The organism is Aeromonas crassostreae, assembly GCF_054052445.1.
On record NZ_JBSTYM010000014.1, the window covers coordinates 54945 to 111617 of the forward strand.

50 protein-coding genes (2 of these 50 running past the window's edge) are annotated in these 56673 nt (G+C 63.8%); 21 read left to right on the forward strand and 29 right to left on the reverse strand.

What is annotated here, in order from left to right:
- From ACW5W4_RS12410 to ACW5W4_RS12430, 5 genes are all read right to left on the reverse strand, one after another.
- On the reverse strand, positions 1-593 hold the 5' portion of the coding sequence (locus tag ACW5W4_RS12410; protein WP_408794524.1) for an inactive transglutaminase family protein. It extends 946 nt beyond the left edge of the window; the window shows 593 of its 1539 coding nt (coding positions 1-593); its start codon is at positions 591-593; its stop codon lies beyond the left edge, outside the window.
- A 3-nt stretch (positions 594-596) separates the two neighbouring features.
- Positions 597-1385 carry an ATP-dependent zinc protease family protein gene (locus tag ACW5W4_RS12415; RefSeq protein ID WP_456689577.1) on the reverse strand — a complete coding sequence of 263 codons (789 nt, stop codon included), beginning with the start codon at positions 1383-1385 and terminating at the stop codon, positions 597-599.
- 52 nt (positions 1386-1437) lie between these two features.
- The gene (gene cmoB, locus ACW5W4_RS12420; protein ID WP_456689578.1) at positions 1438-2415 is read right to left on the reverse strand and encodes a tRNA 5-methoxyuridine(34)/uridine 5-oxyacetic acid(34) synthase CmoB; all 978 of its coding nucleotides are present in this window, start codon (positions 2413-2415) and stop codon (positions 1438-1440) included.
- The gene (gene cmoA, locus ACW5W4_RS12425; RefSeq protein ID WP_456689579.1) at positions 2412-3155 is read right to left on the reverse strand and encodes a carboxy-S-adenosyl-L-methionine synthase CmoA; all 744 of its coding nucleotides are present in this window, start codon (positions 3153-3155) and stop codon (positions 2412-2414) included. The genes cmoB and cmoA overlap by 4 nt, the downstream gene beginning before the upstream one ends.
- A gap of 253 nt (positions 3156-3408) precedes the next feature.
- The gene (locus tag ACW5W4_RS12430; RefSeq protein WP_456689580.1) at positions 3409-4269 is read right to left on the reverse strand and encodes a DUF72 domain-containing protein; all 861 of its coding nucleotides are present in this window, start codon (positions 4267-4269) and stop codon (positions 3409-3411) included.
- Between the two features lie 418 nt (positions 4270-4687).
- On the opposite strand from ACW5W4_RS12430, the gene aspS reads away from it, so the two are divergent.
- The 3 genes from aspS (at position 4688) to ACW5W4_RS12445 (ending at position 9216) form a co-directional block, all read left to right on the forward strand.
- Positions 4688-6466 (forward strand): aspartate--tRNA ligase, encoded by a 1779-nt coding sequence (aspS, locus tag ACW5W4_RS12435; RefSeq protein WP_456689581.1) that lies wholly within the window; start codon positions 4688-4690, stop codon positions 6464-6466.
- Positions 6467-6545: 79 nt separating this feature from the next.
- A complete protein-coding gene (locus ACW5W4_RS12440) occupies positions 6546-7286 on the forward strand; it encodes a YebC/PmpR family DNA-binding transcriptional regulator (protein ID WP_427261579.1) in 741 nt (246 codons plus the stop codon).
- A 304-nt stretch (positions 7287-7590) separates the two neighbouring features.
- Positions 7591-9216 (forward strand): phosphoethanolamine transferase, encoded by a 1626-nt coding sequence (locus tag ACW5W4_RS12445; protein ID WP_456689582.1) that lies wholly within the window; start codon positions 7591-7593, stop codon positions 9214-9216.
- 360 nt (positions 9217-9576) lie between these two features.
- Here ACW5W4_RS12445 and nagC read toward each other — a convergent pair whose 3' ends face one another.
- Genes nagC through nagB form a run of 3 tightly spaced genes read right to left on the reverse strand, consistent with a single transcriptional unit; the run spans position 9577 to position 12751 of the window.
- On the reverse strand, positions 9577-10791 hold the full coding sequence (gene nagC / locus ACW5W4_RS12450) for a DNA-binding transcriptional regulator NagC (RefSeq protein WP_456689583.1): 1215 nt from the start codon (positions 10789-10791) through the stop codon (positions 9577-9579).
- Between the two features lie 4 nt (positions 10792-10795).
- Positions 10796-11941, reverse strand: coding sequence for an N-acetylglucosamine-6-phosphate deacetylase (gene nagA / locus ACW5W4_RS12455; protein WP_456689584.1), 1146 nt, complete (start codon positions 11939-11941; stop codon positions 10796-10798).
- 9 nt (positions 11942-11950) lie between these two features.
- The gene (gene nagB / locus ACW5W4_RS12460) at positions 11951-12751 is read right to left on the reverse strand and encodes a glucosamine-6-phosphate deaminase (protein WP_427261575.1); all 801 of its coding nucleotides are present in this window, start codon (positions 12749-12751) and stop codon (positions 11951-11953) included.
- Positions 12752-13013: 262 nt separating this feature from the next.
- On the opposite strand from nagB, the gene nagE reads away from it, so the two are divergent.
- From nagE to glnS, 3 genes are all read left to right on the forward strand, one after another.
- A complete protein-coding gene (gene nagE / locus ACW5W4_RS12465) occupies positions 13014-14468 on the forward strand; it encodes an N-acetylglucosamine-specific PTS transporter subunit IIBC (RefSeq protein ID WP_427261574.1) in 1455 nt (484 codons plus the stop codon).
- A gap of 141 nt (positions 14469-14609) precedes the next feature.
- Positions 14610-17273 carry a beta-N-acetylhexosaminidase gene (locus ACW5W4_RS12470; protein ID WP_456689585.1) on the forward strand — a complete coding sequence of 888 codons (2664 nt, stop codon included), beginning with the start codon at positions 14610-14612 and terminating at the stop codon, positions 17271-17273.
- Between the two features lie 411 nt (positions 17274-17684).
- Complete coding sequence (gene glnS, locus ACW5W4_RS12475) at positions 17685-19346, forward strand: glutamine--tRNA ligase (RefSeq protein ID WP_456689586.1); 1662 nt, start codon at positions 17685-17687, stop codon at positions 19344-19346.
- A gap of 109 nt (positions 19347-19455) precedes the next feature.
- Here glnS and fur read toward each other — a convergent pair whose 3' ends face one another.
- Positions 19456-19884, reverse strand: a complete 429-nt coding sequence (fur, locus tag ACW5W4_RS12480) for a ferric iron uptake transcriptional regulator (protein ID WP_408794554.1) — start codon at positions 19882-19884, stop codon at positions 19456-19458.
- Between the two features lie 242 nt (positions 19885-20126).
- Between fur and ACW5W4_RS12485 the strand changes: the two genes are divergently transcribed.
- A complete protein-coding gene (locus ACW5W4_RS12485) occupies positions 20127-20645 on the forward strand; it encodes a DUF4442 domain-containing protein (RefSeq protein WP_408794556.1) in 519 nt (172 codons plus the stop codon).
- Between the two features lie 40 nt (positions 20646-20685).
- On the opposite strand, the gene fldA is transcribed toward ACW5W4_RS12485, so the two are convergent.
- From fldA to ACW5W4_RS12505, 4 genes are read right to left on the reverse strand one after another with little or no spacing between them, the layout of a single operon-like run.
- Positions 20686-21210 (reverse strand): flavodoxin FldA, encoded by a 525-nt coding sequence (gene fldA, locus ACW5W4_RS12490; RefSeq protein WP_041997751.1) that lies wholly within the window; start codon positions 21208-21210, stop codon positions 20686-20688.
- A gap of 39 nt (positions 21211-21249) precedes the next feature.
- The gene (ybfE, locus tag ACW5W4_RS12495; protein WP_041997752.1) at positions 21250-21546 is read right to left on the reverse strand and encodes a LexA regulated protein; all 297 of its coding nucleotides are present in this window, start codon (positions 21544-21546) and stop codon (positions 21250-21252) included.
- Positions 21547-21563: 17 nt separating this feature from the next.
- Entirely contained in the window at positions 21564-21785 is a 222-nt protein-coding gene (locus tag ACW5W4_RS12500; protein ID WP_408794559.1) for a DUF2788 domain-containing protein, read from the reverse strand.
- 56 nt (positions 21786-21841) lie between these two features.
- Positions 21842-22606, reverse strand: a complete 765-nt coding sequence (locus tag ACW5W4_RS12505) for an alpha/beta fold hydrolase (protein ID WP_456689613.1) — start codon at positions 22604-22606, stop codon at positions 21842-21844.
- A 287-nt stretch (positions 22607-22893) separates the two neighbouring features.
- Here ACW5W4_RS12505 and seqA point away from each other — a divergent pair, with 287 nt between their 5' ends.
- A complete protein-coding gene (seqA, locus tag ACW5W4_RS12510; protein ID WP_456689587.1) occupies positions 22894-23415 on the forward strand; it encodes a replication initiation negative regulator SeqA in 522 nt (173 codons plus the stop codon).
- A gap of 96 nt (positions 23416-23511) precedes the next feature.
- The gene (pgm, locus tag ACW5W4_RS12515; protein ID WP_456689588.1) at positions 23512-25161 is read left to right on the forward strand and encodes a phosphoglucomutase (alpha-D-glucose-1,6-bisphosphate-dependent); all 1650 of its coding nucleotides are present in this window, start codon (positions 23512-23514) and stop codon (positions 25159-25161) included.
- A gap of 84 nt (positions 25162-25245) precedes the next feature.
- Here pgm and ACW5W4_RS12520 read toward each other — a convergent pair whose 3' ends face one another.
- The gene (locus tag ACW5W4_RS12520; protein WP_456689589.1) at positions 25246-26127 is read right to left on the reverse strand and encodes a DMT family transporter; all 882 of its coding nucleotides are present in this window, start codon (positions 26125-26127) and stop codon (positions 25246-25248) included.
- Between the two features lie 94 nt (positions 26128-26221).
- On the opposite strand from ACW5W4_RS12520, the gene ACW5W4_RS12525 reads away from it, so the two are divergent.
- Positions 26222-26704, forward strand: coding sequence for a MarR family winged helix-turn-helix transcriptional regulator (locus ACW5W4_RS12525; protein WP_456689590.1), 483 nt, complete (start codon positions 26222-26224; stop codon positions 26702-26704).
- A gap of 45 nt (positions 26705-26749) precedes the next feature.
- Here ACW5W4_RS12525 and mltB read toward each other — a convergent pair whose 3' ends face one another.
- From mltB to ACW5W4_RS12575, 10 genes are all read right to left on the reverse strand, one after another.
- Positions 26750-27832 (reverse strand): lytic murein transglycosylase B, encoded by a 1083-nt coding sequence (gene mltB, locus ACW5W4_RS12530; protein WP_456689591.1) that lies wholly within the window; start codon positions 27830-27832, stop codon positions 26750-26752.
- Between the two features lie 80 nt (positions 27833-27912).
- Positions 27913-28521 carry a CDP-alcohol phosphatidyltransferase family protein gene (locus tag ACW5W4_RS12535; protein ID WP_456689592.1) on the reverse strand — a complete coding sequence of 203 codons (609 nt, stop codon included), beginning with the start codon at positions 28519-28521 and terminating at the stop codon, positions 27913-27915.
- A gap of 18 nt (positions 28522-28539) precedes the next feature.
- Positions 28540-29238 (reverse strand): ATP-binding cassette domain-containing protein, encoded by a 699-nt coding sequence (locus ACW5W4_RS12540; protein ID WP_456689593.1) that lies wholly within the window; start codon positions 29236-29238, stop codon positions 28540-28542.
- Positions 29235-30872 (reverse strand): ABC transporter permease, encoded by a 1638-nt coding sequence (locus ACW5W4_RS12545; protein WP_427261564.1) that lies wholly within the window; start codon positions 30870-30872, stop codon positions 29235-29237. The genes ACW5W4_RS12540 and ACW5W4_RS12545 overlap by 4 nt, the downstream gene beginning before the upstream one ends.
- Positions 30873-32033 carry an ABC transporter substrate-binding protein gene (locus tag ACW5W4_RS12550; protein WP_456689594.1) on the reverse strand — a complete coding sequence of 387 codons (1161 nt, stop codon included), beginning with the start codon at positions 32031-32033 and terminating at the stop codon, positions 30873-30875.
- A complete protein-coding gene (locus ACW5W4_RS12555) occupies positions 32033-34237 on the reverse strand; it encodes an FAD-dependent oxidoreductase (protein WP_456689595.1) in 2205 nt (734 codons plus the stop codon). Before ACW5W4_RS12555 ends, ACW5W4_RS12550 begins: the two co-directional genes overlap by 1 nt.
- The gene (locus ACW5W4_RS12560) at positions 34234-34821 is read right to left on the reverse strand and encodes a carboxymuconolactone decarboxylase family protein (protein ID WP_408794586.1); all 588 of its coding nucleotides are present in this window, start codon (positions 34819-34821) and stop codon (positions 34234-34236) included. Before ACW5W4_RS12560 ends, ACW5W4_RS12555 begins: the two co-directional genes overlap by 4 nt.
- A 55-nt stretch (positions 34822-34876) precedes the next feature.
- Positions 34877-35530, reverse strand: a complete 654-nt coding sequence (locus ACW5W4_RS12565; protein ID WP_456689596.1) for a DUF1499 domain-containing protein — start codon at positions 35528-35530, stop codon at positions 34877-34879.
- 122 nt (positions 35531-35652) lie between these two features.
- Positions 35653-35931 (reverse strand): peptidylprolyl isomerase, encoded by a 279-nt coding sequence (locus ACW5W4_RS12570; protein WP_456689597.1) that lies wholly within the window; start codon positions 35929-35931, stop codon positions 35653-35655.
- A gap of 87 nt (positions 35932-36018) precedes the next feature.
- Complete coding sequence (locus ACW5W4_RS12575; RefSeq protein ID WP_456689598.1) at positions 36019-36405, reverse strand: hypothetical protein; 387 nt, start codon at positions 36403-36405, stop codon at positions 36019-36021.
- 510 nt (positions 36406-36915) lie between these two features.
- Here ACW5W4_RS12575 and tamA point away from each other — a divergent pair.
- From tamA to ACW5W4_RS12590, 3 genes are all read left to right on the forward strand, one after another.
- Entirely contained in the window at positions 36916-38688 is a 1773-nt protein-coding gene (gene tamA, locus ACW5W4_RS12580; RefSeq protein WP_456689599.1) for an autotransporter assembly complex protein TamA, read from the forward strand.
- Positions 38685-42443, forward strand: coding sequence for an autotransporter assembly complex protein TamB (gene tamB, locus ACW5W4_RS12585; protein WP_456689600.1), 3759 nt, complete (start codon positions 38685-38687; stop codon positions 42441-42443). Before tamA ends, tamB begins: the two co-directional genes overlap by 4 nt.
- 175 nt (positions 42444-42618) lie before the next feature.
- Positions 42619-43131 carry a VC2046/SO_2500 family protein gene (locus ACW5W4_RS12590; protein WP_456689601.1) on the forward strand — a complete coding sequence of 171 codons (513 nt, stop codon included), beginning with the start codon at positions 42619-42621 and terminating at the stop codon, positions 43129-43131.
- Between the two features lie 99 nt (positions 43132-43230).
- Here ACW5W4_RS12590 and hpf read toward each other — a convergent pair whose 3' ends face one another.
- Positions 43231-43581 carry a ribosome hibernation-promoting factor, HPF/YfiA family gene (gene hpf, locus ACW5W4_RS12595; protein WP_456689602.1) on the reverse strand — a complete coding sequence of 117 codons (351 nt, stop codon included), beginning with the start codon at positions 43579-43581 and terminating at the stop codon, positions 43231-43233.
- Between the two features lie 349 nt (positions 43582-43930).
- Here hpf and ACW5W4_RS12600 point away from each other — a divergent pair, with 349 nt between their 5' ends.
- From ACW5W4_RS12600 to yciA, 5 genes are all read left to right on the forward strand, one after another.
- On the forward strand, positions 43931-46441 hold the full coding sequence (locus ACW5W4_RS12600; RefSeq protein WP_456689603.1) for a putative bifunctional diguanylate cyclase/phosphodiesterase: 2511 nt from the start codon (positions 43931-43933) through the stop codon (positions 46439-46441).
- Between the two features lie 72 nt (positions 46442-46513).
- Positions 46514-48409: a transglycosylase SLT domain-containing protein gene (locus ACW5W4_RS12605; protein ID WP_456689604.1), complete on the forward strand. Its 1896-nt coding sequence runs from the start codon at positions 46514-46516 to the stop codon at positions 48407-48409.
- A 166-nt stretch (positions 48410-48575) separates the two neighbouring features.
- Positions 48576-49574 carry a LacI family DNA-binding transcriptional regulator gene (locus tag ACW5W4_RS12610; RefSeq protein WP_456689605.1) on the forward strand — a complete coding sequence of 333 codons (999 nt, stop codon included), beginning with the start codon at positions 48576-48578 and terminating at the stop codon, positions 49572-49574.
- A 294-nt stretch (positions 49575-49868) separates the two neighbouring features.
- A complete protein-coding gene (locus ACW5W4_RS12615) occupies positions 49869-50702 on the forward strand; it encodes an NAD-dependent epimerase/dehydratase family protein (RefSeq protein WP_456689606.1) in 834 nt (277 codons plus the stop codon).
- Positions 50703-50796: 94 nt separating this feature from the next.
- Positions 50797-51231, forward strand: coding sequence for an acyl-CoA thioester hydrolase YciA (gene yciA / locus ACW5W4_RS12620; RefSeq protein WP_456689607.1), 435 nt, complete (start codon positions 50797-50799; stop codon positions 51229-51231).
- Between the two features lie 7 nt (positions 51232-51238).
- Here the strand turns inward: yciA and ACW5W4_RS12625 are convergent, their stop codons facing one another.
- Positions 51239-51463, reverse strand: a complete 225-nt coding sequence (locus tag ACW5W4_RS12625; RefSeq protein WP_041998303.1) for a hypothetical protein — start codon at positions 51461-51463, stop codon at positions 51239-51241.
- Positions 51464-51571: 108 nt separating this feature from the next.
- On the opposite strand from ACW5W4_RS12625, the gene ACW5W4_RS12630 reads away from it, so the two are divergent.
- Positions 51572-52417, forward strand: coding sequence for an endonuclease/exonuclease/phosphatase family protein (locus ACW5W4_RS12630; RefSeq protein WP_408794607.1), 846 nt, complete (start codon positions 51572-51574; stop codon positions 52415-52417).
- 109 nt (positions 52418-52526) lie between these two features.
- On the opposite strand, the gene ACW5W4_RS12635 is transcribed toward ACW5W4_RS12630, so the two are convergent.
- Positions 52527-54083 (reverse strand): LysM peptidoglycan-binding domain-containing protein, encoded by a 1557-nt coding sequence (locus ACW5W4_RS12635; RefSeq protein ID WP_456689608.1) that lies wholly within the window; start codon positions 54081-54083, stop codon positions 52527-52529.
- A gap of 71 nt (positions 54084-54154) precedes the next feature.
- The gene (gene gloB / locus ACW5W4_RS12640) at positions 54155-54919 is read right to left on the reverse strand and encodes a hydroxyacylglutathione hydrolase (RefSeq protein WP_408794612.1); all 765 of its coding nucleotides are present in this window, start codon (positions 54917-54919) and stop codon (positions 54155-54157) included.
- Positions 54920-55007: 88 nt separating this feature from the next.
- On the opposite strand from gloB, the gene ACW5W4_RS12645 reads away from it, so the two are divergent.
- Positions 55008-55730, forward strand: a complete 723-nt coding sequence (locus ACW5W4_RS12645) for a class I SAM-dependent methyltransferase (protein WP_456689609.1) — start codon at positions 55008-55010, stop codon at positions 55728-55730.
- Here the strand turns inward: ACW5W4_RS12645 and rnhA are convergent.
- A complete protein-coding gene (gene rnhA, locus ACW5W4_RS12650) occupies positions 55718-56182 on the reverse strand; it encodes a ribonuclease HI (RefSeq protein WP_041998295.1) in 465 nt (154 codons plus the stop codon). The genes ACW5W4_RS12645 and rnhA overlap by 13 nt on opposite strands.
- 75 nt (positions 56183-56257) lie before the next feature.
- On the opposite strand from rnhA, the gene dnaQ reads away from it, so the two are divergent.
- Positions 56258-56673, forward strand: the 5' portion of a protein-coding gene (gene dnaQ / locus ACW5W4_RS12655; RefSeq protein WP_408794620.1) for a DNA polymerase III subunit epsilon. 316 nt of this gene lie beyond the right edge of the window; 416 of the gene's 732 nt are visible here — the first part of the coding sequence; the start codon lies at positions 56258-56260; its stop codon lies beyond the right edge, outside the window.

A 56673-nucleotide genomic window follows, 5' to 3' on the forward strand; every position in this document is an offset into this window, starting at 1 on the left:
ACGTCGGCATTGTTGAGCAGCTCGGCAATCAGATTCGCGCGGCTCTTGTGGGATTTCAGCAGCTCGGCGTTCTGCTCCTGCTTCTCGATCTCCTTGATGATCTCGCGGGTCAGGGTGTAGCCGTCGGCGGAACGCTCCTGGGCGCGCTCCAGGATCTGCTTCATGGCGGTGGCATAGGGCTCGCTCTCGATCTGTTTCTCGATGGCGGGCGGCTGGGCCAGGGCGGCCGGCTTGGCATGGGCATCGGCCATCATGTCGACCCGGTAGTAGAGCTCCTGGCGGCCGGTGGCGGTGCGGATGGACCACTCGGCGCGGGCATCCCCGTTCTTCTCCACGAACGACAGGCCGTAGCCCGGGCTCGCCGCATTCTCGTTCATCAGGGTATAACCCGGCTGGGTACCCGGGATGGCCAGGGAGGCGATGACGGGTTCCCCGCTCGCATCGAACTCCAGCTTGGCCTCGATGGACCAGATCTGGCGCTTCTCGCCCGGGGTGAAGGGCACGTCCAGGGCGATATGGTGATAGATGGTCATCCCCATGCCGACGATGAACAGCAGGGCAACGAGCAAATAGAACGGCTTACGGGAAACCATGGATTATTTCACATCCTTGAGCTTGGGTTTGGGTTGGATATATTCGCGGGCCACGTCGACCACGGCGATATCTTTCAAGAATTCGCGACCCAGCAGCACGGGGAAGGTCATGTCGCTGCGATCTTTGAGGGTAAATTCGGCCTTCTCGGTCATGTCGCCGATGCGCACGGCGAGGCGCACCACGGGGCGACGGTCCAGATCGTCGGCGGAGGCCTGACGCACCCGCACGTGGCGCACCAGGGGCGCCTCTATCTGGATCTTGTCATCCAGGTCCTGATGGCTCAGGAAGAAGCGCACCCAGTTCTTGCCGTTGCGCTCGAAGATGGTGATCTCCTGGGCGCTGATGGAGGAGGTGGTGGCGCCGGTATCGACCCGGGCCTGGAAGGCGTCGTTGGCCGCATCGACCCAGAGCCATTCGGCTTCACCTACCAGCAGCTTGCCATCGACGGTGTGACCCGCCTCCGGCGCGGCACACTGCTCGGGGGGAGGCATCATGGGCTTGGGCGGCGCTGGGGGCAGGGTGGCCAACTTGCTATCAACTTTCTTCACGGAATCTTTCATCTTGGCGACATCGGCGTTGAGCTGGGTCAACAGTTGTTGTTGCTGCGCGGCCTGGCGCTCTTGTTGCGCCATGGCGAGTTGAACCTTCTGCTCGTTCAGGCTCAATTCGGTCCGCAGATCGGCCAGGGTCAGGGGCGGCACCGAGGGAGCCGGTTCCAACTGGGCGCACCCGCCGAGGCTGAGCAGAGAGAGCAGGGTCATTCCTTTCAATTTGCTTTTCATGTCATTCATTTAGCTGTGCTTCCTGGAATTGAATCAGTGTAACTTCCTGGGCTGCCCCCGGCTAGTCCTTGGCCTTGGTCGCAATCAGGACGGCGCGTTTGGGGGCGGGTAGCCCCTCCACGGTCAACGTGGGATCGGACGGGTCCAGATAATCGGACAAGGATTCATTGATCATCCAGTCGGTACGACGCTGTTCGTCCGTGCTGGTGACATTCTCATCGACGATCCTGACATCGGTAAAGCCGCAGCGTTCCACCCAGCGCTTGAGGGCCGCGCTCGAGGGGATGAACCAGACGTTGCGCATCTTGCCGTAGCGATCCTCCGGCACCAGCACCTGGTTGACATCGCCGTCGACCACCAGCGTCTCCAGCACCAGCTCGCCGCCATCGCGCAGCTGGTTGCGCAGCTGCTCTATGTGCTCGATGGGGGACTTGCGGTGATAGAGCACCCCCATGGAGAAGACGGTGTCAAAGGCGCGCAGGCAAGGCAGCTCCTGGATGCCAAGCGGCAGCAGGTGGGCACGCTGGTCATTGCCCATGAAGTGGCGAATGGCCTCGAACTGGCACAAAAACAGCGGGCTCGGGTCTATGCCCACCGCGAGCCGGGTTCCTTGCCCCACCATGCGCCAGAGGTGATAGCCGCTGCCGCAGCCCACATCCAGCACATAGCGCCCTGCGAGGGGACTGATATGGGGCAGCACCCGATCCCACTTCCAGTCGGAGCGCCACTCGGTATCGATGTGGATGCCGTGTACGGTAAAAGGTCCTTTACGCCAGGGCATGAACTGGCGCAGCAGGCTCTCGGTCTTCTTGCGCTCCCCTTCACTCAGGCTCTCGGCCGAGCCTATCTCGACCCGGCTTTTCAGCTCGACGTTGTCGGGGGCGACCGTCGGCAGCTTGCCCAGGGCCCGGCTCCAGCGGGGCAGGTCGCCGTGCAGGTTGTCATGCTGCCAGGCGTGCAGCTGGGCGGGCAGGGTGTGCAACCAGTGGCTGAGCCGGTTCTTGGCGATCAGCTGGTAAAAATTGGCGAAGTCGATCATGGCTGGGCGGGCTCGGGCGATTTGATGGCGATCATGGAGCCGAAATTGAAGCACTGGAACCAGAGATCCTGATGGGCGAAACCGGCGTCCCGCAGGCGCGCCTGGTGCACCGCCAGGGTGTCGGTGCGCATCACGTTCTCCAGCGCCGTGCGCTTCTGGCTGATCTCCAGCTCGCTGTAGCCGTTGGCCCGCTTGAAATCCAGATGCAGCTCGATGAGCAGCTCGTTGACCGGCGCGTCGTCGAAGCGAAACTTCTCGCTCAGGATGAGGATGCCGCCGGGACGCAGGCCGTCATGGATGCGCGCGATGAGGGCGGCCCGTTTCTCGGGCGCGACGAACTGCAGGGTGAAGTTGAGCACCACCACGGAGGCGTTCTCGATACTGATGTCGCAGATGTCCGCCTCCACCAGCTCCACCGGCACCTCGGACTTGAAACCCGAGAGGTGGGCGCGGGCGCGCTCTATCATGGGGCGGGAGAGATCCACCGCCGTGATGCGGCAGCCCGGCTGCGTCAGGTTGCGACGCATCGCCAGGCTGGCGGCCCCCAGGGAGCAGCCGAGATCGTAGAGGCGGCTGTGGGGCTGGGCGTAGCGGGCGGCCATCATGCCGATGGCGGAGATGATGTTGCTGTAGCCAGGCACTGAGCGCTGGATCATGTCCGGAAAGACATCGACGACCTGCTCGTCAAAGCAAAAATCGCCCAGTTGGGCGATGGGGGCGGCAAAGATCTGATCATGCATATGTGGTGCAACCCGGCAGGGGAGAGCATGCCCCTGTGTTGTTCAATGTAGGTGTTGGATGGCGGCCGGAGGGTGCCGAATGCCATCGACTGGCGAAGGGCGACAAGGACCAGGGCACTCCTGATGGTCGGGCCGCTCGCACGGGCCATCCTGCTGACCCGTCATAGGGGCGCTAGTGTAGAGGATTGCCGTTCATTTGTCTTGAACGGGGCGGGGGCGGGACGGCAAATTTTCGGCTTTTTTTTGCCCCTGGCTAAAACATCAGCACCCCCTGGCGGGCGCGGTCGCTCTCCCCCGGCCAGGGGGCCATCTCCTGGCCGAGCAGGCGGCTGATCTGCCGAGCGAGATCGGGGGCCAGGGCGTTGTCGGCGGTGTGGACAAAGAGGTAGAGATCCTTGCCCTCGGCGAGCCATTGTTGCCAATGGGGCAGCCAGGACGGCAGGAAGGGGTGGTTGTCCTCGGGTTGAGGGAGGCCGATAAGGCGCACCACAGGGCTGTCTGCCGTGGCGAGCAGGTGTACCGGCAGCCTCGGCTTCTTGCCCTGGGCATCGACGAGGGCCGCATTTTTTGCGGCGAGGCTGGCGGGCAGCGAGAACAGCGGTCGGCTGTCGAGCATGATGCGGTTGACTCCTTGTTCCATCAGCATCCGGTTCAGGGCCCGCTCCGCCTCTCCCTTGGCGAAGAAGTCGGGGTGGCGCACCTCGAGGCCATAGCAGAAATCCTTTGGCAGCCGCTGGAGGAAGGCCTGCAGGCGGGGCAGGCCGTCTGGGCCGAAGCGGGCAGGCAGTTGCAGCTTGAGCAGCCCCAGGGTGTCGTGCAGCGGTGCGAGCAGGGCGATGAAGTCCGTTACCTGCCGATCCGCGCTCACCAGGTCGCTCTGATGGCTGATGGTTTGCGGAAACTTGAAGGCGAAACGAAACCCGTCGGGTACGGCTGCGCGCCAGCGCCGCACCGTCTCTTGGGTCGGCAGGGCGTAGAAGGTGGTGTTGCCCTCCACCGTGTTGAACACCTTGGCATAGTGAGCCAGGTGCTCGGCGGGTTTGGCGCCCTGGCCGAGCAGTTGGCCGGGCCAGGCGGGGTGGGACCATTGGGGCAGGCCCAGAAAGAGGCTCATGAGGCTTCCTGTCGACAGATTGCTCGCGTTTGGCCCCCTTTTTTGCCCTTGGAGCTAAAAAACAGGGCAAAGGAGGGGGCTGGTCATTTTACCCGTATGGGAGTTTTCCTCTATAATGCCAGCCCTTTTGTTTTTCAATTTTTGATGACAGCACAGGATGACGCCGAGGGCGCCAGTGCGGATATCATCAATTGGCAAGACTGCGAGTGCTCTCCGATGCTCCGCCGACCGACTGCCTGGCTGTCGCACGCCTGCCTCGGCGGCACGCTTCCGGCGCCAGGGGGCCGGATGGTACGAGACTGATTTCACACCGGGTAGGAACGAGGATCTGGCCAGCTGCGAGACAGACGGTGCTTGCCAATCGTGCCCGGCGACTCAAGGTAAACCGTCTCTCATACAATTTCGAAGGAAGAAGTCCATGCGCTCTATCTATTGCGGACAGGTCAATGAGGCCCATGCCGGTCAGACCATTACATTGTGCGGTTGGGTCCATCGTCGCCGCGACCTCGGCGGCCTCATCTTTATCGACATGCGCGACCGGGAAGGGATCGTGCAAGTCTTCTTCGATCCGGACAAACCCGAGGCTTTCGCCCTGGCCTCCGAGCTGCGCGGCGAGTTCTGCATCCAGGTGACCGGCGTGGTGCGTAGCCGCCCCGAGTCCCAGCGCAACGGCGACATGGCCACCGGCGCCATCGAGGTGTTCGCCCACGAGCTCACTATCATCAACCGTGCCGAGCCGCTGCCGCTGGACTTCAACCAGGTCAACAGCGAAGAGGTGAGCCTCAAGTACCGCTACCTGGACCTGCGTCGTCCCGAGATGGCCAAGTACCTGAAGACCCGCGCCAAGGCCAGCGCCTTCGTGCGCCGCTTCATGGACGAGCAGGGCTTCCTCGACATCGAGACCCCCATGCTGACCAAGGCCACCCCGGAAGGGGCCCGTGACTACCTGGTGCCGAGCCGGGTGCACAAGGGCAAGTTCTACGCCCTGCCGCAGTCTCCCCAGCTGTTCAAGCAGTTGCTGATGATGTCCGGCTTCGATCGCTACTACCAGATCGTCAAGTGCTTCCGCGACGAAGACCTGCGTGCCGACCGCCAGCCGGAATTCACCCAGATCGACGTGGAGACCTCCTTCATGACCGCGCCCCAGGTGCGCGAGCTGATGGAAGCGATGATCCGCCAGCTGTGGCAACACGTGCTGGCCGTGGATCTGGGGGACTTCCCGGTGATGACCTTCGACGAGGCCATGCGCCGCTTCGGCTCCGACAAGCCGGACCTGCGCCTGCCCATGGAGCTGGTGGACGTGGCGGATCTCTTGACCGCCGTCGAGTTCGCCGTGTTCGCCGGCCCCGCCAACGACCCCAAAGGCCGCGTGGCCGCTCTGAAAGTCCCGGGCGGCGCCGAGCTCTCTCGCAAGCAGATCGACGAGTACACCAAGTTCGTCGGCATCTATGGCGCCAAGGGCCTGGCCTGGATGAAGGTCAACGACGCGGCCAACGGCCTCGAAGGGGTGCAGTCCCCGGTGGCCAAGTTCCTCTCTGACGCCATCGTGCGCGAGATCCTGGCCCGCACCGGCGCGGCCGACGGCGACATCCTCTTCTTCGGTGCCGACGCCAAGAAGGTGGTGTGCGACGCCATGGGCGCCCTGCGCCTGAAGGTGGGCCGCGATTTGGGTCTGGTGGAGAACGTCTGGAAGCCGCTCTGGGTCATCGACTTCCCCATGTTCGAGGAAGATGGCGAAGGCGGTCTGGCCGCCATGCACCACCCCTTCACCGCCCCGAGCAACATGAGCCCGGCCGAGCTCAAGGCCAACCCGGTGGGTGCCTACGCCAACGCCTACGACATGGTGATCAACGGTTACGAAGTGGGTGGCGGCTCCGTGCGTATCCACAACAGCGAGATGCAGTCCACCGTGTTCGACATCCTGGGGATCACGGCGGACGAGCAGCGCCTGAAGTTCGGCTTCCTGCTGGATGCGCTGAAATACGGCACCCCGCCCCACGCGGGTCTGGCGTTCGGTCTGGATCGCCTCAGCATGCTGCTGACCGGCACCGACAACATCCGGGATGTCATCGCCTTCCCGAAAACCACGGCGGCCGCCTGCCTGATGACGGATGCCCCGAGCTTCGCCAATCAGGCCCAGCTGACCGAGCTGGCCATCGCCACCGTTGCCAAGGCCGAGGCCCAAGGGGAAGCCTGATGAAGAGGGGCGGGGCCCTGAGCCTCGCCCGCATCATGGTTTTATCTTATTGATTTAAAAAATATAACGGAGAGTTTCTATGGCAGGTCACAGTAAATGGGCCAACATCAAACACCGCAAGGCGGCGCAAGATGCCAAGCGCGGTAAAATCTTCACCAAGCTGATCCGTGAAATCACCACCGCAGCTCGCCTGGGTGACGCGGACCCCGCCAACAACCCGCGCCTGCGGGCGGCGGTGACGGCGGCCCTGACCGGCAACATGACCCGCGACACCATCAACCGCGCCATTGCCCGTGGGGCTGGCGGCGCCGATGGCGAGCAGCTGGAAACCATCGTCTACGAAGGCTACGGACCGGCGGGCTCCGCCGTCATGGTGGAGTGCCTGACCGACAACCGCAACCGTACCGTGGCCGAAGTGCGTCACGCCTTCAGCAAGTGCGGCGGCAACCTGGGCACCGACGGCTCCGTGGCCTATCTGTTCAGCAAGAAGGGTCTGCTGACCTTCGTGGGTGCCGATGAAGACGCCCTGATGGACGCGGCCCTGGAAGCGGGCGCCGACGACGTGGTCACCGAAGAGGATGGCTCCATCGAGGTCTACACCAGCCCGAACGATTTCGGCACCGTGCTGGACGGTCTGGAAGCCGCCGGCTTCAAGCCCCAGAGCGCAGAGGTGACCATGATCCCCTCCACCGAAGCCGAGCTGGACGCCGAGACCGCGCCCAAGCTGATGCGCCTCATCGACATGCTGGAAGACCTGGACGACGTGCAGGAGGTGTACCACAACGGCTCCATCTCCGACGAGATTGCCGCGACCCTGTAATCATCGGGTTGAGGGGCACCTCGGTGTCTCTCCTCTTCCCACTGTGGTAGCTGGCCTGGCATCAGGCCGGCAATCACCCTCTAAACGGCAGCCCGCAGGCTGCCGTTTTTTTGTCTGTCAACGTGCGCCTCTGCCCGCCACCCTTCGATGCTCCCCCTTAATTCCCACTTAAGTTTGCCTCTCTAGGATGACTCCATCCGGACCTTTCCGGCGCTTGCCCTGTCTGTCAGGGAAGTGCGCCGGGAGTTTCACAACGAAGCCCGCTGGCGGGCTTCAGTTCACACTGTTTTGTCGGAGTCTCTCTATGCGCCCCACTCTGGGAGTGATCAAGGTCAATCTGTTGCTGGTGCTGCTGTTTGCACTGGCGTTCAACTGGCCCATCTTTCTGCACTTTTATCGCATTCTCACCGCCCTCGAGCACGTCAAGGCGGGGTTTGTCCTCTCTATCCCCCTGGTGCTGGTGGCGGCCCTCAACGGGGTGTTCCTGCCCTTTACCTTTCGCTATCTGCTCAAGCCCTTCTTCATATTGCTCATCATGACCGGCTCCCTGGCGAGCTACGCCATGCTCAAATACGGGGTGATCTTCGACATAGGAATGGTGCAGAACGTCATCGAGACCAACGGTGGGGAGGCGGGCTCCTACCTCAACGGCTCCGTGGTGCTCTGGTTTTTGCTCACCGCCGTGCTGCCGGTGCTGGCCCTGCTGTGGGTGAAGATTGAATATCCCCGTTCCTGGTACAGGGGGCTGGCGCTGCGCCTCGGGAGTATCGCCCTCTCCCTGCTGCTCCTGACGGGGGTGGCCGCCCTCTACTACCAGGATTACGCCTCGGTGGGGCGCAACAACAAGTCCCTCGGCAAGGAGATAGTGCCCGCCAACTATGTGCACGGTCTCTACAAGTACGCCCGGGATGTGCTCTTCGCCACCCCCATTCCCTACCAGCAGATAGGCACAGATGCCAGGGTGATCGGCCAGCATGAGAAGCCGACCCTGATGTTCCTGGTGGTGGGGGAGACGGCCCGCAGCCAGAACTACTCCCTCAACGGCTACCAGAAGCAGACCAACGGCTTCACCGCGAAGGAGGCGGATGTCATCTCGTTCAGGAACGTGCGCGCCTGCGGCACCGCCACCGCGCTCTCCGTGCCCTGCATGTTCTCCAACCTGACCCGGCGCGGCTATGACGAGACCCTGGCCAAGTCGCGGGACGGCCTGCTGGACGTGCTGCAGCATGCCGGGATCTCGGTGCTGTGGAAGGAGAACGACGGCGGCTGCAAGGGGGTGTGCAAAAACGTCCCCACCATAGAGATAGAGCCCAAGGCGTTCCCCGCATACTGCTCGGGGGATGCCTGCCATGACGAGGTGCTGCTGCAGGGGCTGGATCGGCAGATCGCCGGGATGCAGAGCCGGGAGGGGAGCAAGCTGGTGGCCTTCCACCTGATGGGCAGCCATGGCCCCACCTACTATCGCCGCTACCCGGCCGCCGATCGCGTCTTCCTGCCGGACTGCCCGCGCAGCGACATCGAAAACTGCAGCAACGAAGCGCTGGTGAACACCTATGACAACACCATCCGCTACACCGACAAGGTGCTGGCCCGGCTCATCGACAAGCTCAAGCGCCTGGAGAGCCAGTACAACGTGGGGCTGGTCTACCTGTCGGATCACGGTGAATCCCTCGGTGCCATGGGGCTCTATCTGCACGGCACCCCTTATAAATTCGCACCGGACGATCAGACCCGGGTGCCGCTGCTGACCTGGTTCTCTCCCCAGTTGCAGGCGGATCGCCGGTTGAACCTGGATTGCCTGCGCCAGGAGGCAGCCAGCAAGCGCTTCTCCCATGACAACCTGTTTCATTCCATGCTGGGGATCATGGATGTGCAGACCGAGGCCTACAACGGCAAGCTGGATCTGTTCAAGCCGTGTAGAACGGGGTGAGTCAGGCTAACCGAACGCGACAACCTGTTGCCCCGCCCCACGCTCGGCATCATGGATGTGCAGACCGAGGCCTACAACGGCAAGCTGGATTTGTTCAAGCCGTGCCGGGCAGGGTGAGTCAGAGTGGGTGAGTCGGATTGATGGAACGCGACAACCTGTTGCCCCGCGCCATGCTCGGCATCATGGATGTGCAGACCCGGGTCTATGACGGTGCGCTGGACTTGTTCAAGCCGTGCCGGGCAGGGTGAGTCACCGCGTCCGATTACGCCGCTACGCGGCTAATCGAACCTACGCTCGAAGCATCCATCAATAAAAAACGGCAGCCACTGGCTGCCGTTGTTGTCTCGCAAGGTCTGGCCCTTACTTCTGCTCCATGATGATCTGCAGCAGATCCCCCTCCAGCAGGGCACGCTTCACCAAGGCGAAGCCGCCTATGGTGGGCTGGTTCTGGAAACGCGCCTTGACGATGGGCAGGCCGCGATGAAAGCTCGGCAGGGACTGGTGCTCGACGCAGCGGCGGATGGCGGGGAAGAGTATCTCTTCGGCCTCGGTGATTTCGCCGGCGATCAGCACCTTCTGGGGGTTGAACAGGTTGACCGTGATGGCCACCGCCCGTCCCAGATGTTCCCCCACGTTCTCGATCACGCTGCGGGCCAGCTCATCCCCGGCCAGGGCGGCCTTGCACACCTCCTGGATACTGATGTGCTTCTCCTGCAGGCTGCTCTGGTGGCCGCGGCTGATGAGCTCCTTCACCTTGTCGACGATGGCCTCGTTGGAGGCGATGGTCTCCAGGCAGCCGAAGTTGCCGCAGTGGCAACGCTTGCCGAGTGGCTCCACCTGGATGTGACCAATCTCGCCGACGTTGCGGTTCTGGCCGAGAAACACCTTGCCCTTGGTGATGATGCCCGAACCCGCCCCCTGGTGAACGCTCACCAGAATGGAGTCCATGCAGTCGCGGGATTCGCCGAAGAAGTGCTCGGCCAGGGCCAGGGAGCGGGTGTCGTTGCCGACGTAGCAGGGCAGATTGAAGTGGTTCTCCAGCAGCTTGGCCAGGGCCAAGTTGCGGATCTGGTACTTGGGGGTGTAGATGACCATGCCCGATTCCGGGTTGACCAGCCCCGGCATGGTGAGCGCGATGCTGATGAGGTTGCGGCTGCGCTCCTGATGGGCATCGATGAAGGCGCCAATCTCCCGCAGCAGCATGTCGACCACGGGTTGCTGGTCGATCTCGGTCACCTCTGTGAGGTGCTGATCGAGCTCCTTGCCGTCGAGATCGTACAAGGAGAGGTGCAGGTAGCCCCGACCCAACTTGGCGGACACAAACTGGAACCGACTCTTGATGGTGGTCAGGGAGATGGCGCGTCGCCCGCCGGTCGAGGCTTGCGGCGAGGTCTCCTTGATCAGGCCATGCTCGATCAGTTGCCGGGTGATCTTGGTCACGCTGGCCGGGGCCAGGTGACTCAATTCGGCAATCTTGACCCGGGAGATGGGGCCTTGCAGGTCGATGAGCCGATACACGGCCGCGCTGTTTACCTGCTTGATGAGATCTACGTTTGCTATTTGTCCGCCAGTCATGATGTCACTGTTGTGTGTAGTGTCCGTTAACCACGGTCCCGAGGACCCTGAAGTCCTGATCAAAGACGGTGAGGTTGGCTATCTTGCCGACCTGGATACTACCGAGACGTGAGTCCCATCCAATGGCGCGTGCAGGGTATAGGGTGGCCATTCTCAGCGCTTCGGCGAGGGGCAGCCCCACCTGTTTGACCAGATTCTCCACCCCTTCGATCATGGTGAGGGCAGAACCGCCGAGTGTACCATTCTCATCGACGCACTGACCATCTCGGAAATAGACGGTGGCGCCACAAAAATCAAATTTCTCAAAGCCTTCCGGTGCACCGGCCGGGGCGGTGGCATCGGTCACCAGCACCAGTCGCTCCCCCAGCACCTTGTGGGCGAGGCGCACATTGGCCCAGTGCACGTGATGGCCGTCGACGATGACCCCGGTATAGACGTCATCCCTGTCATAGATGGCGCCCACCACGCCGGGCTCGCGCCCGTTCACGGTCGGGGTCATGGCGTTGTAGAGGTGGGTGGCAAAGCGCATGCCGCTGTCAAACCCGGCCATGGCCTGCTCGTAGCTGGCGGCGGTGTGACCGGCTGAGACCAGGATGCCGGCCTCCACCAGGCGGCGGATGTGCTCCGGGCTGTTGCGCTCGGGGGCCAGGGTGATCTTGGCGATGGCGTCCGCGTTGGCGCAGAAGAAATCGATCATCTCGTCGGCGGGCTGGCGAATTTGATCCGCCGGGTGTATGCCCTTGCGCTTGAGGTTGGTGTAGGGCCCTTCCAGATGCACCCCCAGCACCTCGTTGGCACGGGCCTGCATGTAGCTGCGGGTCACGGCGACCGCCTGCTTCATGTCCGCATCCGGGCTGGTGATCAGGGTCGGCAGGAAGCTGGTGGTGCCGGATTTGAGGTTGGCCGCCTGCATGGTGGCCAGGGTTTCGACCGTGATCGCCGAGTTGAACATGACGCCGCCACAGCCATTGAGCTGCACGTCGATGAAGCCGGCGCTCAGGTTGGCACCGTTCAGATCGTGGCGGGCCACGTCCCGGGGCAACTCTGCCAGGGGCTTGATGGCGACGATGCGGTCGCCATCGATGAGCACCCCGTGCCCGGTCAGCACATCGCTGCCGGTGTAGAGGGTACAGTGGGTCAATGCGTACATGTTGCCTCCTTACAGACGGCCGATGTTGTCGGCTTCCAGCTGCTGGAAGTAGCGCACCGTCTTGACCTTCAGCTCCATGGTGGAGGGCTCGTCACACACCATGAGTCCCTTCGGATGCAGCTGCAGGGTGGAGATGGTCCACATGTGATTGACGCAACCTTCCACCGCGGCCTGCAGGGCCAGCGCCTTGCCGTGACCCGTCACCAGGATCAGTATCTCCTCGGCATCCATCAGGGTGCCGACGCCCACGGTCAGCGCCAGCTTGGGCACCTGCTCCATGTCGCCGCCGAAGAAGCGGGAGTTGGCGATGCGGGTGTCCTCGGTCAGGGTCTTGACCCGGGTGCGGGAGGCCAGGGAAGAGGCCGGCTCGTTGAAGGCGATGTGGCCGTCGTTGCCGACGCCGCCCATGAAGAGGTTGATCTTGCCGTAGGACTTGATCTTGTCCTCATAACGCTTGCACTCTGCCACCAGATCCTCGGCGTTGCCGTTGAGGATGTTGATGTTTTCCGGGCGAATGTCGACGTGATTGAAGAAGTTGTTGTACATGAAGCTGTGGTAGGACTCGGGGTGATCTTCCGCCAGGCCGACATACTCGTCCATGTTGAAGGTCACCACGTGCTCGAAGCTCACTTCGCCGGCCTTATGCAGCTCAATCAGGCGCTTGTAGGTGTTGAGCGGCGTGCCGCCGGTGGGCAGACCCAATACGAAGGGGCGCTCGGCAGTCGGCTGGAAGGCGTTGATGCGGTCGACGATGTAACGGGCAGACCACAGACCGACCTGGTTGGCAGACTTGAGGGGGATCAGGCGCATTTCGAGTACCTCTATTCGGTTGTTACCGGCATGGGCGCGGTAGCGGGTTCCTAGTTGTTTTATAGCGTAAATAAAGATTGCGAACTAAGCCACATGTATCGGCCACCTTTATCTCATTTGGGTGACAATGATCACGATTGCGGCTTTATTAATTTGCGCAGCGAAATAAAAGACCTAGACTGCCAATCAAGCCTTGATGGCTTATGCGTCAAACGTAATAAGCACTTAATTTCTAGCAAAACCTTAACTAAGGAGAGGAGCCGTGAACATTCTCGGTTATTTACAGAAGATCGGCCGTGCCCTGATGGTGCCGGTAGCGGTCTTGCCTGCCGCAGCGATCCTGATGGGGATTGGTTACTGGATTGACCCGAACGGCTGGGGTGGCGGCAGCCCTCTGGCGGCGTTCCTGATCAAGGCCGGTGCCGCCATCATCGACAGCATGCCCATCCTGTTCGCCGTCGGCGTCGCCTACGGCATGTCCAAGGACAAAGACGGCTCCGCTGCCCTGGCGGGTCTGGTCGGCTTCCTGGTGGTCACCACCTTGCTGAGCCCGGGCGCCGTGGCCCAGCTCAAGGGCATCCCGGCCGATCAGGTGCCGGCTGCCTTTGGCAAGATCAGCAACCAGTTCATCGGTATCCTGTGTGGCGTCATCGCCGCCGAGCTCTACAACCGCTTCAGCAGCGTCGAGCTGCACAAGGCGCTGGCCTTCTTCTCTGGTCGTCGTCTGGTGCCCATCATCACCTCAGTGGTCATGATGGCGGTCTCCTTCGTGCTGATGGCCATCTGGCCTGTCATCTACGGTGGCCTGGTGAACTTCGGTGAATCCATCGTCGGCATGGGCTCCACCGGCGCCGGTATCTACGCCTTCTTCAACCGCCTGCTGATCCCCATCGGCCTGCACCACGCCCTGAACTCCGTGTTCTGGTTCGACGTGGCCGGCATCAACGACATCCCGAACTTCCTGGGTGGCCAATCCTCCATCGATGCCGGCAAGGCCGTCGCCGGTGTGACCGGCATGTACCAGGCGGGCTTCTTCCCCATCATGATGTTCGGCCTGCCGGGCGCCGCGCTGGCCATCTATCACACCGCCAAGAAAGCGAACAAGGAGAAGGTTGCGTCCATCATGATCGCCGCCGCCTTCGCCGCCTTCTTCACCGGGGTGACCGAGCCGCTCGAGTTCTCCTTCATGTTCGTGGCCCCCGTGCTGTACGTCATCCATGCCGTGCTGACCGGTGTCTCCGTGTTCATCGCCGCGTCCATGCAATGGATTGCCGGTTTCGGCTTCAGCGCCGGTCTGGTGGACATGGTGCTCTCCAGCCGCAACCCGCTGGCGGTCAACTGGTACATGCTGCTGCTGCAAGGCCTGGTGTTCTTCGGGGTTTACTACAGCGTGTTCCGCCTGGTCATCGTCAAGCTGAACCTGAAGACCCCGGGTCGTGAAGACGACGAAGCCATCCCGGCCAAGGCCGAGATCACCGACCGTACCGAACTGGCCAAGCAGTACCTGGAAGTGCTGGGTGGTCATGACAACCTGGTCACCATCGATGCCTGTATCACCCGTCTGCGTCTGACCCTGAAAGATCGCAGCATCGTCGACGAGCGTCAGCTCAAGGCCCTGGGCGCTGCCGGTGTGGTCAAGCTCGGCGAGCAGAACCTGCAGGTGATTCTGGGCCCCCTGGCCGAGATCATCGCCGGTGAGATGAAAGCCCTGCGTTAAGTGTTACCCGGACGGGCGTCTGTCCCTGCCCGTCCGTTCAAGCCTAAGTCCATTGTTGACATAACTGAGGGCCCCGCCTTGGGGCCCCATATAAAAAAAGCCAAGACAATCCAACCTTTACTTCAAATGAGAGCAGCAGTTATGAACTTGAAACATTCTCTGTTAGCCATTGCCATGTCTTCCGTTTTCACCGGCCCTGCACTGGCCGCCGATGCCGCCAGGCAAGCCGTGGTCGATTCCCTCGCCAGCAACCTCATCGTCAAGTACGAAGTCGTCACCAATGACGGTGCCGGCGCCGGCCTCGACTGTCAGGCGCTGGGCTCCGAGTGGGCCAGTTGCGGCGTTGCCAAGCTGCACCTGACCCATACCGGTGCCGACGTCACCTCCAAGGACTGGAGCATCTATGTCTCCTCCATTCGCCGCATTCAGCGGGTGGATAACGACCAGTTCACCATCACCCACCTGACCGGCGACCTCTATCGTTTGACGCCAACCGAGAAGTTCCAGGGTTTTGCCAAGGATGCCACGGTCGAAGTACCCCTGGTGGTGGAATACTGGGTATTGTTCGAATCAGACATCATGCCGAACTGGTATGTCTCCGCCGAGGGCGCCGAGCCCAAGGTGATCGCCAGCATGAGCAACATCGACGACGCCAGCAGCTACGAGAAGCCGATGCCGGCCGACGGCTGGAAGCGCACCAAGGACGACAACAACGTCCTGATGAACAGCGAGACCCGCTTCGCCGCCAACCAGACCAGCACCTTGCTGCCGGCGGCCAAGGTGGACAACAAGATCCTGCCGACCCCACAGAAGCAGGTGGTCAAGGCGGGCCCGCAGGTGGATCTCTCCACCATCAAGCTCGATGCCCTCGACTTGCCGACCGACCGTGCCGATGCCATCAAGGCGCAACTGACCAGGCTGGGTGTTACCCTCTCCGACACCGGCTACCCGGTCACCATCAAGCTCGGCAGCAAGGTCAAGCAGGCCGAAGGCTACGACATGACCATAGGCACCAAAGGCACAGTGGTGCAGGGTCATGACATCGACGGGGCCTTCTGGGGTGCCCAGTCACTGATCTCCCTGCTGGGAGTGGATGACAAGCTGGTGAGCCAGATGAGCGTCGAGGATGCGCCGCGTTTTGAATACCGCGGCATGCAGACCGACGTGGCCCGTCACTTCCGAAGCGCCGAGACCCTGAAGAAGCTGGTTGACCAGATGTCCGCCACCAAGCTCAACGTGTTGCACCTGGGATTGACCAACGATGAAGGCTGGCGCATCGAGATCCCGGGCCTGCCGGAGCTGACCGAGGTGGGCAGCCAGCGTTGCCATGACGAGTCCGAGACCCAGTGCTTGATGCCGCAGCTGGGCTCAGGCCCCAGCAGCGACAACCAGGGCTCCGGCTTCTACAGCAAGGCCGACTACATCGATCTGGTGCGCTATGCCAAGGCCCGCGGCGTGACCGTGATCCCCGAGATCAACATGCCGGCCCACGCCCGTGCCGCCGTGGTCTCCATGGAGGCGCGCTACCAGCGTCTGATGGCCGAGGGCAAGGAGGCCGAGGCGAACCAGTTCCGTCTGACCGACCCGGACGATACCTCCAACGTCACCTCGGTGCAGTTCTACGACAAGATGTCCTTCATCAACCCCTGCCAGCCGGGCGCCGCCACCTTCGTGGCCAAGGTGATGGACGAAGTGGCCCAGATGCACCAGGCCGCCGGTCAGCCCCTGACCGCCTGGCACTACGGTGGTGACGAGGCGAAGAACATCATGCAGGGCGGCGGCTATCAGGATCCGGCCGTCACCCCGGCCGCCGATCTGGTGGCCTGGAAGGGCAACGTCGACTCCAGCAAGCAGGACAAGCCGTTCGGCAAGTCCCCCCTGTGCCAGAAGATGATCGACGAGGGCAAGATCAAGGAGGTGGGCGAGCTGCCGGTGTACTTCGCCAAGGAAGTGAGCGAGATGGTCAAGGGCCACGGCTTCTCCACCCTGCAAGCCTGGGAAGATGGCCTGAAATACGCCAGCGGCGCCAAGGACTTCGCCACCGACAACACCCGGGTCAACTTCTGGGAAACCCTCTACTGGGGTGGCTTCAACGAGGCGATGAAGTGGGCGCACAAGGGCTATGAGGTGGTGCTCTCCAACCCCGATTACCTCTACTTCGACTTCCCGAACGAGGTGCATCCGGCCGAGCGCGGCTACTACTGGGCGACCCGCTTCAATGACACCCGCAAGGTGTTCGCCTTCGCCCCGGAGAACCTGCCCCAGAACGCCGAGACCTCGGTGGACCGTGACGGCAATGCCTTCGTGGCCAAGGGCGACCAGGATGGCGTCAAGTTCAAGGGGATCTCCGGCCAGCTGTGGAGCGAAACCGTGCGCACCGACGCCCAGTACGAGTACATGGTCTATCCGCGCATCTTCTCCGTGGCCGAGCGTGCCTGGCACAAGGGCGGCTTCGAGCTCGATTACGTGAAGGGCCGCGAGTTCTCAGGCACCAGCAAGCACGTCAACAAGGCTGCCCTGAACCAGGAGTGGAACCAGTTCGCCAACGCCCTGGCCCAGCGCCAGCTGCCGAAACTGGATCAGGCCGGTGTCGAGTACCGCCTCTCGGTGCCGGGCGCCAAGGTGGTGAACGGCAAGCTTGAAGCGAACGTGGACCTGCCGGGTCTGCCCATCCAGTACAGCCTGGACGGCACCACCTGGACCGCCTATGACGCGGCGGCCAAGCCGACCGTCACTGGCAAGGTCTGGCTGCGCACCACCAGCTTCGATGGCAAGCGCACCAGCCGGGTGACCGAGCTGAACTGACAGCCTGCAAACCATAGCGCGAGGCGGGTCCAAGACCCGCCTTTCTCAAGGCCGGCGTCGCCAGCCTTGGGAAAGGTTGACTCTGCGTGTGAACCTTTGTTGTGTGTGAGTCTGTTTTGATGTTTTCATCACCTTCAACCCCGCCTGGTGCGGGGTCTTTTTTTGCCTGCAGGGCAGCACGGGGGGCGCGGCCTTGTGCCCATGGCGGCCGGGACGGCCCTCGATGAGGGAGTGGCGCCGGGGGCCCACCCTCCCTGACGCCGCTTGTCCATCATGGCCCGCCGCCTGGGCCGAAAGGGCAAAATTCCGGTTGAGGCGGGCGCCCGAATAGGGGATCATACCCGGCTTGACGGCGGGGGATCGGAGCCAGTGGCTCGTCCCTCGCCAGTGACGCGCATTTTGAGGTGAGCCATGACTGAGGCGAACAGCCCGAGCAACTTTATTCGTCAGATCATCGATGAGGATCTGGCCAGCGGTAAGCACAAGAGCGTGCAGACCCGTTTTCCTCCCGAGCCGAACGGTTATCTCCACATCGGCCATGCCAAGTCCATCTGCCTGAACTTCGGCATCGCCCGCGACTATCAGGGCCAGTGCAACCTGCGCTTCGATGACACCAACCCGGTCAAGGAAGACATAGAGTTCGTCGAGTCCATCAAGCGGGACGTGCAGTGGCTCGGCTTCCAGTGGAGCGGCAAGATCCGCTACTCCTCCGACTATTTCGACAAGCTGCACGGCTACGCCGTCGAGCTCATCGAGAAGGGGCTGGCCTATGTGGACGAGCTCTCTGCCGAGCAGATGCGCGAGTACCGCGGCACCCTGACCGCGCCGGGCAAGAACAGCCCGTTCCGCGATCGCTCCGTGGCAGAGAACCTGGCCCTGTTCGCCAAGATGAAGAACGGCGAGATGGCCGAAGGCGCCGCCTGCCTGCGCGCCAAGATCGACATGGCGTCCCCCTTCATGGTGATGCGTGACCCCGTCATCTACCGCATCAAGTTTGCCCACCATCACCAGACCGGTGACCAGTGGTGCATCTACCCCATGTATGACTTCACCCACTGCATCTCGGACGCCCTGGAGGGGATCACCCACTCCCTGTGCACCCTGGAGTTCCAGGACAACCGCCGCCTGTATGACTGGGTGCTGGACAACATCAGCATCGACTGCCACCCCCGTCAGTACGAGTTCTCCCGCCTGAACCTCGAATACACCGTCATGTCCAAGCGCAAGCTGAACCTGCTGGTGACCGAGGGGCACGTCAATGGCTGGGATGATCCGCGCATGCTGACCGTCTCCGGGCTGCGCCGCCGTGGCTATACCCCGGCCGCCATCCGCGAGTTCTGCAAGCGCATCGGCGTGACCAAGCAGGACAACATCGTCGAGATGAGCATGTTGGAAGCCTGCATTCGCGACGATCTCAACGAGAATGCCCCCCGCGCCATGGCGGTGCTGCACCCGGTGAAGGTGGTGATCGAGAACCTGACCGCCGACGAGATGCTGACCGCGCCGGCTCATCCGAACAAGCCGGAGATGGGTACCCGCGAGCTGAACTTTACCCGCGAGATCGTCATCGACGAGGCGGACTTCAAAGAGGAAGCGAACAAGCAGTTCAAGCGTCTGGTGCTGGGCAAGGAAGTGCGCCTGCGCAACGCCTACGTCATCAAGGCCGAGCGCATCGAGAAGGATGCCGACGGCAAGGTCACCTGCATCTACTGCTCCTACGATCCCGAGACCCTGGGCAAGGATCCGGCGGACGGCCGCAAGGTGAAGGGGGTGATCCACTGGGTCAGCGCCACTCACTCCCTGCCGGCGCAAGTGCGCCTCTATGACCGTCTGTTCAAGGTGCCGAACCCGGGCGCCGAAGAGGACTTCGAAGGGGCCCTGAACCCGGAATCCCTGGTGATCATCGAGGGCGCCCGGGTCGAGGCTTCCCTCAAGGACGCCCAACCGGAGTCTGCCTACCAGTTCGAGCGCGAAGGCTATTTTTGCGCCGACAACAAGCTCTCCAGCCCTGAGCACCTGGTGTTCAACCGCACAGTCGCCCTGCGCGACGTCTGGGGCAAGGCCGAGGCCTGATGAATCAGAAGGGCAGGGGAGACCCTGCCACTCTGGTCCGGATTGCGGACACAAAAAAGCCAGCATCAGCTGGCTTTTTTATTGTCCGTCATCTGTCGTGACAGGCGACTCACTCGTCGTGCTTGCAGTCACCGTTGGCGCAGTGGCCATACAGGTAGAGGCTGTGGTTGGTCAGCCGGATGTTGTGGTGCTTGGCGATGTCACGCTGACGCTGCTCGATCACCTCGTCGGAGAACTCGATCACCTTGCCACAGTCGAGGCAGACCAGGTGGTCGTGGTGCTCCTGGGTGGCCAGCTCGAATACCGACTTGCCGCCCTCGAAGTGGTGGCGGGTGACGATGCCGGCATCATCAAACTGGTTGAGAACGCGATACACGGTCGCCAGACCAATCTCTTCACCGTGATCGATCAGTCGTTTGTAGAGGTCTTCGGCACTGGTGTGCTGGCATTCCGGCTGCTGCAGGATCTCGAGGATCTTGACGCGCGGCAGGGTGATTTTGAGCCCGGCCTTTTTTAACGCTTGATTATTGTCTGGCATATTCAACTTATTCGCATTCTCGAAGGTGGGGTTATTCTGAGTGACTGGCGCGGGAATGGCAACCTTGAACTCAGATCCAATGTCATTATAGGTCGTACGGTCACAAAAAATAAACCCAGTAATTCAAAGGGTTTAGCGGCTATTTTCCGTCGAGAGACTGGGGTTGGATTATTTTCCTCCCCTTGCTTGCCTGCTAATTGTTGTTAAGATGTAACACCTGTTTGTCTGGTCGGATGAGATCCATGGATTGGCTTTTTGACAATGCGGCCTGGGTGCGCCGCGCCCTCAACGCCTGGCCCCCATTCTGGGGTGCCGGCATCAAGATAGAAACCCTGAGCGATGACTTTCGTTTCTGCCGGGTGACGCTCAAGTCCCGCTGGTGGAACAAGAATGCCAACCGGACCCAGTTTGGCGGCAGCATGTTCGCCATGACGGATCCCATCTACCCGCTGATGCTGATGGGCTATTTCAAGAACCACTATTATGTCTGGGACAAGGCGGGCAGCATCAACTACATCAAGCCGGGCAAGGGCAAGCTCATCGCCGAGTTCAATCTGACCGAGGCCAAGCTGGCCGAGATAGCGGCGGCGACCCGCCAGGGGGACAAGCATTTTCCCGAGTTCGACGTGCTGGTCCAGGATCAGAAGGGCGAACTGGTGGCCGAGATCAGGCGCACCCTCTATGTGCGCCAGCGCAAGGAGCACAGAGAGACGGGGACATCGGGAAGCATGACGGCGTCTGCCGACAGAAAAATGCCATAAAAAAACGGCCCGGATGGGCCGTTGTTTCAACAGAAGTGTCTCACTCGAGTTCGGCGAGGCACATCTCTTCATGGATCTGCTTGCACCAGCCCTTGACGCGCTCGGCGGTCAGCTCGGGTTGGCGATCTTCATCGATACCCAGACCGACGAAGTGCTTGTCATCGACCAGGGCCTTGGAGGCCTCGAAGTCGTAACCTGCGGTTGGCCAGTGGCCTATGATGATGGCACCCTTGGCCTCGACGATGTCACGCAGGGTGCCCATGGCGTCGAGGAAGTACTCGGAATAGTCTTCCTGATCGCCACAACCGAAGATGGCGACCAGCTTGTCGGTGAAGTCGATCTCTTCGAGTTCCGGGAAGAAGTCGTCCCAATCGGCTTGGGCTTCGCCGTAGTACCAAGTCGGGATGCCGAACATCAGCAGACTGAAGCTGTCGATGTCGGCCTTGCTGCTCTTGGCGATGTCACGGACTTCAATCAGTTGTTTGCCCAGCTCTTTCTGGATCATCTTGGCGACAGCTTCGGTATTACCGGTATCGCTGCCGAAAAACAGACCTACACTTGCCATAGTGTTTCGTTACCCGTATCTGGTGTTGATGCTTAACGGTCAGATCAGCTGACCCGCCACGAGGGCAGAGTCGATCTGTTGCTTCAGGATAGATTGGATCAGCTCGGCGCGGCTGACGTTCTGTTGCAGCGCAAGTTGGTTCAGGCGCTCCAGCAACTCGGCCTCCACCTTTAACTCTACCCGCTTCAGTCCATTCTCCCGATCACGCTTGAGCTGATTGCGCTTGTTGATCTTGAGCTGGGTCTCGCGGGGGAGTGGGTTGGTCTTTGGCCTGCCGGGGCGCTTCTCATTTGCGAACAGATCCAGTGTTGTTCGATCAGTTTGCTGTTTGGCCATACTTCATCTATGAGCAGTTAGCCGAGACCCGAGCCTTCCCAGCTCAGTTCGATCAGCCCCTTGGCGACAAAACCCGCGCAACCTAAAAACAGTACCAGCCAGACGATGAAGCGACCGAAACGGGGCACGTTGCCTCGTTTGAGTACGTCCTGGATAGCCAGACCAATCAACAGAAAAATGGCCACGAAGAACAGTTTCAGGCCCAGACTCTCGATCAGTTCAATATGTTGGCTCAGCATGGATTGCGCACACTCCTTATGACGGGCGGCACTATATCACAAAGGATTTGAAACTGTTAACCGCCTGTAGACAGGAAATCCACAACCAGTTTGTTGAACAAAACCGGCTTCTCGGCGTGGAGCCAGTGGCCGGTTCCGGCGATGACCCGGGCCTTTGCCGCAGGGAATTGCACCATCACAGTCTCGGTATAGGCGGGCAACATATAGTCCGACTCGCCGCCCTTGATGAACAGGGTTGGCCCCTCGAAGCGGGAGTCGGCATCGGGCCAGCCCATGATGTTGGCGTAGTTGCGCTCAAGGGCCGGCACATTGAAGCGCCAGCCCCAGCCCGCATCGGTCTTGGCAAAAGACTTGAGCAGGAACTGGCGCACCCCGGGGATCTCGATGTGGCGAGCCAGCAGGGCGTCGGCCTCGCTGCGGCTCTGCACCGGCTGGCGCAGGGTGGCGTTGAGGCCGGCAAATACATTCTGGTGGCGGGCATGGGGATAGGCCACCGGGGCCATGTCGGCCACCACCAGCTTGCTGACCCTGTGGGGGGCCTGCTTGGCGACCTGCATGGCCACCTTGCCCCCCATGGAGTGACCGACCAGGGCCACCTGTTCAAGCCCGAGCCGATCCAGCAGGGCGAGCACATCCGCCGCCTGCTGCGGGTAGCTCATCTCGCCTGAGTGAAAGGAGCCGCCGTGGTTGCGCAGATCCACGCTGATGACGCGATAGTGCTCGCCGAGGGGACGGGCCAGCAGGCCCAGGTTGTCCAGGCTGCCGAACAGGCCATGGATCAGCACCACGGCCGGGCCCTGGCCCTGTTCCTTGAAGTTCAATAATGAGTGTTGTTGCAAAATGACACCTTGTCGGTCGTGGGCTGTTTCGCCTGTTTTTTAACGCACTGAAAGAAAAGGATTTCATTCCTTGGTGGGGATTTTTTTGTGGTTTTTTTTCAAAAAAATGGCCCCGAATAGGCGACTCAGTGCGGAGGATCACACACTTGGCCCGCCATTATGCCGTATTCTCGTGGAGTTTCATGCACATCTGACGGGCCGCTTGGGCCGTCGGGTCTGGCTATGTATAATCGCCCCATCCCACTTTTCGTGAGTCCAGCGCCAACCCTATGAAAACCATCGAACTTGATGACGATCTCTACTTCTATATCGCCAGCCAGACCCGCCACATAGGTGAGAGTGCCTCCGACATATTGCGCCGCCTGCTGGAGCAGCCCGCCCGCATCAAGGCGATACCGCCTGCATCCGTCCTGGCCGATACCTCCCCCGCCGAGCCGCAACCGGCCGCCGTGGGCGAGGCGCTGACGCGCCTGCTGGCCTCGGGCGCACTGCAGCAGGAGGAGAAATCCATCAGTCGTTTCATGATGCTGCTCAGCACCCTCTATCGGGACGATCCGGCGGGCTTCACCCAGGCCACCGAGATCAAGGGGCGCAAGCGCGTCTATTTCTCCCAGGACCCGGAAGCCCTGCGCGCCAGCGGCAGCACCACCAAGCCCAAGCCGGTGCCCGAGACCCCCTTCTGGGTCATCACCAACACCAACACCAGCCGCAAGCAGAACATGGTGGCCCAGCTGATGGCCAGCATGGGCTATGACGAGGCCCTGATCGCAGAGGCCTGCGCCCTGGTGTGATGAGGAGCCCTGGGCTCAATGGATTCTGATCTTTGAATGTGCGGGGCCCTCACCCGGGCCTGTTTCGTCAAGCAGTTAGCAAGCAAGGAAAACGCCATGGCACAGCATGCTCACGCCGGTCAGCCGGCTCGTTTAAGTGACCTGACCAACATCCCCCGTCTGGTCAGCGCCTACTACCTCAACAAGCCGGACATGAGCCGCCCCGAGCAGCGGGTCGCCTTCGGCACCTCCGGCCACCGTGGCAGCGCCCTGCACAACGCCTTCACCGAATCCCATATCCTGGCGGTGACCCAGGCCCTGGTGGAGTACCGCCAGCAGGCGGGTATCACGGGCCCGCTGTTTGTGGGCATGGACACTCACGCCCTGTCTGAATCCGCCTTCTCCAGCGCGGTGGAAGTGCTGGCGGCCAATGGCGTCGAGACCCGCATCCAGGCGGGTCTGGGCTTCACGCCGACCCCTGTCATCTCCCACGCCATTTTGCGCCACAACGCCAGCAAACCCGCTGCGCGCGCTGACGGCGTGGTGATCACCCCGTCCCACAACCCGCCGGAAGACGGTGGCTTCAAGTACAACCCCCCCCACGGCGGTCCTGCCGAAGGGGAGATCACCAAGTGGGTGGAAGACAGAGCCAACGCCATTCTGGAAGCCGGTCTGGCCGGTGTGAAGCGGATGCCGTTCGCCGAGGCCCTGGCGAGCGAATTCGTGGTGGAACATGACTATGTCACCCCCTATGTGGACGATCTCGAGAACGTGCTGGACTTGGCCGCCATCAAGCAGGCTGGCATCAAGATAGGGGTGGACCCGCTGGGCGGCTCCGGCGTGGCCTATTGGGACGTGATCGCCAAGCGCTACGATCTGAACATCGAGGTGGTCAACTATCGCGTCGATCCCACCTTCTCCTTCATGACCCTGGACAAGGACGGCAAGATCCGCATGGACTGCTCCAGCCCGTTCGCCATGGCCAGCCTGATTGCCCTGAAAGACAAGTTCGACATCGCCCTTGGCAATGACCCTGACTACGACCGTCACGGTATCGTCACCCAGGCGGGGCTGATGAACCCGAACCATTACCTGGCGGTGGCGATCCAGTATCTGTTCACCCATCGCACCGGCTGGCCCAAGACGGCCGCGGTCGGCAAGACGCTGGTCTCCTCTTCCATGATTGACCGGGTCGCCGGCGAGATCGGCCGCACCCTGAAAGAGGTGCCGGTCGGCTTCAAGTGGTTCGTGGATGGCCTCTTCAGCGGTGAATTCGGCTTTGGCGGCGAGGAGAGCGCGGGCGCCTCCTTCCTGCGCAAGGACGGCAGCGTCTGGACCACCGACAAGGATGGCTTCATCCTGGCGCTGCTGGCCGCCGAGATCCTGGCCGTCACCGGCAAGGATCCCCAGGCCCACTACGATGCGCTGGAAGCCAAGTTCGGTCGCTCCAGCTACCGCCGCATCGACGCTCCCGCCAACAGCGCCCAGAAGGCGGTGCTGTCCAAGCTGGATCCGGCGCTGGTGGAGGCCTCGACCCTGGCAGGTGAGCCCATCCTCGCCAAGCTGACCAAGGCCCCCGGCAACGATGCCGCCATCGGTGGCCTGAAAGTGGTGACCGAGAACGGCTGGTTCGCGGCGCGTCCGTCCGGCACCGAGTCCATCTACAAGATCTACATGGAGAGCTTCAAGGGCGAGGCGCACCTTGACCTCATCCAGCAGGAGGCCCAGCAGATCGTCTCCGCGGCCCTGGCCAAGGCCGGCGTCTGAGCCTGAGGCCAGTCGCTGAAATGCATAAAGAGGAGCCATAATGGCTCCTCTTTGCTATCTGCCTGACGGGGATCTGGTGCCCGATCAGCCATTTCCCGGCTGGTCGGGACAAGCCTTGGCCGCCTGGCCGCCCTTGAAGAGGGGTCGGGTCGGCAGCTTCATCAGGAACAGGGAGAGCAGGATCACCGCAATGCCGAGCCACTGGCGAGCGTCCAGCGACTCTCCCACCAGCAGCACGCCGAAGGAGACCGCCACCATGGGGTTGGTGAGGGCCAGCATGCCCATCACCTCGGGGCCATGGCGCTTGAGTCCCCACAGCCAGGCCCAGTAGGCCAGCGCCGTGTTGAGCAGCACCAGCCAGAGCAACCCGGGGGCACTCGCCGGCTGCGGCAGCGGCATGGGGCCCGCCAGCCACCAGGCGATCGGGATCAGCATCAGCCCCCCGAGCAGCAGCTGCCAGGCGGTGAGCGCCAGCAGATCGCTCACCGGCCAGCGCTGCATCCAGCGGCTGGACTGGCCGATGAGCAGGGTGGCGAGCAGGGCGCACGCCACGCCGACGGGATCCAGGTTGGCGGAGGGGTTAAGCAGCAGGAGCACACCGGCGAGTCCCATCAGCCCCAGCAGCAGCCACTTGAGGGTCGGTCTGACACCATCCTGTAGCCAGGCCAGCCCCATCAGGATGAGGGGCAGCGTCGCGCCCAGGGTGCCCGCCACGGCGCCCGGCAGGCGGTACGCCGCCACGAACAGCAGGGCGAAGAAGGCGGTGATGTTGCAAAACGCCAGCAGGAACTGCCGGCTCCAGGTGAGGGGCGGCCGGCGGGGATGGCATAGCAGCAGCAGGAGCCCGGCCGGTAGGGCGCGCCACACGGCCACCCAGTAGGGGGAGTAGTCGGTCAGATAGAGGCTGACGACAGCATAGGTGCTGCCCCACAGCAGGGGGGCGAGCAGGGCGATCAGCAGTGGCATGATTGTCTCGCAATAAAGTATCTTTAAGTAAAGATAAGTTAGCCATGAGTTGGTTTATTATCAAGTATCTTTTCGTAAAGATAATGGAGCCGGAATGGACAGTGATCATGTAGACCTCTTGCTGGCCCAGTGGGCGCGGCAGAGACCGGATCTCGACTGCACCCCCATGGGGGTGCTGGGGCGGGTGGCGCGCATGGCGGTGATCGCCGGGCGCGAGGTGAGCGAAGAGCTCAAGGCGTACGGCCTGCTGGGCTCGGACTTCGACATATTGGCGACCCTGCGCCGGGCCGGTGAACCGCTGACCCCGACCGCCCTCTACCAGTCCGCCATGCTGAGCTCGGGGGCCATGACGGCCCGGCTCGACAAGCTGGAGCAGCGCGGCCTGATCGTGCGCCAGGCGGCTCCCGATGACAGGCGCAGCCTCTTGGTCTGCCTGACGGAGCCGGGGCGGGAGCTGGTGGACCATGCGGTGGAGCGCCACGTGGCCAACGAGCGGCGCCTGCTGGCCCCGCTGACCCAGGAAGAGCAGGGGCAGCTGGCCGCCTTGCTCAAGCGCTGGCTGCTGGAAAACGAATAGCAAAACGGGCCCGTCGGGCCCGTTGTGCATTGGCAGGGTGCGCTGTCAGTAGCCGCGGGCGGCCTTGACCGCCAGCCCCAGCTGCCACACCGCCATGGCGTAGTGGGTGCTGTGGTTGTAGCGGGTGATGGTGTAGAAGTTCGGCAGGCCGTACCAGTACTGGTAGCTCTTGCCCACGTCCAGGCGCAGCAGGCTGGCCTTGCTGTGAGCCCCGAGGGGGCCGATGGGGGAGAGGCCGGCCCGGCGCAGGGTATCCAGGCTGTAGTTGGTCTGGAAGCCGGTCTCGAAACCGGGCGCCTGGCCCTGGGCCCGCACCGCCACCTGATCCCCCTTGCGCCAGCCGTGGGCCTTGAAGTAGTTGGCCACGCTGCCGATGGCATCCACCGGATCCCAGAGGTTGGTGTGGCCGTTGCCGTCAAAATCCACCGCATAGCCGTGGAAGCTGGAGGGCATGAACTGGCCATAGCCCATGGCGCCCGCGTAGGAGCCGGTCGGTTCGCTCGGGTCTATTCCCTCGTTGCGGGTCATGATCAGGAACTGCTCCAGCTCGCCGCGAAAGAAGCTGGCACGGCGCGGGTAGTCGAACGCCAGGGTGGCCAGGGCATCCAGGATAGGGGTCTTGCCCATCACCCGGCCCCAGCGGGTCTCCACCCCTATGATGCCGACGATGATCTCCGGGGGCACCCCGTACTGGGCAGAGGCACGATTGAGCTCGGTCTCATACTCGCGCCAGAAGTTGACACCGTTTTGCACATTGTCCGGGGTGATGAACTTGGCGCGGTAGCGGTTCCAGGCGCCGTTCGGGCCGCTTGGCGCGGTCGAGACCGGGGCCTGACGATCCATCAGATTGATGATCCACTGCTCGCGAGAGGCCTGGGAGAGCACCCGGTGCAGCTCGGCACGGTCGAAGCCATGCTTGCTGACCATCATGGCGATGAACTGATCCACCGCCGGATTGGTGGCGAAATCCCCTGCCAGCACACCGGCCGTCTGCTTGGGCGGGGGGGTGATGAGGAAACTGCCTCCGCTTTTTGCCTTGGGGGCGGGGGCCTGTGCCGGCGTGTTGGCGGCGCTGCTGCACCCGGAGATCAGGGGGAGGAGAAGGACAAAGGGGATGAAACGGTGCATAGGGCTTCCAACGGCACAAAAACGGGATGCCGCCATGGTAGTGGATCCATGGCGATGCGCAAGCACCACCATGGCCAGGATCAGGACTTGAGGGTGTGGTAACCGCTCCAGAGCCGGGTCAGCACAGTGACCAGGCACAGGGCCGCGAAACCGTAGGCCAGGGGGGCAAACCAGTGGGGCCACAGGCACATCAGTACGAACACCCCTATGGTCTCGCTGCCTTCGGTCAGGCCGCCCAGGTAATAGAGGGACTTGTGGTGATAGACGGGGTTCGCTATGCCCCGCTTGCCCGCCATGATGGCGAAGGCCAGGAAGCTCGACCCCGTGCCCATGAAGGCGAACAGCAGGGTGGCGGCGGCCAGGGCATGGTTGGCGGGATCGGCCAGGGCAAAGCCCAGCACCACGGCGGCATAGAAGATAAAGTCCAGGGTGATGTCGAGAAAGCCGCCGCAATCCGTGATGCCCTGGAGGCGAGCGATGGCACCATCCAGACCATCCATGATGCGGTTGAGCAAGATGCAGAGCAGGGCCGCCTCGAACTGGCCAAGGGCGAGCAGGGGCAGGCTCAGCATGCCGATGACAAAGCCGCCGATGCTGATCTGGTTGGCGCTGATCCCCAGGCGAGCCAGGGGCCTGGCGAGGGCGTTGAGGGGGCGACGGATCAGCACGATGGCGTAGCGATCTAGCAAGGGATCCTCCTGTCAGGGTCAGGGAGCATAGGAGTCATAGGTGGCGGATCGGCAAGGGCTGCCCCTGCCCGGAGCCGCCGCCAGGGCGCCGAGATCCAGTATGGTGGCGGGGGCATCTTCCTCGTCGTGGCTAACCAGGATGGCCGGGATGGCGCGGGCCGCTATCTCGCCAAACACCAGGGCGCGAAAGGCGGCCCGCAGCGGCTTGTCCAGCCGGGCGAAGGGCTCGTCGAGCAAGAGGGCGGCGGGCTCGGCCAGCAGGGCCCGCAGCAGGCTGATCCTCGCCTTCTGCCCCCCGGAGAGGGCGGCGGGATGGCGCTCGGCAAAGCCCGCCAGTTCGACCCTGGCCAGCGCCGCCAGGGCACGGGCGCGGCGCTCCTTCCCCCTGATGTGGGCGGGCATGCCAAACATCAGGTTCTCGGCCACCGTCAGATGGGCAAACAGCAGATCCTCCTGAAACAGGATGCCGACGCGCCTCTGGTAGGCGGGCAGGGGCGAGAGCAACCGTTCGCCCTGGCGGATCTCCCCGTGCAGGGTGAGGGGGCCGCCTTTGGGCAGTACCCCGGCTATCCCGGCCAGCAGGGAGCTCTTGCCGCAGCCGCTTGGCCCCATCAGGGTCAGCACCTCGCCGGGGGCGATGGGGCAGGGGGGCAGTTGCAGCAGGGGGCTGCCGTGCAGGCAGAGGGTGAGAGGGGCCAGGTGCAGGGGCTCCGTCATGGGGTTGGCTCCAGTTGATGGGAGGCGCGACCGGCCCTGTGGGGCAGCCAGAGCGCCAGGGCGTAGATCAGCAGCGGCAGCGCCAGTTGCAGCAAACCGTAGAGGCTGGCGAGACGGCGGTTGAGGCCGGAGCCGATGGCCACGGCTTCGGTGGTGAGGGTGATGACGCGCCCGGCGCCAAACAGCAGGGTGGGCAGGTATTGGGCCAGGCTGACGGCAGCCCCCACGGCGCAGGCGAAGGCGAGGGGGCGCAGCAGCAGGGGCCCCTTGACCCGCCACCAGGCCTGCCAGGGACGGGCGCCCAGGGTGGCCGCCGCCTGGGTCAGCCGATCGTCGAATTGGCGGTAGGGCCCGTACAGGCAGAGGTAGACATAGGGGTAGACGAACAGCAGCTGGCTCCAGAACACCAGCCCCATGCCCACCGGCAGCCCGAGCCAGTCCGCTCCGAGCCTGACGCCGAACAGCAGGCTGGCCTGGGGCAGCAGCAGTGGCAGACAGATGAGCCAGAGTGGCCAGGGGCGGCGACCCCGCTGGGCCTCCAGGGCGAGTACCACCAGCACCAGGGCCAGCAGGGCGCTGAGCAGGGCGAGCCAGGCGCTGTGGGCAAGGGGCTGGGCCAGCTCTGCCATGGCCTGCTGCCAGTGGTGGCCGCTCCACTGGCTGGGCCAGGGGGCGGGAAAGGGCCAGCGCCGGGTGAGGGACCAGAGCAGCAGGGCCGCCAGCACCAGCAGGTTTGTCGCCAGCAGCAGGGTGGTCAGGGCCAGGGCCAGGGCGGGGGCCAGCCGGGAGGGACTGGCCTGGCGCCGGCCATCGAGCATGAGCCCCTTGCCCCCGTGCAGATGGGCCCACTCCAGGGCGCGCAGGAGGGCGAGCAGCAGCAGGTTGAGGCCAAACAGCAGCAGGGCGCCATGGTTGGCCAGGGGTCGCCAATGGAGATCCGGGTCCTGATACCAGCGCCAGAGTCGCACCGCCAGGGGGGCGGGCTGGGTCGGGCCGAGCAGCAGGGCCAGATCCACCACCGCCAGGCCATAGGCCGCCACCGCGTAGAGGGGCAGGCGCAGGCTGGGCCAGAGGCTGGGCAGGATCAGGCGCCACCAGATCTGGGGCGGTCGAAACCCCAGGCTCTGCCCCAGCCACTGCTGGCGGGCGGTCAGGGCAGGATCGAGGGCGCCGAGGGCCATCAGCAGCAAGAAGGGGGTCTCTTTGAGCACCAGCAGGGCGATGAGACCCAGGCCCCAGGGATCGTGCAGGGTTTGCCAGTCCGGCGGCAGCACAAAACCGGTGAGGGCGGGGGAGACGAGCCGCAGCAGCCAGCCAGAGGGGGCGATGAGGAAGGCAAAGCCGATGGCGAAGGCGACGTGGGGCATGGCCAGCAGCGGCGAGAGCAGGCGGCGCAGCAGGGCAAGGCCGCGCCCCTCGCCGTGGGCCAGCAGGAGGGCGACCAGGAGCAGGCTGATCAGGCTGGCGGCGAGGGCGGTCCAGAGGCTGAGGCCGATGGAGGTCCAGAGCCCGGGCTGGGCAAGGAGCCGGAGCCAGGGGGCCGGGGTCAGCCCCTGACCCAGCAGGAGCAGCAGGCCGGCGAGCAGGGGGAGCCAGAGCAGCAGCCCCGTCACTGTCAGGATCAGCCGGTGCATCTAGTGGCCGTAACGCTCGGCCCAGGCCGCTTCCAGCATCAGCTGCCAGCTGGGGTGGGGCTCAGCCAGTGCCTTAAAGCGCAGGGCGGGCGCCGTGCCCTGCGGCAGGCTCTCCTGCCTGAGCACGCTGGGATCGCCCCAGAAGGCGGGATCGGCCTTGCGGGCCTGGGCGACCGGGCTCAGCAGGAAGTTGATCACCACCTGGGCCCCGGCCCGGGCGCTGGCATTGAAGGGGATGGCGAGGAAATGGCTGTTGGTGAGCGCCCCCTTCTCCATGGCGACGGCGGTGACGGAGGCAGGCAGGCTGCCATTGGCCACCGCCCCCCTGGCCTCCTGGGGATTGAAGCTGATGGCCATGGCCAGCTCGCCATCGTCGAGCAGTTGCCGGGTCTCGGCGGCGCTGGCGGGGAAGGCCCGCCCCTGGCGCCACAGATGGGGATGCAGGGCATCGAGCCAGGCCCAGAGCGGCGCCGTGACCTGGTCGAACGCCGCCTGATCCGCCGCCTGGTAGAGGGGGGCAGGGTCTGGGGTCAACTCCAGCAGCATCTGCTTGAGGAAGCTGGCGCCATGAAACTGGGGCGGCTTGGGGTAGCTGAAGCGGCCCGGATTGGCCCTGGCCCAGGCCAGCAGCGCCTGGGCCGATCGTGGCGGCCTGGCCACCTGCGCCTTATCGACCATGAAGTTGAGCTGGCCCAGCCCCCAGGGGGCCTCCAGCCCCTCCACCGGTACTGTGAAGTCCTCACTCACCGGCAGGCTCAGGTCGACCAGGGCCATGTTCGGCAGCCCCTGGCTGAAGGGGGCGCCGAGCAGGCCCTCGTCCTTGAGGGCCTTGAAGTTCTCGCCATTGACCCAGAGCAGGTCGATGGGGCCCCCTTTGCTCTTTCCGGCCTGCTTGTTGGCGAGCAGCTGGCTGACGCTCTGGGCGATGTCATCCACCTTCACCTGGACCAGGGTGACGCCATGGTCACGGGCCAGCTCCCCGGCCGCCCAGGCGAGGTAGCGGTTGATCTCGGGGCTGCCGCCCCAGGCGTTGAAGTAGACGGTCTCTCCCCTGGCCTCGGCCTGGATTTCCTGCCAGGGGGACGGGTTTTCGGCCAGGGCCTGGCCGCCCCAGAGCAGGAGCAGGGTGACGGCCAGGGCAGGGAGGTGGCGAATGGGCATCATGACTCCTTGTGGGGGCTAGCGGCGGGACCCGTCTGCAGCGGATGTTGTCTGGCGTCCAGTTTGCCACGGCGGCGCCAGTGGTGGTAGCGGGCCAGCCAGGGCAGCAGGGCCTTCGGCTGGTGGGCCTGGCGCCACTGGCCGGCCACGTACTTGTTGCCCTCCATCAGGGTGGGATAGGCGTGGATGGTGGCGAGCACCTTGCCAAGGGCGAGCCGATGGCGCATGGCCAGGGTGAATTCGGCGATGCGCTCCCCGGCGTGGGGGCCGACGATGGTGGCGCCGAGGATCCTGTCCTTGCCGGGCGGGGTCAGCACCTCGATGAAGCCCTGGGTCTCGCCGTCGGCGATGGCCCTGTCCAGCTCCTTGAGCTCGAAGCGGGTCGTCTCGAAGGGGATGCCCTGGGCGTCGGCCTCCTTGCGATTGAGGCCGACCCTGGCCACCTCGGGGCTGGTGTAGGTGGCGGCGGGGATCACGCGGTAGTCCGCCTTGAATCGTCTGAACTGGCCGAACAGGGCATTGACCGCGGCATACCAGGCCTGGTGGGCGGCGAAGTGGGTGAACTGGTAGGGGCCGGCCACGTCCCCCACCGCCAGTATGCTGGGGTAGTTGGTGGCGAGGAAGCCATCCACGGCGACCGTGCCCCGGGCCGTCAGCTCGACCCCCAAGTCCTCCAGACCCAAGCCGCCGACATTGGCGACCCGGCCCAGGGCCAGCAGCAGTCGATCGCCCTCGAGCCGGCAGCTCTCATCCCCCCGGCGCAGGTGCAGGCGGACGTGATCCTGCGCCAGGGGCTCCACCCGCTCGGCGCGCCAGCCGAGCCGCAGATGGACCCCATCCTCGGCCATCTGGCGCTGTAGCAGGGCGGCGACCTCGGCCTCTTCCCGGGGCAGCAGCTGATCCGCCAGCTCGATCAGGGAGACCCGGATGCCGAGCTGGGCCAGGCTCTGGGCCAGCTCGCAGCCGATGGGGCCGCCGCCGAGCACCAGCAGGTGGCGGGGGGGCTCGCGCAGCTGCCACAGATTATCCGAGGTGAGATAGGGCACCTCGGACAGTCCCGGCAGGTCGGGCACCAGGGGCCGGGCGCCGGTGGCGAGCACTATGTGGCGGCTGGCCAGGCGCCTGCCACCCACCTCCACCTCCCAGGGGGAGACGAGGCGCGCCTCCCCCTGGATGCACTCCACCCCCAGGGCCTCGTAGCGTTCGACCGAATCGTGGGGCGCCACCTCGGCGATCACCCGGGCCACCCGCGCCATCACGGCAGCGAAATCGGCACGGGCCTGGCTCTGGCTGAAGCCAAGCTCCGCCCCCTGGCGCTGCTCTGCGGCGAAGCGGGCGCTGCGGATCAGCGCCTTGGAGGGGACACAGCCGGTGTTGAGGCAGTCCCCACCCATCTGGTGGCGCTCGATGAGGGCCACCCGCGCCTTGACGGCGGCGGCGATATAGCTGGTCACCAGGCCACCGGCCCCGGCGCCGATCACCACCAGGTTGTAGTCGAAGTGGTCGGGCCGACGAAACCTGGCATGGAGCCTGTGCCGGGCGAGCAGGCCCTGGCCGGCGCGGGCCAGCCAGGGCAGCAACCCGAGCAGACAGAGCGCCGCGATGAGCCCGGGGGAGAGGATGTTGCCCGTGCTGGTGAGCTGGGCCAGCTGGCTGCCCGCCAACACATAGACCAGGGTGCCGGGCAGCATGCCGAGCTGGCTCACCCAGTAGAAGGTGCGCAGGGGCAGGGCGGTCAGCCCCATCAGCAAGTTGATGAGAAAGAAGGGGAACAGGGGAATGAGGCGCAGGCTCAGCAGGTAGAAGGGGCCATCCTTGGCCATGCCCGCATCCACCAGCGACAGCTTGTCGCCAAAGCGGCGCAGGACCCAGTCCCGCAGCAGGAAGCGGGCGCTGAGAAAGGCCAGACTAGCGCCCAGGGTGCTGGCAAACGAGACCAGCAGCAGTCCCCAGCCGACCCCGAAGATGGCGCTGCCAAACAGGGTCAGCAGGCTGGCCCCGGGCAGGGAGAGGGCGGTGCTCAGCACATAGACGGCGAAGAAGAGGGCGCTGGCCTGCCAGAAGTGAGCGTCCACCCAGCCCTCGAGCGCGCTCTGGCGGGCTTGCAGGGCGGAGAGGGTCAGGTAGTTATCCAGATCCAGGGCGAAGAAGGCGCCGATGAGCAGGGCCATCAGCAGCAGCAATCCCAGCTTGGCGCGTCTCATGAGGGGTTCTCCTCCCGGGGGGGCGGGTCGCCGGCGTCCGGTTGCACCGGGAGCTGGCAAAAGCCCTGGGCCGGCACGTCGAGGGCGGCATTGAACTTGGCCGACATGTTCTGAAAGGCGATGAGGCCGGTCAGCTCCACCAGGGCATCGTCATCGAACCAGGTCTTGAGGCGCGCGGCCTGCTCGTCCCTCACCCCGTCGAGCCCGGTCATGGCCTCGGTGTAGTCGAGCACGGCCCGCTCGCGGGCGTCGAACAAGGGGCTTTCGCGCCACCGGGCCAGGGCCTCCACCTTCTCGCCGGAGCCCGCCCGCTTGACCAGGGTCATGGCGTTGATGTCGACGCAAAAGCGGCACCAGTTGAGCTGGGAGACCCGCACCGTCACCAGGGAGCGCAGCACGGGGTCGATGGGGGAGCGCTTGCGGTTGATGACGCCGTACAGGGTGGCGACGGCGGCGAACAGGCGAGGGGATCGGCCCCAGCACTTGCCCGGGATCAGCACCTGGCCATAGTTGCGCCGCTGCAACCAGAAAAAGGGTTTGATGAACCAGGCATAGTCCCGGTCTGCTTTGAGCTGGATGCGCATACTGCTCCTCTACTGCTCTTGCCGCGCCATGGGGCGTGGCGTCTCTGGATGGGGGTCAGGGGGTGGCCAGGCGGGCCTGCAGCCGGGCAAGGAAGTTCTGGATCCGGGCCCGATTCGCCCCCAGATCGGATCGACCCTGGCGGGAGGCGGATCGCATGTCGATGCGCAGCTCCCTGGGCCCCTCGAACAGGCGCAGTGCCACATCGTCTTGAAAGCCGAACCAGGGGCTGGTCACCACGGCCTCCAGTCCCTCCTCGCTCTCCCTGATCCGCCAGCCCGATGCCTGCATCAGGCTGGCGGCCTCGGCGAGCACCCGCTCCCGGCTGGCCCGGGTATAGATAGGAGCGGGGTTGTCGCCGGAAAATTTCAGCGGCGCCCCATTGACGGGCAGATCGGCGTCGGTGCGCAGCTGGTGTGCCCAGTCGAGCCTGGGGGGATGGAGGGGATCCGTGCTGACGTCGTTGAGCAAGGGGGCACGCAGCGCCAGGGTCAGGAATCCGATGGGCAGCAGCAGGGGCAGGGCGCCGAGCGCGGCCCAGTATGGCCTGGGATGCCAGGGCAGGCACAGCAGCAGCCAGAGGGCGACGAGGGCCCCAGCCAGGCAGAGGAGGAAGCCGACCCACCAGGGCCAGAGGGCGATGCGGCTGCCCAGGGCGCCAGAGAGTGGCAGCAACCAGGCCAGCAGGGGAAGCAGTGGGAGGGGCAGCATGGAATAACCCTTGGAAAACTGGCCAAAGGATAAACCTAATTAACTGATAAGGTTAATTTATTTTTAGATTGAGCGGGCAGGATAAGGGCGGGAAGGGGCCGCGTGCGCGCCCCCTGGGGTCATCAGTTGCGGTAGAGCACCTTGATGAGGTGGAAGCCGAACTTGGTGCGGATGGGGCCGAGCACCTTGAGCAGATCCCCCTTGAACACGGCATCATCAAACGCCTTGACCATGTCCCCCTTGTTGAACTCCCCCAGATCGCCGCCGCGCTTGCCGGAGGGGCAGGTGGAGTGGCGCTTGGCCATCTGGCCAAAGTCGGCGCCCTTGTCGATCTTGCTCTTGATCTCCAGGCACTCCTTTTCCGTCTTGACCAGAATGTGTTGGGCGCAGGCCTTGTTCATGGGATCTCCTCGTTGCATCTTGCGGGGCGGCCGGGGTGAGTCTCATCTGGGAGTGGCTCATGGGGCCCGGCCGGCTGGGGCGCAAGATTAGCGCAATTGTCGCCCCCCGTCAGCCGGGATCCTGGCCCTGGGATGGCGGGACTGCCACAGCAGCTCGAGGCCGAGCAGGCCGTGCAGGCTCCAGAGCGCCAGGGGATCGAGCCATTCACCCCCCAGTTGCAGGCCGGTGAGGGCGCAGCCGAGCAGCAGCGCCGCCGTGAGCGGCAGGCGCCAGTGGGGGGCCAGGGGCGCCAGCAGGGCGCTGCCGAGCAGGATGGCGAGGCCAAAGGGAAGGTTCAGGGCGGTGAAGGCGAGGGCCTGCTGCCCCGTCATGCCGCACAGCAGGGCCAGCAGGGCGCTGCAGCAGGCGAGGAAGGTGATGAACTCGAGTCGCTCGGCGATATGGTCGGCCAGTTGTTCGCTGCGTGCTGTCATGGGGTGACTCCTCATGGATGATGGGGGCAGTGTGGCGCAATCTTGGGCGGCGAGTGAGCGGGATAAATAGATTAGGGCGAGCGAGTGCCTCGTTTCTGTTTTCTAATCAATTGATTGCTAACGAGTAAATCATCCACCCTCGGGGGAGAGCTGGCTGCGGGAGGGGAGGCCAGCCATGGCTTGCTTTTCTGCCGGGGCTGCCATGGCCGGATGGGGATTCAATATTGCGCCTGCCGACGGCGACAGTTGACGCCGACAGTTTCTGTCGTGCCAGCCCGTGCGCAAATGGCGCCTGGCTGCGCAGCAATTGGTCAGAGGCGCTGCCAATTTCATCAGTGAAGGTTGATTTATCGCCAAAGGGTGCTGTTTTATGGCAAATCCAGGTCGCTGATGGGTCTGAATCCCGCCAATGACTATGGTAGGATGACTCCGCCTCGCCCTGGCGTGGCCATTATCACCGCGATGAGATCCGCATCGTTCGCTTGAGCATGAATTCGGGGAAGTTGACGTTTGACAGGATGCAATCTGCCCATACCTGCGGGTAAATCGCAGCCGCGCCGCCGGGTGCGCGCCTGGCTCTGGCTGATGCTCTGCCTCGGCTGCCTCGCCTCTCCCGCCATGGCGGCCAAGCTGACCTACCAGGTCAAGGGGCTCAAGGGCGCCAATAAAGAGAACGTCGAGGCCTATCTCAACGCCCTGCCCGTTTACCAGGAGCGGCAATTCAGGCCCGCCCGGGCCAAGATCATCGAGAGTACCGAGCAAGCGCTGCAGGTCTATGGCTATTACCAGCCCAAGGTCAAGTTGAGCCGGGACCAGAAGACGCCCTCCAAGGTGACGGTGACGGTGGAGCCGGGGGAACCCGTGATCATCTCCCGGCTGGATGTGCTGCTGGAGGGGGATGCGGGCAGCGACGAGATCTACAGCGAGCTGCTGGACAATCTGCCCCTCAAGGAGGGGGAGCCCCTCAACCACGGCAAGTATGAATCCATCAAGGCGGATCTGGGCAGCCTGGGGCTGGCCCGGGGCTACTTCAACGCCCGCATCAGCAAAAGCCAGGTCAGGGTCTATCCCGAGAAGGGCACCGCCGAGATTTACATCGTGTTTCGCTCCGGCACCCGCTACCACTTCGGCGAGGTGCGCTACAGCGCCACCCCGGAGGCGCTGCGTCTGATCCAGCCCCTGGTCAGCATCAAGCGGGGCGACCCCTATCTTGCCATCAAGATGGCGGAGACCTCCCAGGACATCTCCTCGACCAAGCTGTTCAAGCAGGTGGATCTCAAGCCCCTGATCAGTGAGGCCGAGGGCAACCAGGTCCCCATTCAGGTGACGCTGGCGCCGCGCACCCAGCACGAGATAGAGACGGGCATCGGCTATGCCACCGACGTGGGGCCCAGGGTGAGTGCCACCTGGGAGAAGCCCTGGATCAACCGCTACGGTCACAGTCTCAACGCCACCGCCAAGGTCTCGGCGCCCCAGGCCGACGTCAGCTTCGATTACCAGATCCCGGTGATCGGCAAGAACCCGCTGCAGGATTACTACTCACTGCAGGCGGGCTATCGCTACACCAACAACAATGACACCCGCTCCGACCTGACCACCTTCGGGGTGCACCGCTGGAAGCGGCGCCCGGACGCCTGGGACAGGGACGTGTTCGTGCGCCTTGAGAACGAACGCTACGAGCAGGGCTCGGATGCGGGCAACAGCCTGCTGCTGATCCCCGGCGTCTCCTGGTCGCGACTGCGCATGCGCGGCAACCTGGTGCCGGACTGGGGGGACAGGCAGCAGCTGACCCTGGAGTTCTCCGATCCCACCTGGGGCTCGGATATCCGCTTCATGCGCGCCTGGGGACGCACCAAGTGGCTGCGCACCTTGGGGGAGAACAACCGTTTCCTGTTTCGGGCCGAGCAGGGGGCCATCATAGGGGATGACTTCTCCCTGGTGCCCCCTTCCCTGCGCTTCTTCACCGGCGGCGATCAGACGGTGCGCGGCTACAGCTACGAGGATATAGGCCCGCGGGATGAGGACGGCCAGCTGCTGGGGGGACGCTACACCACGGCCGTCAGCGGCGAATACAATTACCGCTTCAGCGACAAGTGGCTGGGGGCCCTGTTCGTGGATGGCGGCACCGCCACCGACGACTACCAGGAGGCCTGGAAGATAGGCACCGGGGTCGGGGTACGCTGGGTCACCCCCATCGGTCAGGTCAGGCTGGATCTGGCGGTGGGCATCTCGGAGGAGGACAAACCCTTGCGCCTGCACTTTGCCCTGGGGCCTGAATTATGATCTGGTTGAAACGACTCTTCCTCTGGCTGATGGGGCTCATCTTCCTGCTGCTCATCGGCATCAGCCTGCTCGGCTTCACCCACCAGGGCAACAAATGGCTCTGGCAGCAGGCCAAGGCGGCGCTGCCGGCCCTCAAGGGGGAGCTGGTATCGGGCCAGCTCGGTTACGGTTGGACCCTGGAAGGGGTCGGCTGGCAGGACGATCTGGTGGATGCCAGGGTCGAGCGCGCCGTGCTCGACTGGGATCTGGGCAAGCTGCTGCAAGGCCAGCTCTGGATCCGCGCCCTGACCCTGACCGACCCCGTGGTCAGGGTGGCCGAGTCGGCGCCGAGCGACGAGCCGCCCGGCGAGCCCTTCGTCTGGCGCCCGCTGCCCCTGCGCATCCAGATAGACGCCCTCAAGGTCAGTGGCCTGGATGTGGACGTGCCTGGGCTCAGGCTGGCTCTCAAGGATCTCGACATCGGTGCCACGCTGGACCGACAGGGCCTGACGGTGCGCGGCCCCGTGCTAGACGGACTGGGGATCACCCTGGCCGAGACGCCCCCGCCCGCGTCGGACGAGCAGGCGATGGCCCCCAAGGGGGCGGCCCCCGAGCCTGTTCCCGCCAGCCCCACCCTGGAGGCCAGCTCGCCCCAGGGCGACATCGCCATCGAACTGCCCAAGGTCTCCCTGCCCTTCCCCCTGCGCCTCGAGGGGCTGCTGCTCACCGACTTCAGTTACCGGCAAGGGGAGCTGAAAGAGGCCATCGACAAGTTGCAGCTCTCGGCCTCGGGGGAGGGGGAGCGCATCGAGATCACCCAGTTCTTCCTGCGCCATGCCATGGCCGACCTCGACCTCAAGGGCCAGATCAGTCTGCAAGATGACTACCCCCTCGACCTGACCCTGACCGCCAAGGCGCGCAAGGCACTGCTCGACAACCAGCTCAAGGGGGAGCGGGCGACCCTGACCCTGGGGGGCTCGGTGGGCAAGCTGGCCCTGACCCTCGATGCCAGCGGGCCGGTGGCGGCCACTCTCAAGGGAACCCTGCAGGCCCTGGATCCGGATCTGCCCTTCGAGGTGAAGCTGAACTGGCCGGGCCTCAACTGGCCGCTGCACAAGCCGGCAGAAGACGAGCCCAGCTACCAGCTGAAGAAGGGGAGCCTGACGGCCAAGGGGGCCTTGTCTGGCTACCAGTTTGCCTTGAATACCTCGGGCCAGGGCACGGACGTGCCCCCCTTCAAGCTGGCCCTCAAGGGCAAGGGCAACCTGGAGCAGCTCAGCAGCATCGATCTGCTGCTCAATGCCCTGCAAGGGGAGCTCAAGCTCGATGGCAAGCTCGCCTGGCGCCAGGGCGTACGGTGGCAGGGGGTGACCAGCTTCAAGGGGATCGACCCCGCCGAGCTGGTGCCCGAGATCAAAGGCTCTCTGGCCGGTCGGGTGGAGAGCGAATTCGTGCTGGGCGATGACGGTCACTGGCAGCTCAAGGTGCCTGCCCTCAAGGTGGACGGCAAGCTCAACAAGTATCCCCTCGCCATCACGGGCCAGCTCAGCGGTGATGACGCCATGAACTGGCAGATCCCCGCCTTCGCGCTGCAGACCGGCCCCAACCAGCTGCAGGCCAGGGGCAAGCTCAGCCAGGCCCTGTGGCAGCTCGATGCCCGTTTGGCGGCGCCGGATCTCGCCGGTCTCTACCCTGGGCTGCGCGGCGATCTCAACGGTACCCTGACCCTGGGGGGCAATCAGCAGGCTCCCAGGATCAGCGCGGCCCTGACCTCGAAGCGCCTCTTCTATACCGACACCGAGCTCAAGGGCATCGCCCTCAACGGCAATGCTGTGATGGGGGAGGTGCCGGCCGGCAAGCTGGCCCTGACGGTGGCGAACCTGACCCAGGGCGACAGCACCCTCAAACAGATAACCCTGGATCTCGATGGGGACCTCAGGCGTCACCGGCTCTCCTTCGACAGCAAGGGCTCTCCCCTGGCCGCCAGCCTGCGGCTCAATGGCGGTCTGCAGCAGGAGCACTGGCGCGGCGCCCTGACCGAGCTCAACCTCAGGACCCCCATGAAGCGCTGGCAGCTCAAGGCGCCCTGGAACCTGGATCTCGACCTCGACAAGCAGCGCCTGGCCATGAGCGATCTCTGCCTCGGCTCCCAGCAGGCGAGTCTGTGCGTCAAGGGCAGCCAGGTGTCGGCCGCCCAGGGGGAGCTGGCGTTTGCCTTGACCGAGTTTGATCTCAAGCGTCTACGCCCCTGGCTGCCGGACAACTTCCAGTGGCAGGCGGTGCTGTCGGCCGACGGACGCGCCAGCTGGAAGGGGGATCAACCCAGGGTACATGCCACCCTGCGCACCACCCCGGGCACCTTCGTCGCCGATGCCATCAAGACCTCCTATCAGCGGCTCGCCGTCGGCTTCGACCTTGAGCCCAGGCAGGCCAACCTGCGTCTGGACTTCGTCTCCGCCGACATAGGCACCATAGACACAGATCTGGTCATCCTGGATCCCAGCGGCCGTGGCACCCTGTCTGGCCAGCTCAAGTTCGATGGCCTGAGGCTGAGCCCCTTTGCGCCGCTGATCCCCGAGGTGCGCTCCCTGGCTGGGGTGATCAGCGCCGATGCCCGCTTCGATGGCACCCTGCAGACCCCCTTGCTGTTTGGCCAGCTCAACCTGGTGGAGGGGGAGGTGCAGACCCATACCGACATGGTGACCCTCAAGCAGCTCAAGACCCGCCTCAAGATAGAGGGCAACCGGGCCGAGCTGGACGGCAGCATGCTGGTGGGCAAGGGGCCGCTCGCCCTGGGGGGCTGGCTGAGCTGGGCCAAGGCCCCCATCGAGGGCAGCCTGACCATACAGGGCAAGGAGCTGGAGGCGCAGTACCCTGGCATGGGCCGGGTGCGGGTCTCGCCGGATCTCGCCATCAGCCTGGGGGAGCAGACCCGGGTGACCGGCAAGATAGAGATCCCCTGGGCGCGGATCCTGGTGAAGAACCTGCCGGAGAGCGCGGTGGCGCGCTCGGATGACGTCACCATCATCTATGACGAGCTGGCACCGCCGGTGGAACAGACCGCCTTGCCCCTGGAGATGAAGGTGGCTGTGGTGCTCGGCAATGACATTCGCCTCGAGGCCATGGGGCTCAAGACCCGGGTCACCGGCGGGATCAGCCTGCTCCAAGAGCCGGAGAAGCCCCTGGCCGGTGCGGGTCAACTGGAGCTCAAGGAGGGACGCTTCAAGGCCTATGGCCAGAACCTGATCATCAAGGAGGGACGCATCATCTTCTCCGGCCCGCTGGACAAGCCCTATCTCAACATAGAGACCTATCGGGATCCGGATACCATCGAGGACAACGTGACCGTGGGGGTCCGGGTGACGGGGCCGGCCGCCAAGCCGAAGATCACCGTCTATTCCGAGCCCCAGATGCCCCAGTCCGAGCAGCTCTCTTACCTGCTGCGGGGCAAGGGGCTGCAAACCGGCGGTGAGGATGGTGGCTTCAACGGCCTGCTGGTGGCGGGGGCGGTCGGTCAGGTGGGGGGCGTGGTCTCCGACATCGGCGAGGCCCTGGGCATGAACAGTGTCGCCCTCGATACCGAGGGGAGCGGCGATGACACCCAGGTCACGCTCTCGGCCTACCTGCTGCCGGGCTTGCAGTTCCAGTACGGTGTCGGGGTGTTCAGCCCCATCGCCGAGTTCAAGCTGCGCTACGAGGTGCTGCCGAGGCTCTATCTGCAGGCCATGAGCGGGGTGGCCCAGGCGGTGGATATCTTCTACCGCTTCACCCTCTGATCCGCGAAGCCGCAGAGAGGGGAGGCCTGGCCTCCCCTCTCTTTTTATATTGCGGCGGCCCTTGCCCCGTGTTGCTGGAGGGGGGCTGGGTCTATGGGGCGGGCGTCTGGCATCTTTCCTCAACTTTGGCCAGCCGGCGCCGATAACAGGGGACCTGTCCCCATCCTGGCTCGCCATGTTACCCAACGCCATCCGTGAACGTCTGCTGGTCGATGAGAGCCAGCTCGATCAGCGCCTCAATCAGGATCTGCTGCGCGGCGATCGCGCCGACTTTCGCCTGCACCTGGCCCTGCTCACCGAGGCGGTGGAGGAGCAGCCCTGGTTCGATGAGGCCGATAGCCTCCCCCGGGGGGAGATTGACTGGCGCGCCCGGCTCGGACTGGCACCGGCCACCCCCCTGCACAGCGACACGCCGGCGAGCAGTGCCCACCTCACCGAGCGATTGCAACAGGGGGGAAGCATGGTGGATGCCAGACTCTGGCTTGCCCTCCACCCCCAGCCGCTGGCGGGGCGGCGGCCGCTGCTGGATCCGACGGTGTATGACAACCTGAGCGCCCTGGGGCGCGAGCGGGTGCAGGCCGGGTGGTCATTGCCAAACAAGGGGCGCGAGGCCCAGCCCCTGGTGATGCTGCCCCTGCTCGATCGGCTGGCGGCGGGGGTGGATGCGGGTCTGCACTGGCAGAGTTGAGAGACCCCAGGCACGGCTCCCCAGGGGAAATGCCAAATAACAACCATAGAAAAAGGCGGTCAAGCCGCCTTTTTCTCTCCAACTGACTATTTTGTCATATCACGCGTCGGCTTCCACATCCGCCTCCTCGGGCTCGACCTGCTCCTTGAGGGGGGATTGCGCGCGGCGAGCCAGCGGTTTCTCGGTGTGACGATTGAGTTGGCGCTCGAGTTTCTGTCCCAGCTCATTGATGGCGGCGTAGAGGTCCTCGTGCTCGGCCTGGGCAAACAGCTTACCGTTGGGAATACCGGCCGTGGCTTCGATGTTGAACATCAACCTTTCCTTGGAGACGATCACATGGGGAGTGATGAGCGGCACCTGAAGACGTTCGAGCTTGTTGAAGCGAGATTCGATGCGTTCGCGGATTGCCGGGGTGATCTCAATGATTTTACTGGTGATTTCAATTTTCATATTGGCCCCCTTCGGGTCGTCTTGCTTGTCTCTTCACCTCCAGAATACCCATGGTGCGGCCAGTTAATGTGATCTGTGTCACATTAATTGCCCTTTGCCGTTCGCCGCGCTGCAAATTGTGATCTTTTCGGCTTCTGTACCAAAAAGCGCTTGAGCTGTATGAAATGGGCAGGCAGTATGGGCGAATTGGATCGTATCTGCCCCTTCTGGCAGCGCAGTCTGCCGATTTGAAATCAGGTTTCACCCATCGCCTCCTTCCCCTCTTGTTCATCCCCACCAGTGCCGGGAAGACGAGGGCGATCTCGGGACCCTGGCCATTTCAGGGCAGAGACTACAGGTGGAGTCGTACATGAAGCAGCAGGCCACTCAGATGATGTGGTTTTATGAGCCGGCCCAGGGCCAGTGGCGGGTGTCGGATCATGCCTCCAACCAGCTCTGGCAAGGGGAGGGGGCCCACCCCTGGTGCGGCACCCTGGATCCTGCCGACGAGGCGGGTTTCGCCGAATTTCTCGCCGGGTTGCAGCGGGGCGACACGCAGGGCCAGTTTATCGGCCACCTCCACGACGCCTCAGGCCAGGCCCATCATTTCCTCTGGCGCGGCCAGTACCTGGTGGAGCAGGGTCTCTGCTGCGGCTGGGTCAGCCCCATAGAAGTCTCTACTCAAGCCCCTTTCCCCGTGCGACTCAATGACGCACGTTCCCCCCTGCTGGTGCAAGACCCCCTATTGGCCCAGCTGGCCCAGGCCCTCTCCGCCAAGACGGGAATGGACTTTTTTGACACCCTTGTCAACGAGCTGGCCGAGATCCTCGACGCCGATGCGGTCTGGCTGGCGGAGCTTGGCGAGCTGCAGCAGCTGAGGGTGATCGCCAGCCATGGCGCCAGCCTGGGACATTATCAGCTGGAGGAGATGCCCTGCCGGCGCCTCTACGAGACGCGCCAGGCCAGCACCCGGGTGCTCGAGGCGCCGCTGCCGGCCCACCCCTGGCTCGCGGCGGGACAGACCTATCACGGCCATCCCCTGTGCGATCGCCATGGCCAGATCCTGGGGCATCTGGCCCTGCTCTTCTCCGGCTCCGTCGCCATCCCGAACCTGGCCGCCGTGCTGACCATCTTCTCGGTGCGCATGGTGGCCGAGCTGGAGCGGCTGCAGAGCGAAGCCCAGCTGCGGCTCTCTGCCGTGGCATTCGAGACCCATGAAGGCATCATCATCACGGATCCCGACTACAAGATCCTGCGGGTCAACCACGCCTTCGGCCAGATCACCGGCTATGACAGCCAGACCGTGCTCGGCAAGCGGCTGGGCAGGGATCTCTGGCCCAGTCAGGGGGGACTGGGCTATGAGCTCGACAGCCTGAGTCGCTGGCAGGGGGAGACCCAGCGCCGCCACGCCAGGGGCCATGTCTATCCCCAGTGGGAGATAGTCACCCCGGTGCAGGATGACAAGGGGCGGATCAGCCATTTCGTCATCTGTTTCGAGGATATCTCCGAGCGCAAGGCCGCCGAGCGCCGCATCCAGGATCTCGCCTATTACGACGAGTTGACCGGCCTGCCGAATCGGCGCCAGCTGCACGAGACGCTGGCACAGAGCTTCGTGGCGGCGAGCCGGGATCACCTGATCGGCGCCCTGCTGTTCATCGATCTCGATCACTTCAAGACCATCAATGACTCCCTCGGCCACGCCAGCGGAGACTGGCTGCTCAAGGAGGTGGCGACCAGGCTGCGCCGCCTGGTGCGCCAGGGGGATTGCCTGGCCCGCCTCGGGGGAGACGAGTTCGTGCTGCTGCTGCCGGCCCTCTCCAGCAGCCCGCCCCAGGCGGAGATGCAGGCCGATCTCATCGCCGAGCGGCTGATCGGCGAGATTGCCGCCCCCTACCACCAGGGGGGCCAGGTGCTGCACATCGGCGCCAGCGTCGGCATCACCCTGTTCCCGGGGCGGGATCAGGGGGTGGATGATCTGCTCAAGCAGGCGGACACCGCCATGTATCAGGCCAAGTCGGCCGGTCGCAAGACCCGCCGCTTCTTCGATGCCGCCATGCAGCATCAGGCGGACAGGCGCCTGCTCATCCACAACGAGTTGCGCAGCGCCCTCGCCGGAGGGGAGCTGACCCTGCACTACCAGCCCCAGCATCTGGTGGCCGGGGGGGATTTCATCGGGGTCGAGGCGCTGATCCGCTGGCAGCCACCCGGGCGAGCCCTGGTCTCTCCCGCCGAGTTCATCCCCATCGCCGAGGAGACGGATCTCATCGTCGACATCGGCAACTGGGTGCTCCATGAGGCGTGCAGCCAGTATGTGAGCTGGGAGGAGAGCGGCATCCACATTCCCCAGCTGTCGGTCAACGTCAGCGCCAAGCAGTTTCACGCCCACGACTTCGTCGAGTGCATCCATGATGTGCTGGAGAAGACAGGCATGGATCCGGCGTGTCTGAATCTGGAGATCACCGAGTCCGTGGTGCTGGGCCATGCGGAGGACACCATCAACAAGATGGCCGAGCTCAAGCAGCTGGGCATCAGCTTCGCCATCGACGATTTCGGCGCCGGTTACTCCTCCCTGAGCTACCTCAAGCGCCTGCCCGCCGACGAGCTGAAGATAGACCGCTCCTTCATTCAGGACATTCCCCGGGATGGCGACAACATGGCCATCGTCGAGGCGGTGATCGCCATGGCGCGCCACATGGGGTTCAACGTGACGGCGGAAGGAGTGGAGTCGCGCCAGCAACTGGAATTTCTGCGGGCCCAGGGGTGCCACTTCTATCAGGGCTATCTGGCCTCCAAGCCGCTGCCGGTTCCCTATCTGGAGCGTTATGTCCGGCGGGTGGGCGGGCGCCACGAGGTGAGAAATACCCTGATCCCGGAGCTGTAGCCCGCCTGGTTTAGGGGTAGAATGAGGGTTCGTCAGGGCGCCATTGGGCGCCCGATTTTAGGGAGAATTCGAGTGAGAGTCGTCTGGGGAATCCTGCTATCCGCCCTCCTGGTGCCGGGGGCCATGGCGCAGACCATGGATCAGTTGCGCTATCGTCAGGCCTATGACGCGGTTCGCGCCAACGACATGGCCCGCTTCCAGACCCTGAGAAACCAGCTGAGCCACTACCCCTTGCTGCCCTATCTGGACTACTACCGGCTCGCCTTTCGCCCGGGCGCGGCCGATTATGGCGCGGTGACCCGTTTCATCCGTGACCACGGCGACACTCCCCAGTCCAACCGGCTCGAGCGCAGCTACCTGACCCATCTGGCCCAGAGCGGTCAATGGTCCCGCTTCCTGCAGTTCTATCCCAAGCTGCCCAACTCCACCGATCTGCGCTGCATGCACTATCAGGCGCGCTACTACACGGGCCATCGCGACGAGGCGCTGCGTGAAGCGGGCAAGCTGTGGCAGAGCGGCGAGTCGCGCCCGGATGCCTGCGATCCCCTGTTCAGCCTCTGGCAAGGGGCCGGACTGCGCAGCCAGGAGGCGGTCTGGTCGCGGATGATGCTCGCCTTCGAGGCGGGCAATGACAACCTGGTGACCCATCTTGCCAACCAGCTGGGGGCCGGGCTCAAGCCCCATGGCACCCTGATGGCGAGCCTGCTGAGTCAGCCGGCCAAGGTGATGAACCCCGTCTATTTCAACCGTGAACGCCACTCGCGCCAGTTGCTGCTGCTGGGGCTGGCCCGTTACGCCAACAGCGAACCGGATCGGGTGCTGGGGACCTTGGCCAGCTACCGCAACCGCTTCGCGCTGACCGCTTTGGAACTCAAGCCGGTGGAGCATGCCATCGCCCGCCGTTACCTGCTGGACCGCGCCCCGCAGCAGCGGGCCTGGGTCGATACTCAGGTGAGGGCGCAGCCGGATCTGGTGGAGCTGAGGGCGCGCCTCGCGGTCTGGGAGCAGGATTGGCGTGGCCTGTCCGCCTGGGTCAAGCAGATGCCGATGGCGCTGCAAAAAGAGGATCGCTGGCGCTACTGGCTGGCCCGGGCCCAGGAGGCGCAAGGCCAGCAGCAACCGGCGCAAACCCTCTATCGTGAGACCGCGGGGCTGCGTGGCTTCTACGGCTTCCTGGCGGCCCAGCGCAGCGGGGTGCCCTATCGCCTCAAGAACGAGCCGCAGATGAGGGCCCCGGATTGGCACAGCGCGGCCCGGCGCTGGCCCTTCCTCTCCCGGGTCAAGGAGCTGCTCGCCATGAATGAGATTGCGGCGGCGCGCGCCGAGTGGATCCATAACATGGATCGCAACCCCGTGGCCCAGCGCATCGAGTTCGGCCACGTCGCCCTCAACCAGGGCTGGCACGAGCTGGCGATCCTCGCCAGCATCCGGGCCGAGGCCTGGGATGCCCTGGATCTGCGCTTCCCGCTGCCGCTGCGACGCACCTTCTCCCAGATGGCGCGCGAGCGCACCATGGATACCAGCCTGCTCTATGCCATCTCCCGCCAGGAGAGCGCCCTCTATCCGCTGGCCCAGTCGCCGGTGGGGGCGCGGGGCCTGATGCAGCTGATGCCGGCCACGGCCAAGGAGACCGCCGGCAAGCTGGGGGTGCCTTACCGGGATCCCCAGCAGCTGTTCGATCCCCAGCTCAACATTCGCCTGGGCAGCGCCTACCTCAAGCGCTTGCTGGATGTGTATGACGGCAACCGCATCCTGGCCGCCGCCGCCTACAACGCAGGGCCAGGCCGGGTCAAACGCTGGCGCGATGCCCACACCGACAAGCCGATAGATGTCTGGGTCGAGAGCATTCCCTATCGGGAAACCCGAAACTATGTGCAGAATGTGCTGTCGTTCGACCTCATCTATCAGCACAGACTGGGGCAGCCTCTGCGCTTCCTGTCGGAGCGTGAGTTGCGCCACCAATATTGACCCATGATGGACGTGAGATCCCCATCCGGCCTGGATGGAGGTATCATGGGGCAACGCTTTGTTACAAATAGATACCTGTCAGGTGATCGGGCGCCGCGTTCCGGATTGAACGAGTCGCTATAATGGCAAGCCCAGCGCGGTGAACCCCCCAAAGAAGGAATTGAGAGTGGCAACGATTAAAGACGTTTCCCGATTGGCCAATGTCTCCATCTCGACCGTGTCCCGTGTCATCAACAGCACGGCCCAGGTCGCCCCCGACAAGAAGGAGGCGGTGCTGGCGGCCATGAAGGAGCTGAATTTTCGCCCCAACAGCTTTGCCCAGGCCCTGGTGAGCAAACGTTCCAATTGTGTCGGCGTGCTGGTGGGGGATCTCTGCGGCGGTCCCTTCTTCGCCCAGATGATGCGCGGCATCGAAACCGTGGTCGATCGGGCCGACAAGTTCACCATAGTGATGTCGGGCAACCACGATGCGACGCGGGAGCGTCACGCCATCCAGGCGCTGTTGCAGCGCCAGTGCGACGCCCTGATCCTGCACAGCAAGGCGCTCCCCGACGAGGAGCTGAGCGAGCTGGTGGCGGGGCCGACCCCAGTGGTCTTCATCAACCGCCAGGTGCCGGGGGCGGAGGATCGCTGCGTCTGGCTGGACAACCAGGCCGGCATCACCACCGCCTGCCAGCACCTGCTCGATGCGGGCCACCGCAAGATTGCCTTCGTCACCTCCGACGACGAGGCCTTCGTCGACGGCCAGCAGCGGATGGCGGGCTATACCCATGCCCTGCGGCGGGCGGGGATCGAGGTCAATCCCGACCTGATTGGCCGTGCCTTCGCCGACGAGAACGGCGGCTATGTGGCCATGACGGAGCTGCTGGGCCGGGGCGTCGACTTCACCGCCGTGCTGGGGTTCAACGATGCCATGGTGGCGGGCGCCATCTCCTGCCTGCTGGAGCGGGGCTACAAGATCCCCCAGCAGATCTCCGTGGTCGGCTTTGACGACATTCCCTATGCTCGCTACATCTATCCCAAGCTCACCACGGTGCGTTATCCGATAGAGGCCATGGGCGGCAGGGCCGCGGAACTGGCTCTCAGCCTGCTGGATCACAAGCCCGCCACCGGGCTGGCCCTCAAGTTCGAGGCGGAATTGATCCCCCGGGAGTCGGTCGCCTGATCTAACCGTAAAATGGCCCCATGTGGGCCATTCTTTGCCTCAAAATTGAAAGCGTTTTCAGAAATCCCTTTCAACTGTGATCTGCTTCATAGCTTTTTACACGGCAGAGCACTAGCATGGGCTCCACGAATTAGGGGCCTCGGCTCCCGATTTTCCCGCTGTGGGAGATGACTGGTTATCCAGCTATTTCCTTCGTTACTTTCGACGGTCATCATGGATGGCCGTTTTTTTTTGCTTTTTCCGCCGCCGACCGAGGGGGTTGGTGGGGCACCATTGGGCCAGCAGAGGTGATCGATGACAGAGTTCGTGCCACGACAGCAAGGTGAGGGCGCCAGGATTGGCATAGTGGGGGCCGGTTGGCTCGGTCTGCCCCTGGCCCGGGCCTGGCGGGAGGAAGGACTGGAGGTGGCCGTGACGGCGACCAGCCAGGAGAAGTGCGATCGGTTGAGGGGGGAGGGGCTGGACGCCCATCCGCTGCTGATCTCGGCGCAGATGGAGGCCCCCTGGCCCCTGCGAGTCGAACAACTGGTGATTTGCGTGCCGCCAGGCAAGGTGGATGATTATCCGGCCGCCATGGCCAGCCTGTGCGCCCGGGCGAAGGCGGGCGGTGTGCGTCGCCTGCTGTTTGTCAGCGCCACCTCGGTGTGGGGGCCGGGCCAGGGGGAAGAGGAAGCGGCGGCGCCCCAAAGCGAGCGGGGGTGGCGGATGCTGGCGGCGGAGCGGGCCGTGCTGGCCGCCGGCATAGAGAGCGTGCTGGTGGTGCGCCCGGCGGGTCTCTATGGTCCTGGTCGCCACCCGGGCCGCTTCCTCGCCGGCAAGACGGTGAGCGGTGCGGCCCAGGCGGTCAACCTGGTGCATCAGCAGGATCTGGTGGCCGCCTGTCGGCTGCTGCTGGCCAGGGGACAAGCGGGTCAGTGTTATACCCTGAGCGCTCCGGGTCACCCGTCCCGAGGCGCGTTCTACCGGGCGGCGGCCCTGCGTCTTGGCCTGGCGGCTCCCTGCTTTGTCGAGCCGGCCGGCGAGTTTCTCCCCCTGCAAGGGGAGCGGATATGCCGTGAACTGGGGTTCGTCTATGGGGTGCCGGATCCCCTGGCCTGGCTGGTGAGCGAGGCAGGCGCCCTGGCCTGAGGCGGGGGCGTCAGGGGGCGGCGAACCGCCATTGGGTTTGCCAAGGGCGGGGCTGGCCCCTATCATGCCGCCATTCCAGTCATAGAGAGTCGTAATGATGGTCGATACCAATACCGCCAAGCCCGCCGCCAAGCATACCGCCAGGGGACGTCACCCAGAGGGAGAGCTCTTGCTGCGAACCCTGGCCATGCCGGCAGATACCAACCCCAACGGGGATATCTTCGGTGGCTGGATCATGTCCCAAATGGATATAGGGGGCGGCATCATGGCCAAGGAGCTGGCGAAGGGGCGGATCTGCACCGTCTCGGTGGAGGGCATGACCTTTCACAGCCCGGTCAAGGTGGGCGACGTGGTCTGCTGTTACGGCACCTGCCTGCAGGTGGGGCGCAGCTCGATGCGCCTCAAGCTGGAGGTCTGGGTCAAGCCGGTGCTGAGGGAGAATGATGCCCAGCGCTACTGCGTCACCGAAGGGGTATTTACCTACGTCGCCATCGACGATCAGGGCAAGCCGCGCGCCGTCCCCGTGTGATCGGGAGTCAGATTAGCCGGGCGTTGATGATGGAGATTTCCTGCTCAAACCCGGTTTTTTGCCGTATCATGCTCTCCAGCATCTCCTCAGACCCCACGCACTGGTTCGTGTCGAACACACAGAGATCGCACTGCGGGTCTCGCCTGATCTGGTATCGGGTGGACAACTCAACCTGATGGCAATTGCCCTGCTGATCGTAGAAGGTCACTCGGTATTGCTGTTGTCTGGACATGCTGCTCTCCGCTGTTGCTCGGTTTTGGGCGCGAATGTTCAGCCTAGTCGGCAGCCGTGATGTTTTGTTGAAGCTGTATGCAAAGAAAAGGCAGATGGTTGTTAATCAATGAAAAATAGTTACCGCATTCTGGGAACCTCACTGTTGACCCTGGGGTTGGTTGGCTGTTTCGAGGTGCCGTCCAAGGATCATCTGGTGACGGCCCAGGGCATAGTGCCCAATCTGAGCTGTCATCAACCGCCCCTGGTGGCACTGGCCGCCGAGGCCCTGCCCAGGGAGTTCGGCGTCACCGTCTGGAATCTCTACAAGGGACAGCGCAAGCAATGGCGTGAGGGGATGAATGCCTTCGCCAAGGATCAGGATCTGCTGCTGCTGCAAGAGTCGGCGACCCGTCCCGAGATGCTCGCCTGGTTGCAGGCCGGTCGCTTCCAATGGCAGCAGCTGCAAGCCTTCACCCAGGGCGGCGTCTCGTTCGGGGTGATGACGGTGGCCAAGACGCCCCAGGCCTTCGTCTGCGGTGTGCGCTCACCGGAGCCGCTGGTGCGCATTCCCAAGTCCGGGCTGGTGAGCCTCTACCCCCTGCAGGGGGATCCAGATGGGGTTCTGGTGGTGAACCTGCATGCGGTCAACTTCGAGCTCGGCATGGCCACCTTCCGGGAGCAGCTCAACGATCTGACCGCCCTGGTGCACCGTCATCAGGGTCCCGTGATCCTGGCCGGTGATTTCAATACCTGGAGCGAGAAGCGCGAGTACTGGCTCGGCAAGCTGGTGGAGGAGCTGGGACTGCAGGAGGCGATCCCGGCACCGGATCTGCGCCGTCGGGCCTTCGGTCGTCCTCTGGATCATCTCTACTATCGGAGTCTGGATCTGGTCGAGGTGACGAGCCCGGCCACGCAGGCCTCGGATCACAACCCCATCATGGCCCGTTTCGCCGCCCAGACCCTGACCCCTTGAGCAGCGACAAGCCTGGGCTCACCGGCTACACTGGCGCTGTTCCACGGGCCGTCATCGGATACAAAAAAACCACCCGGCAAGGATGGTTTTTTTGTATCCGGCATCGGCCTTAGCTGTTGTTGTTCACGAACAGGGTCAGCTCCTGGCCTGGCTTGAGGTAGCCGCTCTTGTCGAGCTGGTTCCAGCGCATCACATCCACCACGGCGACCTGGAACCGGGCGGCGATGGAGGAGAGGGAGTCGCCCCGACGCACCTGATAGACCATGGACTTGTCGCGGCTGGCGGCGCTCTTGGGCCAGATCACCAGCTGCATGCCGGGCTTGAGGGCCGACTTGGCATTGAGGCCGTTCCACTTTGCCAGCTCGCCATGGGTCACCCCATGGGCGCGGCTGATGTTCCAGAGGGTATCCCCCGAACGCACCTTGTAGTGGCGCTTGTTGCCAGTGGTGGCGGCGATCCGGGTCGGCTTGCTCTGGGGCTGGCGCGCAGCCGGGGCGGCAGCCACCGGGTTGCCATCGTTCGGGATCGCCAGGGTCTGACCACGGCGCAGGGTGTTGCCGCGCAGGTTGTTGGCCACCTTGAGCTGGTTGACGCTCACCCCGTTCTGCATGGCGATCCGTGACAGGGTGTCGCCAGAGACGACCCGATAGGAGCGAGTCGGGATGCGTTCACGCTTGGGCAGGTCTGCCAGGGCCAGCTCCAGGCTGTCGGCGTACTCCACCGGCACCAGCAGGCGGTAAGGCCCCCTGGGGGAGGTGGTCCAGCGACTCAGGGCCGGATTGACCTCCTTGAGATCGGCCGGGCGCAGACCGGCGAGCTGAGCGGCCACGTGCAGGTCTATCTGCCCCTCGGTGTTGACGACCCGCAGCTTGGGTTCGTTGGCCAGGGTGGGCAGGGTCACGTTGTACTTCTCGGGGTTGCTCAGCACATCGGCCATGGCGAGTACCTTGGGCACGTACATGCGGGTCTCGCGGGGCAGATCCAGCGACCAGTAATCGGTGGGACGTCCCCGCTTCTGGTTGCGGACGATGGCATTGCGCACCCGTCCCTCGCCTGCGTTGTAGGCGGCGATGGTCTGCAACCAGTCACCGTCGAAGAAACGGTTCAGGTATTCGAAGTAGTCGAGGGCGGCATGGGTGGAGGCGAGCACGTCGCGGCGCCCGTCATACCAGCTGTCATGACGCAGGCCGAAGTTACGACCCGTCTGGGGCACGAACTGCCACAGGCCGACCGCGTTGCTGCGCGAGCGGGCATGGGGATCGAACATGCTCTCTATCATGGGGATGGTCACCAGCTCCATTGGCAGCCCGCGCCGTTCGATCTCCTCGACGATAAGGTAGAGGTAGGGTTCAGCACGACTGGCAATGGTGGCCAGATGATTGTCACTGCGTAAAATCGTCGCCCGCTGTTGGCGGATGCGCTGGTTGTCGGGGAAATCCAGTTGCATGTCATCGCTGATACGCACCCAGAGGTTGCCCGTATCAGTGCTCTCGTCCAGCTGATCATCATTGAACAGGAAACGGGAGGCATGCTTTTTATGCAGTTTTTTGCTGACTTGTGGGGACTTGATCGGCTCACTTGCCGTTAGCGCCCGGTCATCCTGATGGTTCAGGTTTTGGCATCCACTGAGGATCAGCGTCGCCAATAAGGCCGTTCGTAACTTCATCTCACGCAGGTCATCTTGGTAGAAAATCAGCACGCATCATATGCGGCAAACTCAGACCGATCAAGTTTTGTTCAAAAAGTGTCCTTCCAGCGTCTGAGCACGGCGAAGGTATCTACTGGATTTTCCAAGCATTTCATCCCGTGTTTCTCAGCAGAAAATTTCACGCTTGGCTCATCGCAGCGCAGAAAAACGTTGAATGCCCGCTCGTCACCGAGCCGGGTTGGCAGACTCGGAAGGCCCTGCTGGCGCAGCTTGCTGACCTGGCCGACCCGTGCGTGCAGCGCCGGGTTGTCGGGTTCCACCGCCAGGCAAAAACGCAGATTGGCCAGGGTATATTCATGGGCGCAATAGACTTGAGTGTCATCTGGCAATGCCGCCAGACGCATCAGGGAATCGTGCATCTGGGCCGGGGTCCCTTCGAACATGCGGCCACAGCCAGCGGAGAAGAGGGTGTCGCCACAAAACAGCATGCCGTCGCCATGGTAGGCGATATGGCCCAGGGTATGGCCGGGTACGTGCATGACGGTGAGGGTGAGCCCGTGCCAGCCTATCTTGTCCCCCTCATCGAGCCACTGGCCGTGCTGATCGGGCAGGGGGCTCAGCTTGGGACCATAGAGCCGCGCCTTGGGGTAGCGTTTGAGCAGGGCATCGACCCCGCCGACATGGTCGTGATGGTGGTGGGTGAGCAGGATGGCATCGAGTTCGAGTCCCAGCTCGTCGAGGCGGGTCTGCACGGGGGCGGCGTCGCCCGGGTCGACCACCAGGCAATGGTTTTCGTGTCGGATCAACCAGATATAGTTGTCATTGAAAGCGGGTATCGTGATCACTGGATACATGGCACAGGCCTCTTTATGTTCTCTTAATGAAGGGGATCTTATATAACTGGAGGGCGTGTCACCCATGTTCCCGAGGTTGAGTCCTATTATGCAGCTGGCCCGTACCGAACAACAGCTCGCGATCCCGACCAGCTGGGCCGAGATCCCGCTGGGGGACTGGGTCGCCGCCGAAATACAGGAGCGGCTCGACAGCTGGTGTCCCCAGCTGTTCGGTTATCACCTGCTCAAGATCGGCAGCCTGAGCGCCGAGCTCTCCTGCGGCCACTCCCGCATCCGTCATCAGATTGGCCTGGCTCGGGCGGGACGGTTGCTCGACTGCATCGGAGATCCCCTGGCGCTGCCTGTCAGAGAGAACTGCATCGATGCCTGCCTGCTGGCCCATGTACTCGACTTCAGCCCGGACCCTCATCAGGTGCTGCGGGAGGCCGAGCGGGTGTTGACCGACGATGGCTGGCTGATCCTGAGCGGTTACAATCCCCTGAGCCTGGCAGGGCTGGGTCATCTGCTGCCCTGGTACCGGCGCAGATTGCCCTGGTCGGCGCGCATGTTCAGCCCGGCCAGGGTCATCGACTGGCTGCAACTGCTGGGTTTTGAGGTGATGCATGACGACAGGTTTGGTTATGCCATGATGGGGCCGCGCAGCCGCATCGGCTGGTGGCGGGAGAGCCTGGGCCGGGATTACCTGCGCCCGTTTGCCTCCGTCTATGTGATCGCCGCCCGCAAGCGGCGCTTCCCCTTGATCCCGGTGCGTCAATCCTGGTCCTTGACCAAGCAGGTGACGGCCTCCGGCATGGCCCGTCAGGGCTGGTAGCCTGTGTCTTCGGCCAGTTGCTTGCCGCTGGCGGCATCCCGGGCCAGCTCGTCGCAGCGTTCGTTCTCAGGGTGACCCGAGTGTCCCTTGACCCAGAGCCACTCTATCTGATGGCGAGCCACCTCGGCATCGAGCTGTTTCCACAGATCCACATTCTTGACCGGCTGACGACTGGCGGTCATCCAGCCCTTCTTCTTCCAGCCGATGATCCACTGGGTGATGCCCTGGCGCACATACTGGCTGTCGGTGGTCAGTCGCACCTGACAAGGCTCGCTCAGGGTGCGCAGCCCGACGATGGCGGCCATCAGCTCCATGCGGTTGTTGGTGGTGAGGCGATAACCGCCCGCCAGCTCCTTGCGGTGCTTGCCATAGACCATGACGGCACCATAGCCGCCCGGGCCCGGATTACCGAGGCAGGAACCATCCGTATATAAATCAATCTGTTTCAACATGAGCAATCAATCTGTTTTAACATGAGGCTTGGGGTAAACTAGCGAGCAAAACCGAAGTTTGACATAGATTGGAACATGAACACAGCCCAAGCCAACCGCCAGATCATTCTGGATACCGAAACCACCGGCATGAACTTTGGCGGCGGCCCGCACTATCTGGGTCACCGCATCATAGAGATCGGCTGCGTGGAGGTGATCAACCGCCGTCTGACCGGCAATCACTATCATGTCTACCTCAAGCCGGATCGGCTGGTGGACCCCGAAGCCATCCGGGTACACGGCATCACGGACGCCTTCCTGGCGGACAAGCCCATGTTCAGCCAGGTGGCGAACGAGTTCATCGACTTCATCCGCGGCGCCGAACTGGTGGCCCACAATGCCCCCTTCGACGTGGGCTTCATGGATTACGAGTTCAGCAAGCTGGGTCTCTCCCTCAAGACCGCGGACATCTGCACCATCACGGATACCCTGGCGCTGGCGCGGGATCTCTT

Bases quoted from the DNA above. Each gene is read 5' to 3' on its own strand.
- ACW5W4_RS12415 (WP_456689577.1), bottom strand. From the start codon at position 1,385: ATGAATGACATGAAAAGCAAATTGAAAGGAATGACCCTGCTCTCTCTG.
- cmoB (WP_456689578.1), bottom strand. From the start codon at position 2,415: ATGATCGACTTCGCCAATTTTTACCAGCTGATCGCCAAGAACCGGCTC.
- cmoA (WP_456689579.1), bottom strand. From the start codon at position 3,155: ATGCATGATCAGATCTTTGCCGCCCCCATCGCCCAACTGGGCGATTTT.
- ACW5W4_RS12430 (WP_456689580.1), bottom strand. From the start codon at position 4,269: ATGAGCCTCTTTCTGGGCCTGCCCCAATGGTCCCACCCCGCCTGGCCC.
- aspS (WP_456689581.1), top strand. From the start codon at position 4,688: ATGCGCTCTATCTATTGCGGACAGGTCAATGAGGCCCATGCCGGTCAG.
- ACW5W4_RS12440 (WP_427261579.1), top strand. From the start codon at position 6,546: ATGGCAGGTCACAGTAAATGGGCCAACATCAAACACCGCAAGGCGGCG.
- ACW5W4_RS12445 (WP_456689582.1), top strand. From the start codon at position 7,591: ATGCGCCCCACTCTGGGAGTGATCAAGGTCAATCTGTTGCTGGTGCTG.
- nagC (WP_456689583.1), bottom strand. From the start codon at position 10,791: ATGACTGGCGGACAAATAGCAAACGTAGATCTCATCAAGCAGGTAAAC.
- nagA (WP_456689584.1), bottom strand. From the start codon at position 11,941: ATGTACGCATTGACCCACTGTACCCTCTACACCGGCAGCGATGTGCTG.
- nagB (WP_427261575.1), bottom strand. From the start codon at position 12,751: ATGCGCCTGATCCCCCTCAAGTCTGCCAACCAGGTCGGTCTGTGGTCT.
- ACW5W4_RS12470 (WP_456689585.1), top strand. From the start codon at position 14,610: ATGAACTTGAAACATTCTCTGTTAGCCATTGCCATGTCTTCCGTTTTC.
- glnS (WP_456689586.1), top strand. From the start codon at position 17,685: ATGACTGAGGCGAACAGCCCGAGCAACTTTATTCGTCAGATCATCGAT.
- fur (WP_408794554.1), bottom strand. From the start codon at position 19,884: ATGCCAGACAATAATCAAGCGTTAAAAAAGGCCGGGCTCAAAATCACC.
- ACW5W4_RS12485 (WP_408794556.1), top strand. From the start codon at position 20,127: ATGGATTGGCTTTTTGACAATGCGGCCTGGGTGCGCCGCGCCCTCAAC.
- fldA (WP_041997751.1), bottom strand. From the start codon at position 21,210: ATGGCAAGTGTAGGTCTGTTTTTCGGCAGCGATACCGGTAATACCGAA.
- ybfE (WP_041997752.1), bottom strand. From the start codon at position 21,546: ATGGCCAAACAGCAAACTGATCGAACAACACTGGATCTGTTCGCAAAT.
- ACW5W4_RS12500 (WP_408794559.1), bottom strand. From the start codon at position 21,785: ATGCTGAGCCAACATATTGAACTGATCGAGAGTCTGGGCCTGAAACTG.
- seqA (WP_456689587.1), top strand. From the start codon at position 22,894: ATGAAAACCATCGAACTTGATGACGATCTCTACTTCTATATCGCCAGC.
- pgm (WP_456689588.1), top strand. From the start codon at position 23,512: ATGGCACAGCATGCTCACGCCGGTCAGCCGGCTCGTTTAAGTGACCTG.
- ACW5W4_RS12520 (WP_456689589.1), bottom strand. From the start codon at position 26,127: ATGCCACTGCTGATCGCCCTGCTCGCCCCCCTGCTGTGGGGCAGCACC.
- ACW5W4_RS12525 (WP_456689590.1), top strand. From the start codon at position 26,222: ATGGACAGTGATCATGTAGACCTCTTGCTGGCCCAGTGGGCGCGGCAG.
- mltB (WP_456689591.1), bottom strand. From the start codon at position 27,832: ATGCACCGTTTCATCCCCTTTGTCCTTCTCCTCCCCCTGATCTCCGGG.
- ACW5W4_RS12540 (WP_456689593.1), bottom strand. From the start codon at position 29,238: ATGACGGAGCCCCTGCACCTGGCCCCTCTCACCCTCTGCCTGCACGGC.
- ACW5W4_RS12545 (WP_427261564.1), bottom strand. From the start codon at position 30,872: ATGCACCGGCTGATCCTGACAGTGACGGGGCTGCTGCTCTGGCTCCCC.
- ACW5W4_RS12550 (WP_456689594.1), bottom strand. From the start codon at position 32,033: ATGCCCATTCGCCACCTCCCTGCCCTGGCCGTCACCCTGCTCCTGCTC.
- ACW5W4_RS12555 (WP_456689595.1), bottom strand. From the start codon at position 34,237: ATGAGACGCGCCAAGCTGGGATTGCTGCTGCTGATGGCCCTGCTCATC.
- ACW5W4_RS12560 (WP_408794586.1), bottom strand. From the start codon at position 34,821: ATGCGCATCCAGCTCAAAGCAGACCGGGACTATGCCTGGTTCATCAAA.
- ACW5W4_RS12565 (WP_456689596.1), bottom strand. From the start codon at position 35,530: ATGCTGCCCCTCCCACTGCTTCCCCTGCTGGCCTGGTTGCTGCCACTC.
- ACW5W4_RS12570 (WP_456689597.1), bottom strand. From the start codon at position 35,931: ATGAACAAGGCCTGCGCCCAACACATTCTGGTCAAGACGGAAAAGGAG.
- ACW5W4_RS12575 (WP_456689598.1), bottom strand. From the start codon at position 36,405: ATGACAGCACGCAGCGAACAACTGGCCGACCATATCGCCGAGCGACTC.
- tamB (WP_456689600.1), top strand. From the start codon at position 38,685: ATGATCTGGTTGAAACGACTCTTCCTCTGGCTGATGGGGCTCATCTTC.
- ACW5W4_RS12590 (WP_456689601.1), top strand. From the start codon at position 42,619: ATGTTACCCAACGCCATCCGTGAACGTCTGCTGGTCGATGAGAGCCAG.
- hpf (WP_456689602.1), bottom strand. From the start codon at position 43,581: ATGAAAATTGAAATCACCAGTAAAATCATTGAGATCACCCCGGCAATC.
- ACW5W4_RS12600 (WP_456689603.1), top strand. From the start codon at position 43,931: ATGAAGCAGCAGGCCACTCAGATGATGTGGTTTTATGAGCCGGCCCAG.
- ACW5W4_RS12615 (WP_456689606.1), top strand. From the start codon at position 49,869: ATGACAGAGTTCGTGCCACGACAGCAAGGTGAGGGCGCCAGGATTGGC.
- yciA (WP_456689607.1), top strand. From the start codon at position 50,797: ATGATGGTCGATACCAATACCGCCAAGCCCGCCGCCAAGCATACCGCC.
- ACW5W4_RS12625 (WP_041998303.1), bottom strand. From the start codon at position 51,463: ATGTCCAGACAACAGCAATACCGAGTGACCTTCTACGATCAGCAGGGC.
- ACW5W4_RS12630 (WP_408794607.1), top strand. From the start codon at position 51,572: ATGAAAAATAGTTACCGCATTCTGGGAACCTCACTGTTGACCCTGGGG.
- ACW5W4_RS12635 (WP_456689608.1), bottom strand. From the start codon at position 54,083: ATGAAGTTACGAACGGCCTTATTGGCGACGCTGATCCTCAGTGGATGC.
- gloB (WP_408794612.1), bottom strand. From the start codon at position 54,919: ATGTATCCAGTGATCACGATACCCGCTTTCAATGACAACTATATCTGG.
- ACW5W4_RS12645 (WP_456689609.1), top strand. From the start codon at position 55,008: ATGCAGCTGGCCCGTACCGAACAACAGCTCGCGATCCCGACCAGCTGG.
- rnhA (WP_041998295.1), bottom strand. From the start codon at position 56,182: ATGTTGAAACAGATTGATTTATATACGGATGGTTCCTGCCTCGGTAAT.